The following is a 57,671-nucleotide window of genomic DNA, read 5'->3' on the forward strand; positions in this document are numbered from 1 at the left end:
CGCGACGACGACGGCGCCGGCCGCCCAGCTGCCCGCGTCGGTGGACGCGGAGCCTGGCGACACCGAGCGCACCGGCGTGGGGGGGGGGGGGGGGCCGGCGCCCCCCCCCCCCCCCCCCCCCCCGGTGAGTCGCTGGAACGGCCCCGTCCAGAGGCTCACCCCGAGCGCGCGAGGGGTGAGGAGGACGGGGTCCTGCTACACGCCGCGGAAGCGGTTGATCGCGTCGATGTGCTTCTCGCGCTTCTCGGCGTCCTTGACGCCGAGGCCCTCCTTCGGGGAGAGGGTCAGCACGCCGACCTTGCCCTGGTGGGCGTTGCGGTGGACGTCGAGGGCGGCCTGGCCGACCTCCTCCATCGGGTAGACCTTCGACAGGGTGGGGTGGATGAGGCCCTTGTCGATGAGGCGGTTGGCCTCCCACGCCTCCTTGTAGTTGGCGAAGTGCGAGCTCAGGATCTTCTTGAGGTTCATCCACAGGTACCGGTTGTCGTACTGGTGCAGGTAGCCGGTGGTGGAGGCGCAGGTGATGATCGTGCCGCCCTTCTTGGCGACGTAGACGCTCGCGCCGAAGGTCTCCCGGCCGGGGTGCTCGAAGACGATGTCGACGTCCTCGCCGCCGGTCAGCTCGCGGATCCGCTTCCCGAAGCGCTGCCACTCCTTCGGGTCCTGGGTCTCCTCGTCCTTCCAGAACTTGTAGCCCTCCGCGGACCGGTCGATGACCAGCTCGGCGCCCATCTTGCGGACGATCTCTGCCTTCTCCGGGCTGCTGACCACGCACACGGGGATCGCGCCGCCGTTGAGGGCCATCTGCGTGGCGTAGGAGCCCAGGCCCCCGGACGCGCCCCAGATCAGGACGGTGTCGCCCTGCTTCATGTTGGCGCCGTTCTTGCTGACCAGCTGGCGGTAGGCGGTGGAGTTGACCAGCCCGGGGCTGGCCGCCTCCTCCCACGTGAGGTGGGCCGGCTTGGGCATCAGCTGGTTGCTCTTGACCAGCGCCAGCTCGGCCAGGCCGCCGAAGTTGGTCTCGAAGCCCCAGATCCGCTGCTGCGGGTCCATCATCGTGTCGTCGTGGCCGGCCGGGTCCTCCAGCTCGACCGAGAGGCAGTGCGCGACCACCTCGTCGCCCGGCTTCCACTTGTTCACGCCCGGGCCCACGCGCAGCACGACGCCGGCGAGGTCGGAGCCCACCACGTGGTAGGGCAGGTCGTGCCGCTTGGTGAGCTCGGAGACCCGGCCGTAGCGCTCGAGGAAGCCGAAGGTGGAGACCGGCTCGAAGATCGACGTCCAGACGGTGTTGTAGTTCACCGAGGACGCCATGACGGCCACGATCGCCTCGCCCGGGCCGAGCTCGGGGGTCGGCACTTCGTCCACGTGGAGGGACTTGCGCGGGTCCTTGTCCTTCGTGGCCTGGCCTTCGAACATGTGCTGCTCGTCCTTGCGGACCAGCACGGCGCGGTAGGACTCCGGCACGGCCAGGCCCCCCAGCGCGTCCAGCTGGTCGGCGAGGATGGCGTCCCTGATCTCGTTCACGCGTACTCCCGGGTCATCGGTGGCCGTGGTCGGCCGGGCTCGGAGGGCGGTGCGGGTGCGGTGAGGTTACCGGTGGGTAACCGGCAGGATGGCGCGGGTTCAGCGGGCCGGCTCCACGAGCTCGACCAGGACGCCGCCGGCGTCCTTCGGGTGGACGAAGTTGACCCGGCTGTCCGACGTCCCGCGCCGGGGGGTGTCGTAGAGCAGTCGCAGGCCGCGCTCGCGCAGCGTCGCGCTCACCGCCTCGACGTCGTCGACCCGGAAGGCCAGCTGCTGCAGACCGGGACCGGAGCGGCCGATGAACTTCGCGATGGTGGACTCCGGCGTCAGCGGCGCCAGCAGCTGGATGCGGGTCTCCCCGGTGCCGACGGCGAGCATGGCCTCGCGGACGCCCTGCTCCTCGTTGGTCTCCTCGTGCACCGAGTGCACGCCGAAGGTCCGGGCGTAGAAGGCGATCGCCTCGTCCAGGTCGGGGACGGCGATGCCCACGTGGTCGATGGTCGTCAGCAGGCCCTCGGGCAGGCCGGGGAGGGCGGCGTCGTTGCTCACGCGAGGCATCCTGCCGTCAAGACGTCTGAGACGACAGGTCGTTGTGGTGGGCCTCACTCCCCGGACGTGACGGCGGCCACGAAATCCGCCCTGCCGCGCGTCGGATGCCCGTCCTATCCTTCCCGGAAGGCCCGACGCCGCGCCGGTAACGCCGTCGCGGTGCGTCCCGACAACGAGGTCGCCACCGGCGGCGGCCCGCCACTGGAGGCAGCATGTCCCGCTCGGTCATCGTCAGCGGCGCCCGTACCCCGATGGGCCGGCTCCTCGGCTCGCTCAAGGACTTCTCGGCGGCCGACCTCGGCGGCATCGCCATCAAGGCCGCGCTCGAGCGGGCCGGCATCTCCGGCGACCAGGTCGACTACGTGATCATGGGCCAGGTCATCCAGGCCGGCGCCGGCCAGAACCCCGCCCGCCCGGCCGCGGTGGCCGGTGGCATCCCGATGTCGGTGCCCTCGCTGACCATCAACAAGGTCTGCCTCTCCGGCATGAACGCCATCGCGCTGGCCGACCAGCTCATCCGCGCCGGCGAGTACGACGTCGTCGTCGCCGGGGGCATGGAGTCGATGACCCAGGCGCCGCACCTGCTGGCCAGCTCGCGGACCGGCACGAAGTACGGCGACACGAAGCTGATCGACGCGATGGCCCACGACGGGCTGTCGGACACCTTCGACCAGGTGGCCATGGGGGCGCTCACCGAGCAGGCCAACAGCCGCTACGACCTGACCCGCGAGGAGCAGGACGAGTTCGCCGCGGCCAGCCACCAGAAGGCCGCGCGCGCCGCCAAGGACGGGATCTTCGACGAGGAGATCACCCCGGTCCTCATCCCGCAGCGCAAGGGCGACCCGATCGAGTTCCGCGAGGACGAGGGGATCCGCCCCGACACGACCGCCGAGAGCCTCTCGAAGCTCAAGCCGGCCTTCGCCAAGGACGGCACGATCACCGCCGGCACCGCCTCGCAGATCTCCGACGGCGCCTGTGCCGTCGTGGTCATGAGCGCCGAGAAGGCCGCCGAGCTCGGGTGCACCGTGCTCGCCGAGATCGGCGCGCACGGCGTCGTCGCCGGCCCGGACGCCACCCTGCAGAGCCAGCCGTCCCGGGCGATCCAGAAGGCCTGCGAGCGCGAGGGCATCGACCCGACGTCGCTCGACCTGGTCGAGCTGAACGAGGCGTTCGCGGCGGTCGGCATCGTCTCCACCCGTGAGCTGGGCATCGACCCGGAGAAGGTGAACCCGAACGGCGGGGCCATCGCCCTCGGGCACCCGATCGGCATGAGCGGCGCTCGGATCGTGCTCGACCTGGCGCTCGAGCTGCGCCGCCGCGGTGGCGGTGTCGGCGCCGCCGCGCTGTGCGGTGGCGGCGGCCAGGGTGACGCGCTGATCCTGCACGTGCCCGCGAAGAGTTGAGCGAGCTCGCGAGCTCGACCGGGGAGCGGAGCACCCCCGGCACGTGGCTGACGAGCGCCAGCGAGGAGGCCGCGTGACGGAGGGGACCGCGGTCCAGCCGGCGGCTCCGGGCGCCCCTCGCGGGCGGCGGAGCCGTCGGGCCGCCGACGTCCCGACGCTGGTGGCGGGGGCCCGCGAGGGCGATGCCCGGTCGGTGGCCCGGTTGATCTCCCTGGTCGAGGACGCGAGCCCGGCGCTGCGCGAGGTGGCGGCGGCGCTCGCCCCGCACACCGGTCACGCCCAGGTCATCGGCCTGACCGGCTCGCCGGGCGTGGGCAAGTCGACGTCGACGACCGCGCTCGTGCGGGCGCTGCGGCAGGCCGGCAAGCGGGTCGGGGTCCTGGCCGTGGACCCGTCGTCGCCCTTCTCCGGCGGAGCCCTGCTCGGCGACCGTGTGCGCATGCAGGACCACGCCGGCGACAGCGGCGTCTTCATCCGGTCCATGGCCTCGCGCGGGCACCTCGGTGGGCTGTCCTGGGCCACGCCGCAGGCCCTCCGCGTGCTGGACGCCGCCGGGTGCGACGTGGTGCTGATCGAGACCGTCGGCGTCGGGCAGTCCGAGCTCGAGATCGCGTCGCTCGCCGACACCACGCTGGTGCTGGTGGCCCCCGGCATGGGCGACGGCATCCAGGCCGCCAAGGCCGGGATCCTCGAGGTCGCCGACGTCTTCGTGGTGAACAAGGCCGACCGGGACGGTGCCGACCAGACCGTGCGCGACCTGCGCTACATGCTCTCGCTCGGCGGCCGGCACTCCGAGGCCGGGCACTGGCGCCCGCCGATCTGCCGCACGGTGGCCGCCCGCGACACCGACAACGGGGTCGAGGAGGTCCTGGCGAGGATCGAGGAGCACCGGCAGTGGCTGGAGTCCTCGGGGGAGGGGCACCGTCGCCGCAGCGAGCGGGCCGCCCGCGAGATCGAGGCGATCGCGCTGGCCACGCTGCGCGAACGGATGGGTGACGTGCGCGGGTCCGCCGCGCTCGGGGCCCTGGCCGACGCGGTCGTCGGCGGCGGGACCGACCCCTACCGCGCCGCCGACGAGCTGCTCGGCCAGCTGTAGGCGCTGACCGGGCAGGGCGCGCCCGGTACGGCCAGGATGGACGGGTGAACGGACTACGGCATTGAACGGCAAGGCGGACGCCGTCGTGGTCGGAGCGGGACCCAACGGGCTGGCGGCGGCGCTCCGCCTCGCGGCTGCCGGCCTGCGGGTGCAGGTCGTCGACGCCGGCGAGCGGCCCGGCGGCGGGATGCGCACCGAGGAGCTCATGCGCCCCGGCTACCACCACGACGTCTGCTCGACCGTCCAGCCGCTGGCCGCCGCCGCGCCCTTCTTCCGCGAGTTCGACCTGCCGGCGCGGGGTGTGCGCCTCGTGCAGCCCCGGATCAACTTCGCCCACCCGCTGGACGGCGGCCGGGCGGCGGTCTCCCACCGCTCCCTGGAGCGGACCGCGGAGGGGCTCGGCGCGGACGCGGCCGCCTACCGTCGCCTGTTCGCGCCGCTGGTGGAGCACGGCGCCGACATCGTCGACTTCTTCCTCACCAGCCGGCTGCGCAGCTTGCCGACGCGCAGCCCGGTGCAGATCGCCAGGTTCGGGCTCACCGGCCTGCCCAACGTGCGCTGGCTGGCGCAGCGGTACTTCGGCACCCCGGAGGGGCAGGCCCTCATCGCCGGCGCTGCCGCGCACGGAATGCTCGACCTGCGCCGGCCGCTGACCTCGGCGCTGGGCATGCTGCTGACGATGCTGTCCCACCACGTCGGGTGGCCACTCGTCGAGGGTGGGTCGCAGAAGCTGGCCGATGCCATGGTCACCGCGCTCGAGGAGCAGGGGGGCGAGGTCGTCACCGGGCGCCTGGTCACCGACCTGCGCGAGTTCGAGGGCGTGCCGGCGGTCCTGCTCGACACCACGCCGGACGCCTTCGTGTCGATGGCCGGGGACCGGGTGCACGAGGGTTACCGCCGCTGGGTGCAGCGCTACCGGCACGGCGCCGGAGTGTTCAAGATCGACTGGATCCTCTCCGAGCCGGTGCCGTGGGCCAACCCCGACGTGCGCAGCGCCGGGACGATCCACGTCGCCGGCACTTTGGCGGAGACGATCGCGGGGGAGCAGGCGCCGAACGAGGGGCGGCTCACCGACCGCCCCTACGTGCTCGCCGTCCAGCCGACCGTGCCCGATCCCAGCCGCGCCCCGGACGGCGGGCACATCTTCTGGGCCTACGTGCACGTGCCGCACGGGTCCGACGTCGACATGACGCAGGCGATCGAGACGCAGATCGAGCGGTTCGCGCCCGGCTTCCGCGACACGGTCGTCGACCGCCACACGAAGAACGCCGTCGCGATGGAGCAGTGGAACCCCACCTACCGGGGCGGGGACATCTCCAACGGCCAGACGACGCTCTGGCAGATGCTGGCCCGCCCGGTCCCGCGCTGGAACACCTACAAGACGCCGGTGCGCGGGGTCTATCTCGCGTCGTCGGCCACCCCGCCGGGTCCCGCCGTTCACGGGGCCTGCGGCGACCAGGCCGCGCGCGTCGCCCTGGCCGAGGTGTTCGGCGTGCGGGAGGTCCCGCCGCTGCGGCCACCGCTGCACTGAGCCGCCCGGCCGTCGTCGAGTGGGCGGGGGGTCGAGCGGCCCGGACCCCACGCGGCGTCGAGGGTCAGTGCACGAGCCGCAGGGCCGCGGCGATGCGGGCGAGCAGCTGGACCGGGTCGGTGAGGTCCTCCGCGGTCACGAGGACGACGGCCCAGCCGGCCGCGGTGAGGCGGTTCAGGCGTCGGCGGTCCCGGGCCACGTCCTGCCGCTCGCCGTGCCACCGCCCCTCGTACCCGACCGCGAGCCGGTGGTCCGGCCAGGCGACGGGAAGGACCTACCTCCCTGCCCCCCACCACTCGCAGGCTCGCGGTGGGCCCCTGCAGGGAAGCCGCCGGGCAGGAGGAGTCGCAGCCGCGTCTCCTGCGGCGACTCGGCGAGCCCGTCGGCGAGGTGCACCGCGACGCGGGCCCGGCGGCAGCCCGGACCGCCGCCGCACCGGCCGCCGCACAGGCCGCGGCACGGACGGCCGTCCGGTCGACAGGCCTCACCCGGTGCCGGCCCGACGTGGTGACGGTCGGGGTCGACACCACGACAGGTCGGCACCGAGCGAGGGTGGCGGCGGGGGAACGTGGCGCAGGTACCGTGCCGCGCATGGTCCGACCGCTGGGGTTGCCGTTCGACCCGATCGAGCGCGCCGGGGAGACGTGGGAGAAGCACTTCGGGCCGTCCTCGGCGATGCGGGCGGCGACGTCGGTCTTCCGGGTCCAGCAGATCCTGCTCGCCCGCTTCGACGAGGTGCTGCGCCCCCTGGAGCTGACGTTCGCCCGGTACGAGGTGCTCGTGCTGCTCACCTTCAGCCGGTCGGGGGAGTTGCCGCTGAAGGTGATCGGCAGCCGGCTGATGGTGCACCCGACGAGCGTCACGAACGCGATCGACCGCCTGGTCGCGGCGGGCTACGTCGACCGCCGCCCCAACCCCGCCGACGGTCGGGGTGTCCTCGCCTCGATCACCGAGCGCGGTCGCGCCGTGGTGGAGGAGGGCACCCGGGCGCTCACCGGCATCGGTTTCGGCCTGGAGGACCTCTCGGTCGACGAGCACGAGATCCTGTTCGCCACGCTGCGCCGGGTCCGGCTGGGCGCCGGCGACGTCGCCGGGTGACCCTCGACACAGGATAGTTGGACGTCCTAGCATCTCGGCATGACCCAGGACGCGCGGCAGCGGTGGCAGCAGCGGTACGACGCGGCACTGGCCGCAGGTCGGGTGCGGGACGCGGACTTCACGACGCTCTCGGGCGTCGAGGTCGACCCGGTGTACGGGCCGGCCGACGAGAGCGCGGTGGAGGGCTTCGAGCGGATCGGTTACCCGGGTGAGTTCCCCTTCACCCGGGGCCTGCACGCCACCGGTTACCGCGGTCGGGCCTGGACCATCCGGCAGTTCGCCGGCTTCGGCAACGCGAAGCAGACGAACGAGCGCTACAAGATGATCCTGGCCGAGGGCGGCGGCGGGCTCTCGGTGGCCTTCGACATGCCCACGCTCATGGGCCGGGACTCGGACGATCCGCGCAGCCTCGGCGAGGTCGGCCACTGCGGCGTCGCCATCGACACCGCCGTGGACATGGACGAGCTCTTCGACGGCATCGACCTCGCGGGGACGACGACGTCGATGACCATCAGCGGCCCCGCCGTCCCGGTCTTCTGCATGTACCTGGTCGCCGCCGAACGCCAGGGCGCCGACATCGGGAAGCTGAACGGCACCCTGCAGACCGACATCTTCAAGGAGTACATCGCGCAGAAGGAGTGGCTCTTCCCGCCCGAGCCGCACCTGCGCCTGATCGGCGACCTGATGGAGTACTGCGCCGAGAAGATTCCGGCGTACAAGCCGATCAGCGTCTCGGGCTACCACATCCGCGAGGCCGGCTCGACCGCCGCGCAGGAGCTGGCCTACACGCTGGCCGACGGCTTCGCCTACGTGGAGCTGGGCCTGTCCCGCGGCCTGGACATCGAGCAGTTCGCGCCCGGCCTCTCGTTCTTCTTCGACGCGCACATCGACTTCTTCGAGGAGATCGCGAAGTTCCGCGCCGCGCGCCGCATCTGGGCCCGCTGGCTGCGCGACGTCTACGGAGCGACGACGGAGAAGGCCCAGCAGCTGCGGTTCCACACCCAGACCGCCGGCGTCTCCCTGACCGCCCAGCAGCCGGACAACAACATCGTCCGGACGGCGGTCGAGGCGCTGTCGGCCGTGCTCGGCGGCACGCAGAGCCTGCACACCAACGCGCTCGACGAGGTGCTCGCCCTGCCCAGCGCCAAGGCAGCGCAGATCGCGCTGCGCACGCAGCAGGTCATCGCCGAGGAGACCGGCGTCATGAACGTCGCCGACCCGCTCGGCGGCTCCTGGTACGTCGAGGCGCTCACCGACGAGATCGAGCGGCAGGCCGAGGAGATCTTCGCCCGCATCCGCGACATGGGCACCGACGGCACGATGACCTCGGGCATCCTGCGGGGCATCGAGGACGGCTGGTTCACCGGGGAGATCGCCGAGGCGGCGTTCGTCTACCAGCGGGCGCTGGAGAAGGGCGACAAGAAGGTGGTCGGGGTCAACACCCTGGTCGGCTCGGTCGACGCCCACGACAAGCTGGAGATCCTCCGGGTCAGCCACGAGGTGGAGCGGGACCAGAAGGCCGAGCTCGCCGAGCGCCGGCGGCAGCGGGACGACGACGCCGCGCGGGCGGCCGTCGCCCGCATGGTGGAGGTGGCCCGGACCGAGCAGAACATGGTGCCGGCCATGCTCGACGCGGTCCGCGCCGAGGCCACCCTCGGCGAGATCTGCGACGCGCTCCGCACCGAGTGGGGCGGCTACACCGAGCCCGCGCGGTTCTGACGTACCCGCCCGGCACGATGCCGGGCATGACCGACCACGTGCACCACGCCATCGACTACGTCGAGCTGACCGTCACCGACCTGGAGCGGGCGAAGCGCTTCTACGCCGAGGCGTTCGGCTGGGACTTCACCGACTACGGGCCGGCCTACGCCGGGATCCGCGGCGCGGGCGGCGGCCCGGAGGCCGGCGGCCTGCGGGTCGACGAGCAGCCGCCTCGGCCCGGCGGCCCGCTCGTCCTGCTCTTCTCGGCCGACCTCGACCGCACGGTCGCCGCCGTGGCGGCCGCCGGCGGTCGGGTGACCGAGGGCCCCTACCCGTTCCCCGGCGGTCGGCGGTTCCACTTCGCGGACCCGGACGGCAACGAGCTGGGTGTCTGGTCGGAGGCCTGACCGGGGCCGCTCGATGTGCCATGGGCGGCGCGGCTGGCACGAGCAGGGGCGGCCGGTAGGACCGGCGTGCGCGGGGTGGGATGATCGAGGTCATGCAGCCGACCCGTCCCGGACGCCCCGACCCGCGCGCGCAGGCCCAGCAGGCCCAGATGGCCGCCGCCATGGCCGGCGCCGTCGACCTCGCCGCCGTCAAGGCCCGCTCGGAGGCCGCAGCACGCGCCCAGACCGCCCCGCCGCCCAGCGCCTCCGCGCCGGCGGGCGCGGCGGGCGGCGCCGTCGTCGACGTCACCGAGGCCACGTTCCAGGCCGAGGTGCTGGACCGTTCGTTCCAGGTGCCGGTGGTGCTCGACCTGTGGGCCGAGTGGTGCGGTCCGTGCAAGCAGCTCTCCCCGGTGCTCGAGCGGCTGGCCGTCGAGGGCGGCGGCTCCTGGGTGCTGGCGAAGGTCGACGTCGAGGCCAACCCGGCGCTGGCCCAGGGGCTGCGCGTCCAGGGCATCCCCGCCGTCAAGGCGGTGTGGCAGGGGCAGCTGGTCGCCGAGTTCACCGGGGCCATCCCCGAGGAGCAGGCCCGCCAGTTCGTCACCGAGCTGGTGCAGGCCACCACCGGCGGCGCGGTCCCCGGCGCCCAGCCCCAGGAGGTGGAGGATCCGCGGCTGGACGCCGCCGAGGCCGCGCTCGAGCGTGGTGACCTCGCCGCGGCCGAGGCCGCCTACGAGGCGATCCTCGCCGAGGAGCCCGACCACCCCGACGCGAGCATCGCCCTGCGCCAGGTGCGGCTGTTCCGCCGGGCGGAGGAGGCGGGGCCGGAGGCGCTGGCCGCCGCGGACGCCGCGCCCGACGACGTCGCCGCGCAGACACGGGCCGCGGACTTCCTGCTGGGCACCGGCGACATCGAGGCCGCCTTCGACCGGCTGCTCGACGTCGTCCGCCGCACCGGGGGCGAGGACCGCGACCAGGCGCGCAAGCACCTGGTGGAGCTCTTCTCGGTCGTCGGCGACCAGGACCCGCGCGTCGCCGCGGCCCGCCGTCAGCTCACCGCCGCGCTGTTCTGAGCCGGCCCCGCTCCTCTTCCCGCGCGCATGCGAGCGGGGAGAGGAGCGGGCCTTCACCGGATGTCGCAGGCCTCGCCGCCGTCGAGGAAGCCGCTGCGGAAGGCGCCGACCAGCTCGAAGCCCGAGGCGTCGGTGTCGGGGAACACCTGCTCGTCGACGCCGTAGCGCAGCAGGAACTGCACGGCCTCGTCGAGGTCGCCCGGGCTGATCTCGGCCTCGACCACGTCGACGAACTCGGCGTTGTACCACTGCGCCTGGTACCAGCCGGTGAGGCAGACCGCCGACCGGGTCGCCTCGCCGTCGTCCACCGACAGGCCGGCCTGGTCGCGCACCGCGAGCGCGTAGGGGAGGGCCATGGCCGTGGCCAGCGCGAAGTCGCCGATCTCGTCGTAGGCCGGTACCGCGAGGTCGGTCTCGTCGATGTAGACGGTCAGCTCGTCGGGGCAGTAGCCCAGGTCCCGGCCGTCGAGCCCGTCGCAGGCCGGGGCGCTGCCGTCGAACCCGGCGATCTCGGGTTCCTCGAACCGACCGCCGAAGGCGGCGGGGAAGACGTCGCCCCAGAAGGCGGGCAGGGTGGCGCCCACCCAGTCGACGATGTCGGCGAAGTAGGCGTTCCCCTGGTTGAGGTCGGTCGGAGTGAACTCCGCGGCGGTGAACAGCCGGTCCTCGCCGAACGCGTCGCGGCAGGTGTCCAGACCGCTCTCGAAGCCGTCGTAGAAGGCCGAGACGCGGTCGAAGTAGGAACCGTGCGCCTCGACGTCGTCCGGGTCGCTGCCCACGTCGTCACGGAGCAGGAGGAACCCCCGGACGACGTCGTCGAGCTCCGGCTCGCGCAAGGACACGTGCGCGGCCTCCCCGTCGGCGACCCAGCGGGTCCAGGCGCCGGCGAGGCAGTCGGCCTGGGTCTCGTCCTGGATGCTGCGCCCGGACTCGGCGAACCCGAACCGGCCCTGCATGGCGTGCCCGAACTCGTGCGCCATGATCACCGGCACGAGGAAGCGTCCGTAGTCGTCGGAGAGCTCCTCCAGCAGCGCCCGGTCGTAGGCGATGACGTCGCAGGCCGGGTCGTAGAACGCGTTGCCGGCCACGTCCTCCGGCGCGGTGGGGGAGCCCGCGCAGCCGATCCCGGTCTGGGGGTAGGCGTTCCCGTCCAGGTCCTCGGAGTCCACGGAGAAGTAGCCCTCCAGCGGGGAGTACTCCTCCCCGAAGTACTCGGGGTAGGCCTGTGTCCAGAAGGTCTCGAGGTCGGCCAGGGCGTTGCGGGCGAACTGGTCGATCGGCTCGTCGCTCACGCCGATGATCGGGAACTGCTCGGCCGGCACATCGGTCGGTGCCCCGTCGGGGGGAGTGGCCTCCCCGCGGACCGTGCCGGTGGCGCAGCCGGAGAGCACCAGTCCCGCGGCCACCAGGGGGGCCACCCGGCGCAGCAGCTCTCTCATCCGGTGGCTCCTCCAGGCGGTGCGGGGCGCGCGTCCGGGAGGTCGCGCGCCGCACAGCATGCCCGGTGGCGCAGGACCCGACCACCACCCGGCAGCGCCGGAGCGGCGCGGCCGGGTGGTGGAACGCTGGATCAGCCCTCGTGCAGGAACCAGACGGTGCCCAGCGGCGGTGCCGAGATCGTCGCCGAGTACGGCTGGCCGTGCCAGGGCTCCGCCTCGGCCTCGATCCCGCCGTAGTTGCCGACGCCGGAGCCGCCGTAGCCCTCGGCGTCGGTGTTGAGCACCTCGCGCCAGTGCCCCGGGCGGGGCAGCCCGATGCGGTACTCGTGGTGCGGGGCGCCGGAGAAGTTGACGACGCAGGCCAGCGCGGAGCCCGCGACCGTCTCCTCGGCGGTGCCCTCTTCGCTGCCCTCCGCGGGGTCCGCCGCGGCTCCGGCTCCCTGCGGGGCGGCCCCGTAGCGCAGGAAGGACAGCACGTTGCCCGAGGCGTCGTTGGCGTCGATCCACTGGAAGCCGGCCGGGTCGACGTCCAGCGACCAGAGGGCGTCGAGCTCCTTGTACCGGCCGTTGAGGTCGGTGACCAGCTGGAGGATGCCGCGGTGCGCGGGGTCGTCGAGGTGCCACCAGTCCAGCGAGCGGCTCTCCGCCCACTCGGAGTCCTGGGCGAACTCCGATCCCATGAACAGCAGCTGCTTGCCGGGGTGGGCCCACATGTAGGCCAGGTAGGCGCGCAGGTTGGCCAGCTGCTGCCACCGGTCCCCGGGCATCTTCCGCAGCATGGAGCCCTTGCCGTACACGACCTCGTCGTGGCTGATCGGCAGCACGTAGTTCTCGCTGTACGCGTAGTGCATCGAGAACGTCAGCTGGCCGTGGTGGTAGCTGCGGTAGACCGGCTCCCGCTCGACGTAGGCGAGCGAGTCGTGCATCCAGCCCATGTTCCACTTGAAGCCGAAACCCAGCCCGCCCAGGTGGGTCGGCCGGGTGACGCCGGGCCAGGCGGTCGACTCCTCGGCGATCGTCATGACGCCGGGGACCTCGCGGTAGACGGTCGCGTTGAACTCCTGGAGGAAGGCCACCGCCTCCAGGTTCTCCCGGCCGCCGTACTTGTTGGGCTCCCACTCGCTGCGGGAGTAGTCCAGGTAGAGCATCGAGGCGACCGCATCGACGCGGATGCCGTCGATGTGGAACTCCTTGCACCAGTACAGGGCGTTCGCGACCAGGAAGTTGCGGACCTCCGACCGGCCGAAGTCGAAGACGTAGGTGCCCCAGTCCAACTGCTCGCCCCGGCGCGGGTCACCGTGCTCGTAGAGCGGCGTCCCGTCGAAGCGGGCCAGCGCCCACTCGTCCTTGGGGAAGTGGGCGGGCACCCAGTCGACGATGATCCCGATGCCGGCCTGGTGTGCCCGGTCGATCAGGTACCGCAGGTCGTCCGGGGTGCCGAAACGGGAGGTGGGCGCGTAGTAGGAGGTGACCTGGTAGCCCCAGGAGCCGCCGAAGGGGTGCTCGGCCAGCGGCATGAACTCGATGTGGGTGAAGCCGGCGTCCCGGACGTAGTCGACCAGTTCGTCGGCCATCTCGCGGTAGGACAGCCCCTCGCGCCACGAGCCGGCGTGGACCTCGTAGACGCTCATCGGGCGCTGGTGCCACCCGGCCTCGGCGCGCTCGGTCAGCCAGGCGTCGTCGCCCCACTCGTAGGTGGACTCCGTCACCACGGAGGCGTTCAGGGGCGGCACCTCGGTGGCGAACGCGAGCGGGTCGGACTTCTCGCGCCAGGTCCCGTCGGCACCCAGGACGTGGTAGCGGTAGCGGGTGCCGACCTGCACCCCGGGGATGAAGATCTCCCAGACGCCGGAGGACCCGAGCACCCGCATCGGGTAGGCGCGGGCCTCCCAGTAGTCGAAGTCGCCGGTGACCTTCACGCCGCGAGCGCTGGGCGCCCAGACGGCGAAGGAGACGCCCTCGACCGTGCCGCGCGGCGTCTCGTACCGCCGGACGTGCGCGCCGAGCACCTCCCACAGCCGCTCGTGGCGGCCCTCGCGGATCAGGTGCTCGTCGACCGGTCCGAGCGTGGGCAGCCAGCGGAAGGGGTCGTCGACCGTGTGCGTGGTCGTGCCGCCCTGCCCGTCCCCGTAGACCACCTCGATCCGGTAGTCCCCGGGCTGGCGGGGGAGGCGCGCCTCGTGGATGCCCCCGTCGTGCAGGCGCTCGGCCTCGTACCGGCTGCCGTCCTCGTCGAGGACGGCGACGCTGACCGCATCGGGCCGCAACGTGCGCACCGCCCAGCCCTCGGCCGTGCGGTGCGCGCCGAGGATGCGGTGCGGGTCGTGCGACCAGCCTTCGACGATCGCCCGGAGGTCCTCCTCGCCGAACTCCTCGATCCCGCTGTCCTCGGCGGCGCCGGCGGTCGTACCGCCGGCGGGGGACGGAGCGCCGGCCGGCAGGACCGGCGCAGCCGGCCCCGCCGAGCCCCCGGTGGTCGCCCGGTCCTCGGTCGGCGCCTGCGGGGTGTCGGGCTGGGCCGGGTCGGGGTCGGGGGCTTCCGGCTGCCCGGCCGGGGCGCCGCTGGGGGAGCCGGGCTCGGCGACGGGGGCGGGGGCCACCACCGGGTTGGCGGTGATCTCGGTGTCCTCGCTGCCGGGCTCCGGCGTGGCCTCGGTGGCCGTGGGCGCGGCGGCGACCTTCTTCGCCGTCGCCCGCTTGGTTGCCGTCGCCCTCGTGGTGGGCGTCGCCGCGTCGGCGGCGGCCGCCTTCTTGGCCGGGGTCGCCTTCTTGGCCGGCGCCGCCTTCTTCGCGGCCGGGGCCTTCTTCGCGGGCGCCTTCTCGGCGGACGTGGCCTTCTCGGCGGGCGCCTTCTTCGCCGCGGCGCGGCGGGTCGTCTTCTTCGCCGGTTCGGCGTTCACGACCGGGCCGCCGGCAGCTGCCTCGGCCTCGGCCACCTTCCGGTCCACGGCGCGCTGCAGATCGTCCTTGTCGGCCACGTGGCTCTCGCCTCGGTCGTCGGTCGTCATCGTCTCGCCGTCCTCGTCCGTTCTCGGTGCTCTGGTCCGTCGGTTCGGGGGCTCAGTCGCGGCCGGCGAGCCGGGCGATCGACTGGAGCGGGATCATCAGCCAGTGCGGACGGTTCCTCGCCTCGTAGACGCATTCGTAAACCGCCTTGTCGGCCTCGAACGCCCGAAGGAGTGGTGACTCCCCGCACGGGTCCAGGCCGCTGGCCTCGGAGTAGCCGGCGCAGAAGGCGGCCCGGTTCCGTGCCGCCCACTCCTGGGCGCGGTACTCGCGCTGTGGGTCCTCCGGCTGCTCGACGAGCAGGTGCCGGGCCGCGTAGTCGAAGCTGCGCAGCATGCCGGCGACGTCGCGCAGCGGGCTGTCGAGCTCCCGGCGGGACGCGAGCGGGCGGGCCGGCTCGCCCTCGAAGTCGAGGATGATCCAGCCGGTGGCGGTGCGCAGCACCTGGCCCAGGTGGAGGTCGCCGTGCACCCGCTGGCGGACGACCTGCTCGCCGCTCTCGGCGACGGCGGCGTAGACCTGGCGCAGCGCGTCCGCGTGCTCCTGCAGCTGCGGCACGATCTCGATCGCGGCGTCGAGCCGCTCAGACATCTGCCGGGCCACGGTCGGGTACCAGTCCGGCGCGGCCTCCTCCGTGGGGAGGACCGCAGCCATGTCGGCGTGCACCGAGGCGGTCGCCGCACCCAGCCGCTCGCTGTCGGCCGCGAAGTCCCCACCCACCTCGTCGGCGTGCAGGTCACCCTCGGCGTACAGGTCGCGGACGCTCGCGGTCGCCAGCCGCCAGCCGTCGCTGGCGTTGGGCACGAACGTCTGGAGCATGGCCACGGTGGCCGGTTCGCCGCCCGCCGGGTCGTCGATCTCCACGTGACCCAGCAGCGGGGCGATGTGCTCGTTGTCGGTCCGGCGCAGGGCGCCGTGGATCTCGACGTCGGGGTTGAGCCCGGGCTCCAGCCGCCGGAAGAGCTTGAGGATCGCCTCCTGGCCGTACACCAGCGAGGTGTTGCTCTGCTCGGTCGAGACGATGTCGCCCGGCAGGCCAGCGGGGATGTCGCCCTCGCCGGCGGGGGAGAAGTGCATCGGGCCCACCGAGGAGCCGTTGGCCAGGTGGATCAGCCACGGCGCGGTGGCCTCCCGATCGCGCATCGCGTCGTAGGCGTACGTCTCCTGCCCCTCGCCCACGACCGCGCCGATGTAGGCCGCTCCCAGCTCCTCGGCCTGCTGGTCGCGCCAGGAGATCGGCACCAGGTAGGTGTCGCGGGCGCCGTCGGTGTACTCGATCCGCACCCGGTGCACCGACAGCACCGGGTTGCCGCGGTCGAGGAAGAAGCCGTCCTCGGTGACCCCGGCCCACTCGCGGCCCTTGCCGCCGAACCACCGCTGCTGCGGGATCCACTCGCGGAACAGGTCGATCAGTGCGCTCATCGGGCATCTCCGGACTCGTCGGACGGCTCGTCGGCGGCGCTCACCACGCCCGCGGCCAGCAGGGAGTCGGCCACGGCGCTGGAGGTGGCGCTGGCCCAGTCCTCGTGCTCGTCGGCGGCGGGCTCGGTCGGCTTGGAGAGCTCGAACCAGTAGAAGCCGTGGCCGGCGAGGGTGAGCATGTACGGCAGGACGCCGATCTGCGGGAACTCCACCCGCCCGGTGAGCTCGATCGGCGTGTAGCCCTCGAAGCGGCGCAGGTCCAGCTCGACCGGCTGCGGGAAGCGCGACAGGTTGTTGACGCAGAGCACGACGTCGTCGCCGAACTCGCGCACGAACGAGAGCACCGTGGGGTTGCGCGAGCCGATCTCGGCGTAGCTGCCCAGCCCGAAGGTGGGGTGCTGGCCGCGGACCTGGATCATCCGCCGGACCCACTGCAGCAGCGAGTTGGTGTTGCGCAGCTGGGCCTCGACGTTGGTGACCTGGTAGCCGTACACCGGGTCGGCGTTGAGCGGCAGGTACATGCGCTGGGGGTCGGCGGTGGAGAACCCGCCGTTGCGGTCCGGGGTCCACTGCATCGGCGTCCGGACGCCGTCGCGGTCACCGAGCCAGATGTTGTCGCCCATGCCGATCTCGTCCCCGTAGTAGAGGACCGGGGAGCCCGGCAGGCTCAGCAGGAGCGCGTTGAACAGCTCGAGGGTGTTGATGTCGTTGTCCAGCAGCGGGGCCAGCCGCCGGCGGATGCCGATGTTGGCCTTCATGCGGGGGTCCTTGGCGTACTCGTCCCACATGTAGTCGCGTTCCTCGTCGGTGACCATCTCGAGCGTCAGCTCGTCGTGGTTGCGGAGGAAGACGCCCCACTGGCAGTTGTCCGGGATGTCCGGCGTCTGCGCCATGATCTCCGAGATGGGGAAGCGCTGCTCCCGGCGCACCGCCATGAACAGGCGCGGCATGACGGGGAAGTGGAACGCCATCTGGCACTCGTCGCCGTTCTCGCCGAAGTACTCGACGACGTCGGCCGGCCACTGGTTGGCCTCGCACAGCAGCACCGTGTCCGGGTAGTTGGCGTCGACGACCTTGCGCACCTCCTTGAGGAACTCGTGGGTGCGCGGGAGGTTCTCGCAGTTGGTGCCCTCCTCTTCGAAGAGGTAGGGCACGGCGTCGAGCCGGAAGCCGTCGATGCCGAGGTCCAGCCAGAAGCGCAGGGCGTCGATGATCGCCTCCTGCACCTTCGGGTTCTCGAAGTTCAGGTCGGGCTGGTGGGAGAAGAACCGGTGCCAGAAGTACTGCTTGCGCACCGGGTCGAACGTCCAGTTGGAGCTCTCGGTGTCGACGAAGATGATCCGGGCGTCGGAGTAGCCGGTGTCGTCGTCGGCCCAGACGTAGAAGTCGCCGTACGGGCCGTCGGGGTCGCTGCGGCTGGCCTGGAACCACGGGTGCTGGTCCGAGGTGTGGTTCATGACGAAGTCGATGATCACGCGCATGCCCCGGGCGTGGGCCTCGTCGAGGAACTCCTTGAAGTCCTCGATGGTGCCGAACTCGGGCAGCACCGCCGTGTAGTCGCTGACGTCGTAGCCGCCGTCGCGCAGCGGGGAGGCGAAGAACGGTGGCAGCCACAGGCAGTCGACGCCGAGCCACTGCAGGTAGTCCAGCTTGTCCTTCATGCCGCGCAGGTCGCCGACGCCGTCGGCGTTGCTGTCGGCGAAGCCGCGGACGAGCACCTCGTAGAAGACCGCGCGCTTGTACCACTCGGGGTCGGTGCCCGGCGGCGGGAGCGCGGACCGGTGCGAGGGGGAGTCGGGGACGGGAACGTTCATCGGGAGCGGGTGCCCCTCTCCTGTCGTGCCTGGGGTGGAAGTGCGCGGCCCGCCTGCCGGGGCCCGCCGCGAGCACGCGAGCGGTGGGGGTGGGGGCAGGCGGGTCCTCTTTCAGTCGACCGGCGGGGGGAACTGCACGGGCCGCGGGAAGGTGACCGAGAAGACGTGGGCGGGTTCCCGGTAGGGGTCGAGCTCCACGTAGTTGAACTGGCCCCAGTCGTAGCGGGCGCCGGTCAGCTCGTCGGTGACCCCGAATCGCTCGTGCCAGTCCAGGCCCAGCGTCGGCAGGTCCAGCGCCGTCGTCCCGATCTGGGTGTCGCGGCTGGACAGGTTCACGACGACGATGACGGCGTCGTCCGAGCCCGGGTCGGTCTTGGAGAAGCAGAGCAGGTTGGGGTTGTCGACCTGGTGGAAGCGCAGCGTGCGCAGCTGCTGCAGCGCCGGGTGGGCGCGCCGCACCTCGTTGAGCCGTCGCAGGTACGGGGCGAGGCTCCGGCCCGACGCCTCCGCGCCGGCCCAGTCGCGCGGGCGCAGCCGGTACTTCTCGCTGTCCAGGTACTCCTCGCTGCCCGGCTTCACCGCTACGTGCTCGAAGAGCTCGAACCCGGAGTAGACGCCCCAGGTGGGGCTCATCATCGCCGCGAGCGCGGCGCGGATCTTGAACATCGGCGGGCCGCCGAACTGCAGCGACTCGTGGAGGATGTCCGGGGTGTTCACGAAGAAGTTGGGCCGCATGTAGTGGCTGTTCGCGGCCAGCTCCCGGCCGTACTCCTCCAGCTCCTCGCGCCCGGTGCGCCACGTGAAGTACGTGTAGGACTGCGTGAAGCCGATGCGCGCCAGCTGGTGCATCATCGCCGGCCGGGTGAACGCCTCGGCGAGGAAGAGCACGTCGGGGTGGCTCTGCTTGACGTCCCAGATCAGCCAGTGCCAGAAGTTCAGCGGCTTCGTGTGCGGGTTGTCGACGCGGAAGATCGTCACCCCGGCGTCGATCCACACCTGGATCACCCGGCGGCACTCCGCGTAGATGCCCTCGGGGTCGTTGTCGAAGTTGATCGGGTAGATGTCCTGGTACTTCTTCGGCGGGTTCTCCGCGTAGGCGATCGTGCCGTCGGGCTTGGTCGTGAACCACTCCGGATGGGTCTCGACCCACGGGTGGTCCGGCGCGGCCTGCAGCGCGAAGTCGAGCGCGACCTCCATGCCCAGCTCCCGGGTGCGGGCGACGAAGGCCTTGAAGTCGTCCATGGTGCCCAGCTGCGGGTGGACGGCGTCGTGCCCGCCCTCGTCGCTGCCGATGGCCCACGGGGAGCCCACGTCGTCGGGGCCCACGTCGTGCGGGTTGCCGCCGGGGAACTGGCTGGAGTTCGGGCCCTTGCGGTTGACCTTGCCGATCGGGTGGATCGGGGGCAGGTAGACCACGTCGAAGCCCATGTCCGCGATCGCCGGCAGCCGGTCGGCGGCGGTGGTGAAGGTGCCGTGCGTCGCGACGCCGCCCACGACGGGGCCCTCCGACCGCGGAAAGAACTCGTACCAGGAGCCGTAGAGGGCCTCGCGACGGTCGACCCACACCTCGTACCGGGGGGAGCGGGTGACCAGCTCGCGCACCGGGTGCTCGTAGAGGTAGCGCTGGAGCCCGGCGGCCAGCGCCGGGGCGATGCGCACGGTCAGCTCCTGCGAGGTGTCGCGGAGCGCGGCGGCGGCGGCCTCCACCCGGCCGCGCCAGTCCTCCTCGGCGTCCGCGGCCACCCGGTCGAGCAGCCGGGCGCCCTCCTCCAGGTCGTTGGCCAGCTCGTCGGCGCCCTGGCCGGCCTCGACCTTGACCTCGACGGCGTGCCGCCAGGTGGCCAGGGGGTCGCTCCAGGCCTCGATGCGGAAGGACCAGGAGCCCTCGCGGTCGGGGACCACGGTGGTGAGCCAGCGGTCGGGCTCCTGCCCGTGCTTCGCCAGGCGGCGCAGCGGGCCGGGGTCGTCCTCGGCGCCGGGTGGGATCCACACGACGTTGGCCGCGACGGCGTCGTGGCCCTCGCGGAAGACGGTGGCGGTGATCGGCAGGTGTTCACCGACCACCGCGCGGGCCGAGAAGGACCCGCAGGACACGACGGGGGCGACATCGGTGATGCCGAGGCGGAGATCAGCGCGGCCAGTCATCGCCGACCACGCTACTGAGCTGCCGCCTCACCAGCATCTCGGCCGCTCGTCCGCAGCTCCCGCCTCACCCGTCCGGGGTCGGTGGCCTGCTCCGGCGGGCTCCGCGGGGCACCGCGCGACGGACGCGACGGAGGGCACGCAACTCGTTAGGCTCGCCGGGTGCGAGCTCTTCGTCGGTTCACCGTCCGCGCGGCTCTGCCGGAGCCGCTCCTGCCGCTCTCCCAGCTGGTGACGAACCTGCGCTGGTCCTGGCACGTCGAGACCCGCGACCTGTTCGAGGCCCTCGACCCCGATCTGTGGGGCCGCTGCGGCGGCGACCCGGTGCGCGTGCTGGGGGAGGTGTCGGCCGAACGCCTGGCCACCCTGGCCAAGGACCGGCGGTTCGTCCGCCGGCTGACCGACGCCGTCGACGACCTGGAGGAGTACCTCGCCACCCCGCGCTGGTACCAGTCGCTGGGTGACGAGGCGCCGCGGAGCATCGCCTACTTCTCCGCCGAGTTCGGCATCAGCGAGGTGCTCCCGCAGTACTCCGGCGGCCTGGGCATCCTCGCCGGCGACCACCTGAAGGCCGCCTCCGACCTCGGCGTCCCGCTGATCGGCGTGGGCCTGCTGTACCGGGCCGGGTACTTCAGCCAGGGGCTGTCCGCCGACGGGTGGCAGCTCGAGCACTACCCCTCGCTGGACCCGCACGGCCTGCCGATCAAGCTGCTCCGCCAGGCCGACGGCTCGGCCGTGGTCATCACCGTGCCGCTGCCGGAGGGGCGGACCCTGCACGCGCACGTCTGGCGCGCGCAGGTCGGCCGGGTCTCGCTGCTGCTGCTGGACAGCGACATCGAGGAGAACGCCCCGGGCGAGCGGCTGGTCACCGACCGGCTCTACGGCGGCGACGAGGACCACCGCCTCCGGCAGGAGATGCTGCTGGGCATCGGCGGGGTGCGGGCGCTGCGCGCCTACTGCTCGCTGACCGGCACCCCGCAGCCGGAGGTGTTCCACGCCAACGAGGGCCACGCCGGCTTCCAGGGCGTCGAGCGCATCCGGGAGCTCACCGAGGCGCACGGTCTCACCTTCGCCGAGGCGCTCCAGGCCGTGCGCGCGGGCACCGTCTTCACCACCCACACCCCCGTGCCGGCCGGCATCGACCGGTTCCCGAAGGCGCTCATCGAGCGTTACTTCACCGGCTTCGGCGTGCCGATGGACCAGCTGCTCCCGCTGGGCGCCGAGGACGACCCGACGAAGTTCAACATGGCGCACATGGGCCTGCGCCTGGGCCAGCGGGCCAACGGGGTGAGCGCGCTGCACGGGCACGTCAGCCGGGGGATGTTCAACGACCTGTGGCCGGGCTTCGACGAGAGCGACGTGCCCATCAGCTCCATCACCAACGGCGTGCACGCCCCCACCTGGACCGCGCGCGAGCTGGTGGAGATGGGCACCCAGACCTCCAGCCAGGGCGATCCGGTCACGGTCGACGGGCCGGTGCACTTCGACGGCGTCGACAAGATCCCCGCCGACGTCCTGTGGGGCGTCCGCCGGGCGCTGCGGGGCCGCCTCGTCGAGGAGGTGCGCCGGCGGATCCGGGAGACCGCGCTGTCCCGCGGCGCCACCGAGACGGAGGTGGGGTGGACCGACACCGCCTTCGACCCCGACGTGCTCACCATCGGCTTCGCCCGCCGGGTGCCCTCGTACAAGCGGCTGACGCTGATGCTGCGCGACCCGGAGCGGCTCAAGGCCCTCCTCCTGGACCCCGAGCGACCCCTGCAGCTGGTCATCGCCGGGAAGAGCCACCCCGCGGACGACGGCGGCAAGCGGCTCATCCAGCAGATGGTGGAGTTCGCCGACGACCCGGAGATCCGCCACCGGATCGCGTTCCTGCCCGGCTACGACATCGGGATGGCGCGCTACCTCTACTGGGGCTGCGACGTCTGGCTGAACAACCCGCTGCGCCCGCTCGAGGCCTGCGGCACCTCGGGCATGAAGGCCGCGCTCAACGGCGGCCTGAACCTCTCCATCCGCGACGGCTGGTGGGACGAGTGGTTCGACGGGCAGAACGGCTGGGCGATCCCCACCGCCGACGGCGTCGCCGATTCCGACCGCCGCGACGAGGTGGAGGCCCGGGCGATCTACGACCTGCTGAGCACCCAGGTGCTGCCGCGCTTCTACGAGCGGGACAGCGACGGCGTGCCGGGTCGCTGGGTCGAGATGGTGCGGCACACCCTGCGCGAGACCGGCCCCAAGGTCCTGGCCACCCGGATGGTCCGCGACTACGTCCGGGGGCTGTACGTGCCGGCCGCCGGCTCGGCCCGTGCGATGGCCGCCGACGGCTACGCGCCGGCGCGCTCCGAGGCCTCGTGGCGGGCGCACCTGCTGTCCCAGTGGCACGACGTCCGCGTCGCCCACGTCGAGGCGACCGGCGCCGGCGACACCCCGGAGATCGGCTCGACCCTCGCGCTGCGGGCCGAGGTCGAGCTGCCGGGGCTGCAGCCCGGCGACGTCCAGGTGCAGGCCGCCTACGGCCGGGTCGACGACGCCGACGGGCTGCACGAGGTGACCACCGTGCCCATGGCGCACGAGCACGCGGACGGGACGCGCCACTGGTTCACCGCCACCGTGCCGCTGGAGCGGACGGGCGCCTTCGGCTACACGGTGCGCGTCCTCCCGCACTCGGAGCACCTCGCCGATCCGGCGGAGCTCGGCGTGGTGAGCACGGCGTAGCCGGGCTCAGCCGGCTCATCCACCACGTCGGCCCCAGCGACACCGTGTGACGTCGTGACGCCCCGGCGTGGCGTCGGCCCGCGCCCAGCCAGACCGCTCGCGGATCACTAGGCTGGACGCCATGCCCGACCGCTGTGAAGTCCTCCCCGGAGATGCCGTCGTCGCCCGCCGTGGCGGCGGCCTGCTGTGGGTCGACGCTCCCGGCTCGCCCGCCCTCGTGTCGGCCCTGCACGCCTGCCTGGGCGTGACGGGTCCCGGGGCCGACCGCGTCCTCGCCGCCGTCGCCGGTCAGCTGAGCTCCCTCGCCTCCGGCAGCGTGTCCTTCGCCCTCGTCGTCACCGCCGACGCCGGAACCGGTGTCGCGCTGTGGGCGGGCAAGGGGCAGCCGGCCGTCGACGGCGTCCCGGTCTCCGGGTCGTCGGTCGAGGGCGGCACGCTCGCGGCCGGCTTCTCGCTGGGGCAGTCGCTCTACGTGGGCCCGGGGCAGTCGGCGCCGCGCACCCCGCCGGGGGTGAGCTACGACCTGGTCGAGGGCACCGTGCCCGGCGGTGGCGCCACGCTGCACCTGGCCGGTGCGGCGCCGGTCGCCGCCGCGGCACCGGTGGCGGCGGCGCAGTCGTCGTTCTCTGCGGGCACGGACGCGGGCTTCGGCGCCGGCCGGGGCTCCTCGGCGGCGTCGGCCCGCCCCGACTCGGGGGAGCAGACCGCCTTCTGGCGGCCGGACCCCGCCGAGGCCACCCCGATCCTGCGGTTCGACGACGGCATGGTGGTCACCATCGACGAGGACCTCGTGCTCGGCCGGCGTCCCGACAACCACGAGATGGTCTCCAGCGGCTCGGCGCGTGCGGTGCCGATAGCCGACACCCAGAACGTGCTCTCCTCCGCCCACGCCGCGCTGACCCGCAACGGCCGCGAGGTCTCGCTGGTCGACCTCGGCTCGCTCAACGGCACCCACGTCGCCGGCCCCGAGGCCACCGAGTGGACCCAGCTGGAGCCGGGTGTGGCCCACCCGCTCTCCGACGGCGACCGCCTGCTGCTGGGCTGGACCGTCATCACCTTCGAGCAGCCGCAGGAGTAACTGCAGGGCGAACCACCGAGAGCCCCCGGTCACCAGGACCGGGGGCTCTCGTGCGTCGTGGGGGCCGCCCGACTGCGCAGTTGATGCAGCTCAGGACGGCGTGCCGCCGCGTGTCGGCGGCAACAACTGCGCAGTCGACGTCTCAGGGGCGGCGTTCGACGCGGAGCAGCCAGACGCAGCGGCCGGGCACCACCAGCGGCCCCGGGGCCACGAAGGTCGGCTCCGGCGGGGTGCCGCGGGCGTACTCGGTGGAGAGCACCAGCTCGTAGCCGTCGGCCCACGGCGGGCCGGGGAGCTCGACGGTCACCGGGTCGGGCCCGGCGTGCACCTGAACCAGGTAGGAGTCGTCGACCACCGGGTGGCCGTGCTCGTCGCGGTGCCGGATGCCGCGGCCGTCGAGGTACATGCCGACCGTCTGCAGCCCGGTGTCGAACCAGTGCCCGGTGGTGAGCTGACCTCCACCCGGGGCGAACCACGCCAGGTCGCGGGTGCCGCCGGTGCCGGCCAGCTCGTGCCCCTCGAAGAACGCCTCCTGCCGCAGCACCGGGGCGCCGCGCCGGAGCCGGACCAGCCGGGTGACGAAGGCGAGCAGGTCCTCGTCGGCGTTGTCCCAGTCCAGCCAGGAGATCTCGTTGTCCTGGCAGTAGGCGTTGTTGTTGCCCCCCTGCGTGCGGCCCAGCTCGTCACCGGCGGTGAGCATCGGCACCCCGGTGGACAGCAGCAGCGTGGCCAGGAGGTTGCGCACCTGGCGCGCGCGCAGGGCGAGCACCTCCGGGTCGTCGGTGGGCCCCTCGACGCCGCAGTTCCAGTTCCGGTTGTGGCTCTCGCCGTCCTGGTTCTCCTCGCCGTTGGCCTCGTTGCGCTTGTGCTCGTAGCTCACCAGGTCGGCGAGGGGGAAGCCGTCGTGCGCGGTGACGAAGTTGATGCTGGCGAACGGACGGCGGCCGTCGGAGCGGTAGAGGTCCGAGGAGCCGGTCAGCCGGTAGGCGAGGTCCCGCACCCCGACGTGGGCGCCCGCCCACACGTCCCGCACGGTGTCGCGGTACTTGCCGTTCCACTCCGTCCACGGGGGCGGGAAGTTGCCGACCTGGTAGCCGCCGGGGCCGATGTCCCACGGCTCGGCGATCAGCTTGACCTGGCTGACCACGGGGTCCTGGTGCACGACGTCGAAGAACGCCGACAGCCGGTCGACGTCGTGCATGGAGCGGGCCAGCGCGGAGGCGAGGTCGAAGCGGAAGCCGTCGACGTGCATCTCGGTCACCCAGTAGCGCAGGGAGTCCATGAGCAGCCCCAGGACCGCCGGCCGCCGCACGTCGAGGGTGTTGCCGCAGCCGGTGTAGTCGGTGTAACGGGCCGGGTTGCCGCCGTCGAGCCGGTAGTAGCCGGGGTTGTCGATGCCCTTGAACGACAGGGTCGGCCCGGTGTGGTCACCCTCGGCGGTGTGGTTGTAGACCACGTCGAGGATCACCTCGATACCGGCGGCGTGGAGCTCTTTCACCATCGTCTTGAACTCGGTCACCTGCCCGCCGCCGCTGCCGGAGGAGCTGTACGCGGCGTGCGGTGCGAAGTAGCCGAGCGTGTTGTAACCCCAGTAGTTGGTCAGCCCGCGGCGCAGCAGGTGCGGCTCGCTGACGAACTGGTGCACCGGCAGCAGCTCCACCGCCGTCACGCCGAGGGCCAGCAGGTGCTCGACGAACGCCGGGTGGGCGAGCCCGGCGTAGGTGCCGCGCAGGTGCGGCGGGACCCCGGGATGACGGGCGGTCGCGCCCTTGACGTGCACCTCGTAGATGACCGTGTCGGACCACGAGCGCCGCAGCGGGCGGTCCCCGTCCCAGGGGAACGGGTCGTGCACGACGACGCCGCGCGGCACGTACGGCGCGGAGTCCTGGTCGTCGGGGACGGCGGAGTCGGGGGCGCCGAACGGGTGGCCGAAGAGCGCGGTGTGCAGCCGGAGCTCGCCGTCGACGGCCCGCGCGTACGGGTCGAGCAGCAGCTTTGCCGGGTTGAACCGCTGCCCCGAGAACGGGTCGTAGCCACCGTGCACGCGGTAGCCGTAGCGCTGCCCGGGGCCGATGCCCGGGAGCCGGCCGTGCCAGACCTGGTGGGTGGTCTCCTCGAGCCGGTGCCGGTGCTCGGCGCCGTCGGGGTCGAACAGGCACAGGTCGACGGCGGAGGCGCCGGCCGACCACAGCGCGAAGTTCGTCCCGCGGCCGTCCCACACCGCGCCCAGGGGGGCGGGCGCGCCGGGCAGCACGTCGAGGAGCGGGTGGCCGGCGGCCGGGAGATCGGTCACCGGGCGATCGTGCCAAGTCCTCGCCCGGAGCGGGCGCACCGACCGCCGCGCCGCTTGGTTGGATGGGGGCGTGGCGAACCCTGACGCCCCCGAGGGGGCGGTCGTACGGATGACCGGGGTCGACGTCGTCCGGGGCCAGAACCACCTGCTCCGCGGCATCGACTGGGTGGTGGAGGAGGACCAGCGCTGGGTGGTGCTCGGCCCCAACGGGGCGGGGAAGACGACGCTCCTGCAGCTGGCGGCCGCGCAGCTGCACCCGACCCGCGGAGAGGTGCGGCTGCTGGGCGAGACGCTCGGGGCCGTCGACGTGTTCGAGCTGCGGCCCCGCATCGGGCTGACCAGCGCCTCGCTCGCCCAGCGGATCGCCCCGTCGGAGAGGACCGGCGACATCGTCGTGTCGGCCGGCTACGCCGTCGTCGGCCGCTGGCGGGAGCGCTACGACGTCCACGACCTGACCCGGGCCGGGATGCTCATGCAGCAGTGGGGGGTGGCCCAGTACGCGCACCGGCCCTTCGGCACGCTCAGCGAAGGTGAGCGCAAGCGGACCCAGATCGCCCGCGCGCTGATGCCCGATCCCGAGCTGCTGCTGCTCGACGAGCCCGGCGCCGGCCTCGACCTCGGCGGGCGCGAGGACCTGGTGGCCCGGCTGACGGACCTCGCGAAGTACCACTACGCGCCCGCGCAGGTGCTGGTCACGCACCACGTCGAGGAGATCCCGCCGGGCTACACCCACGCGCTGCTGCTGCGGGAGGGCGAGGTGGTGGCCTCCGGTGCGGCCGACGACGTCCTCACCGCCGGGCACCTGTCGGACACCTTCGGGCTCCCGCTCGAGCTGACCCGCACCGACGGCCGCTTCACCGCCCGCCGGGCTCGCTAGCAGAAGGACCCCCTCCTTCCCACCCCTCGCACGCTCGGGGCGGTGCCCTGGAGGGGGCCACGGATAGGCTCCCCGCATGCCCGAATTCGTGACCCTGCAGGTGGCCGACGGTGTCGGCACGATTCGGCTCGACCGGCCGAAGATGAACGCGATCGACGAGCAGCTGCACCTGGAGGTGCGGGCCGCGGCGCTGGAGGCCGGGCAGCGCGACGACGTGCGCGCCGTGGTCATCTACGGCGGGGAGCGGGTCTTCGCCGCCGGCGCCGACATCAAGGCGATGTCGCAGCTCGACGCCACCGGCATGACCGCGTGGGGCAAGGAGCTGCAGGACTCGTTCCGCGCGGTGGCGCGGATCCCGCGCCCCGTCATCGCCGCCGTCACCGGCTACGCGCTCGGCGGCGGCTACGAGCTGGCGCTGTGCGCCGACTTCCGCGTGCTGGGGGCGGGGGCGAAGATCGGCCAGCCCGAGATCCTGCTCGGCGTCATCCCGGGCGCCGGCGGCACCCAGCGCCTGGCCCGGCTGGTCGGCCCGGCGCGGGCCAAGGACCTGGTGTTCACCGGCCGCCACGTGGGTGCGGAGGAGGCCCTGGAGATGGGGCTCGCCGACGCCGTCGTCCCCGACGCCGAGGTGTACGACACCGCACTCGCCATGGCCCGCAAGCTCGCCGCCGGCCCGCCGCTGGCCCTGGCGGCGGCCAAGCGGGCGATCGACGAGGGCCTCGAGCTGCCGATCGAGCAGGGGCTGGACCTGGAGAGCCGGCTGTTCGCCGAGCTGTTCGACACCGAGGACCAGAAGTCCGGGATGCGCTCCTTCCTGGAGAACGGTCCGGGCAAGGCCGAGTTCACCGGCCGCTGACCCCCGTGGACGCCGTCCTCGACCGGTCCGACCCAGGCGGCCGGGCGTGGGTCGACCGCGCCGTCTCGGCCGTCGAGGCCGACGCGCGGCGCAGCGCGGACACCCACCTGCTGGTCTACCCGCTGCCGCCCGAGTGGGGGGTCGACCTCTACCTCAAGGACGAGTCCACCCACCCGACCGGCAGCCTCAAGCACCGGCTGGCCCGGTCGCTGTTCCTCTACGGGCTGTGCTCGGGGCAGATCACCGAGGGCAGCACGGTGGTGGAGGCCTCCAGCGGGTCGACGGCGGTGAGCGAGGCCTACTTCGCCCGGATGCTCGGCCTGCCCTTCATCGCGGTGATGCCGCGGTCCACCAGCCCGGAGAAGGTGGCGCTCATCGAGTTCCACGGAGGGCGGTGCCACTTCGTCGACCGGGCCCCGGAGATGTACGACGAGGCCCGCCGGCTCGCCGACGAGTGCGGGGGGCACTACCTCGACCAGTTCACCTACGCCGAACGCGCCACCGACTGGCGCGGCAACAACAACATCGCCGAGTCGATCTTCGAGCAGCTCGCCGCCGAGCGGCACCCGGTGCCGGAGTGGGTCGTGGTCGGGGCCGGCACCGGCGGGACCAGCGCCACCATCGGCCGGTACCTCCGGTTCCGGCGGCACCCGACCCGGCTGGCCGTGGTCGACCCGGAGAACTCCGCCTTCTTCCCCGGGTACGCGGCCGGCGAGCCGGGCTGGACGACGGGGACGCCGTCGCGCATCGAGGGCATCGGGCGGCCGCGCGTGGAGCCCTCGTTCGTGCCGACCATCGTCGACCGGATGATCGCGGTGCCCGACGCGGCGTCGCTGGCCGCGATGCGGCACCTGGAGCAGGTCACCGGACGCCGGGCGGGGGGTTCGACGGGCACCAACCTGTGGGGCGCCTTCGGGCTGGTCGCCGAGATGGTCGCCGCCGGGCGGCAGGGGAGCGTGGTGACCCTGCTGTGCGACGGCGGGGAGCGGTACGCGCGCACCTACTACTCCGACGACTGGGTCGCGGCGCAGGGGCTGGACCTCGCCCCGTACGCCGAGATCCTCCGGCGGTTCGCCGCGACGGGGGAGTGGCCCCCGGCCTGAGCGGCTCGGTCGCGGAACGCTCGGGGCCCGCGCACCGTTGGGCGGTCGCGGAGGCGTCGCCCGCCCCCACCGGCCCACGAAGAGAGACATGAGTACGAGTCACAGACGCCCGGCCGCGCCCCCCGGATCCGACGAGGGGGTTCGCGGCCGGTGACCGAGGTCCTCACCCTCCTGACCGGCGTGCTCGTCGTCTTCGGCATCACCGTCGTCACGGGCTACTTCGTGGCGCAGGAATTCGCCTACATGGCGGTCGACCGGTCGGAGCTCACCGCCCTGGCGGCGGACGGTGACTCCGCCGCCGAGCAGGCGCTGACCGTGACCCGTCGCACCTCCTTCATGCTCTCGGGCGCCCAGCTGGGCATCACCGTGACCGGGCTCCTCGTCGGCTACGTCGCCGAGCCCTTGATCGGGCGGTCCCTCGGCACGCTGCTCGGCGGCATCGGCATCCCCGCCGCGGTGTCGGTGGGCATCGGCGCGGTGCTCGCGCTGCTGTTCTCCACGGTCGTGCAGATGCTGTTCGGCGAGCTCTTCCCGAAGAACCTCGCCATCGCCCGGCCCCAGCCCGTCGCCCGGTGGCTGGCCCGGTCGACCGTCCTCTACCTGACCGTCTTCGGCTGGCTGATCCGGGTCTTCGACGCCGCATCGAACCTGCTGCTGAAGGCGCTGCGCATCGAGCCGGTGCACGACGTCGAGCAGGCCGCGACCGCGCGCGACCTCGAGCACATCGTGGAGGACTCACGGGAGAGCGGGGACCTGCCGGCGGAGCTGTCGATGATGCTCGACCGCATCCTCGACTTCCCCGGCCGGGACGCCGGGCACGCGATGACCCCCCGCCCGCGGGTGGACACGGTGACCGATGCCGACACCATCGGCCAGTTGCGCACGCTCATGGCGCAGGGGCATTCCCGGTACCCGGTGCTGGCGGGCGACACCTACGACGTCGTCGGCGTGGTGCACCTGGTCGACCTGCTGACCACCACGGCGCCCGACAGCGCGCCCGTCACCACGATCGCCCGGCCCCCGCTGACCGTCTCCACGTTCAGCCCGCTGCCCGACACGCTGCTGCTGCTCGGGCAGACCGACGACCGGCTGGCCTGCGTCATCGACGAGTACGGCGGCTTCGCCGGTGTCATCACCGTCGAGGACCTGGCCGAGGAGCTCGTCGGTGAGATCACCGACGAGCACGACGCCGAGCACTCGGGGTACGTCCCGGTCGAGGGCGACGGCGTGTGGGAGATGCCGGGCGACGTGCACGTCGACGAGGTGGAGCGGGCGCTGGGCGCCGACCTGCCGCGGGGCGACTTCGAGACGATCGCCGGCCTGGTCATCGCCGTCCACGGAGCCTTTCCCGAACCCGGCACCCGGCTGGAGGTCGAGCTGCCGCCCGACCTCGCCGATCTGGTCGCCGACGGCGCCCCCGCCCCCCGGCAGCTGCGCCTCAAGGTGCTGGCGGTCGAACGCCACGTCCCGTCGTGGGTACGCCTCGAGCTGCCCCGCCGGGTCGAGGCCCCCACCGCGACCGAGGAGGCCGGCCGGTGAGCGGCAGCCCCTGGGTCGTGCTGCCCGCGACGGTGGTCATCGTCGCGCTCAGCGCCTTCTTTGTGGCGGTCGAGTTCGCCGCCCTGGCGGCCAAGCGGCACCGCCTGGAGGACGCGGCCGCCGGCAGCCGCTCCGCCCGGGCCGCGCTGCGGAGCTCCTCGGAGCTGACGCTGCTGCTGGCCGGCTCGCAGCTGGGCATCACCGCCGCGACCCTCGCGCTCGGTGCGATCAGCAAGCCCGCCGTGCACCACTGGCTGACCCCGGTGTTCGAGGCCTGGGGACTGCCGCCTGTCGCCGCCGACGTCGTGGGCTTCGTCCTGGCGCTGGTCGTGGTCACGTTCGTGCACCTGGTGGTGGGGGAGATGGCCCCGAAGTCGTGGGCGATCGCCCACCCGGAGCGCTCCGCGACCATGCTCGCGCTGCCCATGCGGGCGTTCATGGCGGTGTTCCGTCCGCTGCTGCGCGTCCTCAACTCGGCGGCGAACGTCCTGGTGCGCAGCGTCGGCGTCGAACCGGCGAACGGGGTCGCAGCCGGTCACGGCTCCGCAGCGTTGCGGCACCTGGTGGAGCACTCGGTGGACGTCGGCGCCCTCGACGCACGGTTCTCGGGCCAGCTCTCCAGCGCCCTGGAGCTCGAGCGCCTCACCGTCGGCGAGCTCGTCCGTCCCGGCGCCCCGCTGGTGGCCGTGGGGGTGCACGGGACCGCCGGTGAGGTGCGCGAAGCCACCCGGACGACCGGGCACCTGCGGATCCTGGTCGACGACGGAGCGGGGATCGCCGGCGTCGTGCACGTCCGCGACACCCTCTCGGCACCGGACGACGCTCCCGCCGAGCAGTTCGCGCGCCCCGTCTTCCGCCTCGACGCGGACACCACCGTCCACGCGGCGTTGACCGCGATGCGGGAGACCAGGAACCACCTCGCGCTGGCGACTCACGCCGGCGCCGTGATCGGCGTCATCACGCTGGCCGACGTGCTGCGCCGGTTGCTGCCGGAGCCGTCGGGGGCGGCGACCTGACCTTGCCTGCGTCCTGCCGGCCCGCGGGACGCGGGGGAGGTCGCCGTGACGTGCCTCACCGGCCCCTCGTGCCGCAGCAGCGTTACTGCGCAGTAGCCTCCATGATCGGAGCCAGGCGGGTCACCGTGCCCGCGTCTTGAACGCGTCCTGAGGAAGGTTCAGCGCGATGAACATCGTCGTTCTTGTCAAGCAGGTCCCGGACTCGGGAAGTGAGCGGAAGCTGGACCCGGCCGACAACACCGTCGCCCGGGCGTCCGCGGACAACGTGATCAACGAGATGGACGAGTACGCCATCGAGGAGGCGCTCACCATCAAGGAGGCGCAGGGCGGGGAGGTCACCGTCCTCACCGTCGGCCCCGACGACGCCACGGACGCCATCCGCAAGGCGCTGTCCATGGGCGCCGACAAGGCCGTCCACGTCAGCGACGAGGCGATCCACGGCTCGGACGCCTCGCAGATCAGCGCCGTCCTGGCCGCCGCCCTGCAGCAGCTCGAGTACGACCTGGTGATGTGCGGGGCCGAGGCCACCGACAGCCAGATGAGCGTCATGCCCGCCCTGCTGGCCGAGCGCCTGGGAATCCCGCAGCTCTCCGGGGCCCGCAAGGTCACCATCGACGGCGGCACCGCCAAGGTCGAGCGGCAGACCGACGGCGGCTACTGGGCCCTCGAGGCTCCGCTGCCGGCGATCATCTCCACCTGGGACACCATCAACGAGCCTCGCTACCCCTCGTTCAAGGGGATCATGGCCGCGAAGAAGAAGCCGGTCGAGACCAGGACCCTGGCCGACCTCGGCGTCGACGCCTCCACGGTGGGCCTGGCCAACGCCACCACCCAGGTGCTCGACTTCGCCGGCCGCCCGCCCAAGGGCGAGGGCGTCAAGGTTCCCGACGAGGGCGACGGCGCGCAGAAGTTCGTCGACTTCCTCGCCAGCCAGAAGATCGTCTGAGCCCGGCCCGGATCGAAGGAAGAGGAGAAAATCATGGCAGAGGTCCTGGTCCTGGCCGAGCTGAACCCGGCCGGCGGCGGCGTCCGCAAGACCACCCTGGAGGCCCTCACCGCGGCCCGCGCGCTCGGTGAGCCCTCGGCCGTCGTCCTCGGCGCCCCCGGCACCGCGGCCGGCGTGCGCGACCAGCTCGCCGAGTACGGCGCGGCCACCGTCTACGTGGCCGAGTCGGCCGACATCGACGACTACCTCGTGGCCCCCAAGGCCGAGGTGCTGGCCCAGCTGGTGGGCGAGAAGTCGCCGGCCGCCGTCGTCATCCCGTCCTCCCCGGAGGGCAAGGAGATCGCCGCGCGCCTGGCCGTCAAGACCGGCAGCGGCTTCCTGACCGACGTCACCGAGATCGCCGCCGACGGCACCGCGACCCAGGCCGCGTTCGCCGGGGCGACGATCGTCCACTCGAAGGTCACCACCGGCACGCCGATCTACACCCTGCGCGGCAACTCGGTCACCCCCGAGCCGGCTCCGGCCGCCGGCGCCGAGCAGCCCGTGTCGGTGTCGATCAGCGACGCGGCCAAGCAGGTCCGGGTCGTCGAGCGCGTCGTCGAGCAGAAGAGCAACCGCCCCGAGCTCACCGAGGCCTCTATCGTCGTCTCCGGTGGTCGCGGTGTGGCCAGCGCCGAGAACTTCTCGATCATCGAGGCCCTGGCCGACTCGCTGGGCGGCGCCGTCGGCGCCTCCCGCGCCGCGGTGGACTCCGGTTTCTACCCGCACAGCTTCCAGGTGGGGCAGACCGGCAAGACCGTCTCGCCGCAGCTGTACGTGGCGGTCGGCATCTCGGGTGCGATCCAGCACCGCGCCGGCATGCAGACCTCGAAGACCATCGTGGCCATCAACAAGGACCCCGAGGCCCCGATCTTCGAGCTGGCCGACTTCGGTGTCATCGGCGACCTGAACACGGTCGTGCCGCAGGCCACCGAGCAGATCAACGCCCGCAAGTGAAGGACCCCGTCCTCCTCACGCCTCGCTCCGCTCGGCGTGAGCCTCTGGACGGGGCCGGCCGCGCGGACTGAACCCGCAAGGCTTGAACAACCGGTCGAGCGCCGATCCCTCCGGGGGTCGGCGCTCGACTTGTGTCGGGGGACGGGAAGCAGCCGGGGGCGCGGATGGTTGGGCACGGCGTGGAGACCGGAGCGCCCCCGACGCTGTTCGACCGGGCGCACCGGCTGACCACCGCCGGGCTGCTGATGCTGGTCACCTTCGTCGCCTTCGAGGCGATGGCGGTGGCGACGGCGATGCCGACCGCGGTCCGGGAGCTCGACGGGCTCGCCTGGTACGCGTGGCCGTTCAGCGCCTTCCTCGTCGCCTCCGTCGTCGGGATGGTGCTCGGCGGTGACCTGGGTGACCGCCGCGGGTCCCGGGTCGCGCTGCTGACCGGTGTGGCGGTGTTCGCGGCGGGGCTGCTCGCCGCCGGCGTCTCGGGGCACATGGCGGTGTTCGTCGCGGCGCGGGCGCTGCAGGGGGTCGGCGGCGGCGTCATCGCCGTCTCGCTGTACGTGGTGGCCGGTCAGGCGTTCGCCCCCGGCCTGCGGCCCCGGCTGTTCGGCGCGTTCGCCGCGGCCTGGGTGCTGCCGGCGCTGATCGGCCCGGTCGTCGCCGGGCTGCTCACCACCCACCTCACCTGGCGGCTGGTCTTCCTCGGGCTGCTGCCGCTCATCCTCCTCGGCCTCGGCCTGGTGCTGCCCGCGGTCCGCGCGCTGGCCCGGCCGGCCGCGGCCGCCGCCCCCGCGTCCGCCCGCCGCTGGTGGGCGCTGCTGGCCGGCGTGGGCATCGGGGCGCTGCAGTACGCCGGGCAGCGCCTGGACCTCCTGGCGGCCGGGCTGGCCGTCGCCGGGCTGCTGGCACTGGTCCTCGGCCTCCGCCCGCTGCTGCCCGCGGGCACCGCCGTCGCCCGACCGGGGCTGCCCGCGGTGGTCGCCGGGCGCGGCCTGCTGGCCGGCGCCTTCTTCGGCATGGACGCCCTGCTCCCGCTGGCCCTCACCGAGCTGCACGGGTACTCCGCCACCGCCGCGGGGATCCCGCTCACCGCCGGCGCCCTGGGCTGGGCCACCGCCTCGCAGCTGCAGGGGCGCAACGCGCACTGGTCGCGGGTGCGCCTGCTGCGGCTCGGGTTCGTGGTCCTGACCGCAGGGCTGCTGGCCACCGCGGCCATCGCCGTCCCGGGGATCGGCGGCTGGCCGGCGTACGCGAGCTGGGCGGTGGCGGGGCTCGGCATGGGGCTGGGCATGCCCAGCCTCAGCGTCCTGCTGCTGGACCGCTCGTCCGACGCCACCCGCGGCGCGGACTCCGCGGCCTTCCAGATCGCCGACGTCACCGGAGCCGCGCTCTGCGTCGGCGTGGTCGGGGTCCTCGTCGCCGTTGCGGTCACCGGGGCGCTGACGCTGCCGCTGGCGGTCGTGGCCGGGGTGGTCGTGCTGTCGGCCGTCGCGGTCACCGGCGCGGTGCTCGCCCCGCGTGCGGGTGGTTCCCCGACGGCGACAGCGGCTGCGGCCGTTCCCGCGACTACCCTGAGCGCGTCATGACGTACTCCGAGCCGGTCTACCTCGACCACGCGGCGACCACGCCGATGCTGCCCGAGGTGCTCGCCGCGATGACCGAGCAGCTCGGCCGCGTGGGCAACGCCTCGTCGCTGCACGCGAGCGGCAGGGCCGCGCGCCGCGCCGCCGAGCAGGCCCGCGAGCGGCTGGCCGAGGCGCTGGGTGCCCGGCCCTCGGAGGTGCTGTTCACCGGCGGTGGCACGGAGAGCGACAACCTCGCGATCAAGGGGCTGTTCTGGGCCCGGCGCGAGGCCGACTCCCGCCGTCGCCGGATCGTGGTCAGCCCGGCCGAGCACCACGCCGTCCTGGACAGCGTCGAGTGGCTGGCCAAGCACGAGGGCGCCGAGGTCACCTGGCTGCCGGTCGAGCCGACGGGCCGGGTCACCCCGCAGGCGCTCGCCGAGGCGCTCGGCGACGGCAGCGACGTCGCGGTCGCCAGCGTCATGTGGGCCAACAACGAGATCGGCACCGTCAGCGACGTCGCTGCGCTCGCGGCCACCGCGCACGACGTCGGCGTCCCCTTCCACACCGACGCGGTGCAGGCCGTCGGGCAGGTGCTGGTCGACTTCGGCGCCAGCGGGGTCGACGCGCTCACGATGACCGGGCACAAGCTGGGCGGGCCCATGGGCGCCGGCGCCCTCCTGCTGCGCCGCGACGCCGAGTGCACGCCGCTGCTGCACGGAGGAGGCCAGGAGCGCGACGTCCGCTCCGGCACCCTCGACGTCGCCGCCATCGTCGGGCTGGCAGTGGCCGCGCACACGGCGGTGCAGGGCCGCGTCGAGCGGGTCGCCGGCCTGGCCCGGCTGCGCGACCGGCTGGTGGCCGGCGTCGCCGCGCAGGTGCCCGACGCGCAGCTCAACGGTGCCCCGCTCGACGACGTGGTGCGCTCCGGCCCCGGCCGGTTGCCCGGCAACGCCCACCTGTCCTTCCCCGGCGCCGAGGGCGACGCGCTCCTCATGCTGCTGGACGCCCGCGGCATCGAGTGCTCGACCGGGTCGGCGTGCAGCGCCGGGGTGGCCCGTCCGAGCCACGTCCTGCTGGCCGTGGGCGCCGACCCCGACCGGGCCCGCAGCTCGCTGCGGTTCAGCCTCGGGCACACCAGCACCGACGACGACGTCGACGCCCTGCTCGAGGTGATCGCCCCGGTGGTCGAGCGCGCCCGGCGGGCCGGGACGGGACGCCGGTGAGGGTGCTCGCCGCGATGAGCGGGGGAGTGGACTCCGCCGTCGCCGCGGCGCTCGCCGTCGATGCCGGCCACGACGTCACCGGGGTGCACCTCGCGCTCTCCCCGGACCGGCAGACGCTGCGCAGCGGGGCGCGGGGGTGCTGCAGCGTCGAGGACTCCCACGACGCGCGGCGGGTCGCCGACGAGCTCGGCATCCCGTTCTACGTCTGGGACATGGCCGAGCGGTTCACCGAGGACGTGGTCGAGGACTTCGTGGCCGAGTACGCCGCCGGTCGCACGCCGAACCCCTGCCTCCGCTGCAACGAGAAGATCAAGTTCTCCGCCGTCCTGGACCGGGCGCGGGCGCTCGGTTTCGACGCCGTCGTCACCGGCCACCACGCGCGGCTGGCCGACGGCGAGCTGCGGCGGTCGGTCGACGCCGCGAAGGACCAGTCCTACGTGCTCGGGGTGCTGACCGCGGAGCAGCTGGCCGCGGCGATGTTCCCGCTGGGGGGCATGACGAAGGACCGCGTGCGGGAGATCGCGGCGGAGCGGGGCTTCGCCGTCGCCACCAAGGCGGACTCGCACGACATCTGCTTCATCCCGGACGGCGACACCCGCGGGTTCCTCGCCCGCCGGCTGGGCAGCCGCCCCGGCCCCGTGGTCGACGCCGCCACCGGCGCGACCGTCGGCGAGCACGACGGCACCTACGGCTTCACCGTCGGCCAGCGGCGCGGCCTCGGGGTGAGCGCCGGTGACTCGCGCCCCCGCTACGTGCTCGGGATCGAGCCGGTCACCCGGACGGTGACCATCGGCACCGCCGACCTCGCCGGCGTGGGACTGGTCGTCACCGGCGCTCCGACGTGGACCGGGGAGCCGCCGGTGCCGCCGTTCCGGGCGGAGGTGCAGCTGCGCGCGCACGGCACGCCCGTGCCCTGCGCGGTGACCGCCGACGAGACCGGCGGGCTGCGGATCCTGCTCGACGCCGAGCAGCGCGGGGTGGCCGCCGGGCAGTCGGCGGTGCTCTACGAACCCGACGCCGAACGTGGTGACCGGGTCCTGGGACAGGCCGCGATCCGAACCGCCGGTGAACGAGGAGGGACGGTTCGTCACGGGGCCTTGGCATGAGCCGGGCCGCCCGCTAGCTTTCTGGCGAACCGTCTCCCCGAGCGCGAGCGCGCAGCTCGACTCCGTCCACCGAACCCGCAGGCCGTCCCTCCCGGCGGTCTGGTCCCGCACGCCCTTCTGGAGGACCTCCCGTGCGCAGAACGCGCCTCTCCCTGACCGCCACCCTGGCGGCGTCGGCCGTGGTGGTGGGCCTGCCGGCCGTGGCCTCGGCCGCCCCCGTTCCGGACCGCTACGCCGACGTCCCGATCCAGCTCCTCGCGATCAACGACTTCCACGGCCGGATCTCCGAGACCACGGGCAGCGACGCGACGCTGGTCACCGGTGAGGGCCCCGGCCCCGACGGCGTCGCCGGCACCGCCGACGACGGCACCGTCCTGGTCGGCGGCGCCGCGAGCCTGGCGAGCACCGTCGAGGAGACCCGGGCCGCGTTCGTGCAGTCCGGCGGGAACGCCGACTCGTCGCTCTTCGTCAGCACCGGCGACCTGATCGGCGCCTCGCCGTTCGACTCCAGCGTCTTCCAGGACGAGCCGACGATCGAGGTCTTCAACGCCCTCGGTCTGGACGTCTCGGTCGTGGGCAACCACGAGTTCGACCGCGGCACCGACGAGCTGCGCCGCATCTCGGCGGCCACCGACGGCACGTTCACCGACGACGTCGAGGCCTGCGAGGGCGTCGAGGCCGGGGTGACCGGCTGCTTCGAGGACAGCACCGGGAACGCGTTCCGCGGCGCCGACTTCCCCTACCTGGCGGCCAACGTCTACGCCAAGGGCACGGACCAGCCGATCCTGCCCCCGTACCAGGTCTTCGACGTGGCCGGCGGTAAGAAGATCGCCCTCATCGGTGTGGTCACCGACACCACCCCGACCATCGTCTCCCCGACCGGCATCGCCGACGTCGACTTCGGCGACGAGGCCGAGGCGGTCAACCGCTGGGTCCCCGAGCTGCGGGAGCAGGGCATCGAGGCCATCGGCGTGCTCCTGCACGAGGGCGGGGAGAACACCGGCGAGGACGCGGCCGACTTCAACGGCTGCGACGAGCTGACCGGCCCGGTCGTCGACATCAACGACCGGGTCTCCCCGGCCGTCGACCTGATCGTCAGCTCGCACAGCCACGCGAGCTACTCCTGCCTGGTGGCCGACCCCGCCGGCCAGCCGCGGCTGATCACCCAGGCCGGCTCCTACGGCCGCCTGGTCAGCGACATCCGGCTGACGCTGGACGGCCGCACCGGTGACGTGCAGCGAGGGTGCGACTACCGGGCGGCGAACGTCCCGGTGCTGCGCGACAACCCGGACGCCGAGATCGCGGGGATCGTGGAGTACTGGGACGAGCGGTCCGCCGAGGCGGGTGACCGCGTCGTCGGCACCGCCAGCGAGGACATCCGCCGCGCCGGCACCTGGACCACCGACCCGACGACGGGGCAGCCGGTGTTCCGCCCCGTCCGGGACGGCGAGTCCAGCCTGGGCAACCTGGTGGCGCAGATGCAGCTGGAGGCGCTGCAGGGCGACCCCGCCTACGGCGACCCCGTGCTGGCGTTCATGAACCCCGGTGGCCTCCGCGCCGACATCGAGGCCGGCGAGGTCACCTACGCCGAGCTGTTCACCGTGCAGCCGTTCGGCAACACGGTCAACGCGATCACCCTGACCGGCGCTGACATCCGGGCGGTGCTGGAGCAGCAGTTCCAGTCCGACCAGCCGCGTGCGAGCACCCTGCGGCTGGGCACCTCGGAGGGCTTCTCCTACCGCTTCGACACCGCCAACCCCTACGGGCAGCGGGTCGACCCGGCGTCGATCACCCTGGACCCCGACGGCTCGGGCCCGCTGCCGGCCGAGGTCGTCGACCCCGCGGCCAGCTACCGGGTGGCGGCGAACTCCTTCCTGATCGCCGGCGGCGACTCCTTCACCGCCTTCACCAACGGGACGGATCCCGCCACCGGTCCGGTCGACGTCGAGACCGCCGTCGCCTACTTCGAGGCGGCGTCCGGTCCGGTCGCCCCGCCGGCGGCCGACCACGGCCAGCCGGGCAGCTTCCCCCTCCCGCCGGTGGCCACCGGTCTCAGCGGCACCGACGCCCCGGCGCAGCCGCCGGCGGTCGCCGACGGCACCAGCGCCGTGGCCGGCCCGTGCGACGCCACGGCCATCCTCTCCACGGCCACCCCGGACCGCGGCGACGTGATCTCGGTGACCGTGGCGGACTTCGGCCCCCGCGAGAAGGTGACCGCGGTGCTGTCCGACGGGCGCCGCCTGGCCGAGGGCCGGACCGATGCGCAGGGCACCGCCACGATCCGCTTCCCGGTGCCCAAGCGGGCTCCGGCCGGCGGGTACACGGTGACGGTGACCGGCACCTCGGGTGAGTGGGCGACGACCACCTTCACGCTCGGCTGAGCCGCCGCGCCGACCGAGCACGCTGACCGGAGGCCGGTTCCCGCACCGCGGGGGCCGGCCTCCGGCGTGTCGGCGAAGCCCAGCGGGACCGTTGATCGCCGGTCCACCGGCTCATCCCCGGCCTGCTGAACCGGCGCTCCGGGCGACGGGCTACCGTCGCCGCCGTGGTCTCCCCGCTCGACCCCGCCCATCCCGCCCCGGGGGCTGCCGACGGCGCCCAGCCGGCCGGTCCGCCCTGGGGCCCCGCCACCGGTGTGGGATCCCTGCCGGGCAGCGACCCGGCCGAGGCGGCGCGCACGGTGGTGGGGGAGCTGCCGGGGTTCGCCCACCTCCCCGAGCTGCCCGGCCGGGGCCCCGGGGCCGACATGCTCGGGCGCACCGCGGCGCTGCTGGTCGGCCTCGCGGTCGACCTCACCCCCTCGGGCTGGCGGCTGGTGCCGCGGCCCGGGATGGACCAGCAGCGGGCCGAGGAGTTCCTCGCCCGGGACCTCGACGCGCTGCACGACGTGGCCGAGGACTGGACGGGGCCGTTCAAGGTGCAGGCCACCGGGCCGTGGACCCTCGCCGCGGGGCTGGAGCGCACCCGGGGGGACCGGGCGGTGGTCGATCCCGGGGCGCGGCGCGATCTGGGTCAGTCGCTGGCCGAGGGGCTCTCCGCGCACGTGGCGGCCGTGCAGAACCGGCTCCCCGGTGCACGGATCGTGGTCCAGCTCGACGAGCCGTCGGTTCCCGCGGTGCTCCAGGGCGGGCTGCCGACGATCAGCGGTTTCGGGAAGCTGCCGGCGGTCGCCGCCGACGTCGTCGAGCAGGAGCTGGCCGCCGTCCTGCGGGCGCTGCCCGGCCCCGTGGTGGTGCACTGCTGCGCGCCGCGCATGCCGCTCACCCTGTTCCGCGCGGCCGGCGCGGCCGGCCTCTCGTTCGACCTGGGCCTGGTCCAGGACCTCGACGCGGTGGGTGAGGCGGTCGACGCCGGGGTGCACCTGCTGCCGGGCGTCGTGCCGGGCACCGACACCGCGCTGCCGGCCCCGAAGGCGACGGCGTCGCGGGTGCAGGCCTGGTGGAGCGAGCTGGGGTTCGCCGCCGAACGGCTGCCCGGGGCGGTGACGCTCACCCCCGCCTGCGGACTCGCGGGGGCGACGCAGTCCTACGCCCGCGCCGCGATGCGCCAGGTGCGCGAGGCCGCGAAGTACCTGCTGCCCGGGTAGCGCGAGAGACCTGCCACCGGGAGCACCGCGCCACGAGCGGGTGAGCCCCGGTTGACCGTCGTACCCGCCGGATACCGTTCGCCCGTGAGCACCGACGCCGACCTCGTCGAACCGTCCGTCACCCCGGTGGCCGACCGGGAGGACCTCACCGAGGTCCCCGACGACGTCCGCACGCGCCACCGCGACCTCTCCGAGGAGCTGGACCGGTACGCCTTCGCGTACTACGTGCGCGACGAGCCGCTGATCAGCGACGGTCAGTACGACGAGCTGATGGCTGAGCTCAAGGCGATCGAGGCCGCACACCCGGCCCTGGTCACCCCGGACTCGCCCAGCCAGAAGGTCAACGGCGGCTTCGCCGCGACCTTCGCCCCGGTGCAGCACCTGGAGCGCATGCAGAGCCTGGACAACGCCTTCAGCAGCGACGAGCTGTCGGCCTGGGCGGCGCGCGCCGAGCGGGAGGGCGCGGCGGAGGCGAGCTACCTGTGCGAGCTGAAGGTCGACGGGGTCGCCGTCGACCTGGTCTACGAGCGGGGCCGCCTGGTCCGGGCCGCCACCCGGGGCGACGGGGTGACCGGCGAGGACGTCACCGCCAACGTGCGCACGATGGACGACGTCCCCCAGCAGCTCACCGGCGACGACGTCCCGGAGTTGCTGGAGGTCCGCGGCGAGATCTACTTCCCCGTCGCCGCGTTCGCCGACGTGAACGCCGCCATGGTGGAGCAGGGCAAGCCGCCGTTCGCCAACCCGCGCAACGCCGCGGCTGGCTCGCTGCGGCAGAAGGACCCGAAGGTCACCGCGTCCCGCCCGCTGCGGATGGTTGTCCACGGGCTGGGCGCCCGCACGGGCTTCGAGCCGGAGCGGCAGTCGGCGGCCTACGAGGGCCTGCGCGCGCTGGGGCTGCCGGTGAGCGACCGCTTCGAGGTCGTCCCCGATCTCGAGGGCGTGTGGGCCTACATCGAGCGCTACCGCGAGCAGCGCCACGCGGTGGAGCACGAGATCGACGGCGTCGTGGTGAAGGTGGACCAGGTCGCGCTGCAGCGTCGGCTGGGGTCGACCTCCCGGGCGCCGCGGTGGGCGATCGCGTTCAAGTACCCGCCGGAGGAGGCGACGACGAAGCTCCTGGACATCCGGGTCAACGTCGGGCGCACCGGCCGGGTGACGCCGTTCGCCTTCATGGAGCCGGTGAAGGTGGCCGGGTCCACGGTGCAGCTGGCCACCCTGCACAACGCCAGCGAGGTGAAGCGCAAGGGCGTGCTGATCGGCGACACGGTCGTCATCCGCAAGGCCGGTGACGTGATCCCCGAGGTGCTGGGCCCGGTCGTCGCGGCCCGTACCGGCGACGAGCGCGAGTTCGTCATGCCGACCCACTGCCCCGAGTGCGGCACGGAGCTGCGGCCGGAGAAGGAGGGGGACGCCGACATCCGCTGCCCCAACGCCCGGTCCTGCCCGGCGCAGCTGCGGGAACGGGTCTTCCACGTGGCGGGGCGTGGCGCCTTCGACATCGAGAACCTCGGCTACGAGGCGGCGGTCGCACTGCTGCAGAGCCGGCTGCTCACCGACGAGGGCGATCTGTTCTTCCTCGACGAGGAGCAGCTGCAGCGCTCGCCGTTCTTCACGCGGAAGAACGGCACCCTGTCGGCCAACGGCGCCAAGCTGCTGACCAATCTGCAGGCCCGCAAGGACGTGCCGCTGTGGCGGGTGCTCGTCGCGCTGTCGATCCGGCACGTGGGGCCCACCGCCGCGCAGGCGCTGGCTCGCGACTTCCGGTCGATGGACCGCATCATCGCCGCCACGGAGGAGGAGCTGGCCGCCGCCGACGGCGTGGGTCCGACGATCGCGAGGTCGGTGCGCGACTGGTTCGCCGTCGATTGGCACCGCGACGTCGTGGAGAAGTGGCGGCAGGCCGGGGTGCGCATGGCCGACGCGGCCGAGGACGCACCCCCGGGACCGCTGACCGGCGTCACCGTGGTCGTCACCGGGTCGCTGCGCGACTTCAGCCGCGACCAGGCGATCGCGGCGATCCAGGAGCGGGGCGGCAAGGTGACCGGTTCGGTGTCGAAGAAGACCGGCTTCGTCGTCGTGGGCGCCGACCCGGGCAGCAAGTACGACAAGGCGGTGCAGGTGAAGGCGCCGATCCTGGACGACGACGCCTTCCAGGTGCTGCTGGAGCAGGGGCCGGACGCCGCCCGCGAGGTCGCGACGATCGGCGACGGCAGCGAGTAGCCCCGCGGCCGGGTGCGCCAACGATCACCTGGGTCAGTAGGGCGGGGGAGTCGTGCTCGCCACCATGCCGGTCGGTGTGGTGACGGTGAGCGTGCCGTCGGGCGCGAGGTCGTAGGCCCAGCCGGGCGCCTGGTGCTTGCCCCGGTGGTGGCCGGTGCAGAAGCCGGTGAGGTTCTCCGCACTCGTCGGCCCCTCGGGGTAGGGGCGGTCGTGGTCGAGCTCTCCGCCCAGCGGGATGCGCCGGCGGCAGCCGGGGAAGCGGCAGCGGCGGTCGCGGGCACGGATGTACCGGTCGAGCGCAGCCCCGGGGCGATACCCGTCGGTCGGCCCGGGCGGGTCGAGCCCCGGCCGGCCGGTGAGGTCGTGCGTGCAACGGGCCGGCGCGCGGCGGCAGGCGGCGTCGCCGCAGTGGGCCAGGCGGCGGAGTTCGCGGCTGTCGGTGAGCGCGAGCAGCGCGCCGGTGAGTTCGTCGACCACCGCGATTCGCGGTCGGTCGACCAGCGTTCCGCCGCTGCTCGCATCGAGCAGCGCGGCGAGGGCTGCCCGGCGGGACTCCCCGGCGTCGGCGCAGGCGTCGAGATCGCTCGGCGCACGTGTGACCCGGCCGGCGGCGCTGCGCAGCCACGCGCCCTCGTCCTTGCGGTCGGCGCGCTGGGCGTCGGCCACCATCCTCCGGGCGTGACCGATCGCCCGGTCCAGGTCGAGCAGGGCGTCTGCGGCAGTTTGCAGCGACCCGTGCGCGGTGGCCCAGTGAGAGGAGCTGTCGCCGTCGCCTGTCCCTGGTTCCACCTCGGTGTCGGGCCCGGGGTCGGGTTCCGGGTCAGGGCCGGGGCCGTGTTGCGGTTCCAGCCCGGGATCGGGGGATCCTTCCGCTTCGGGGTCCGGCGCCGGCTCGGAGAACGCCCCGGCTGCTTCGAGCCAGGCCTCGAAGCGGGCCTCCTCGGCCCACCGCCGGAGGAGCTCGTCCTCCGGGGTGTAGTCCGCGCCACCCCATTCGCCCCGGAGAGCGCGGGCCTCGACCTCCGCCCACCACCGCTCGTCGGCCTCCCGCCACTCCGTGGCCCGGGTGTGCAGCGGCCAGGCATCGGTGGGGCAGACGTCGTCGGGCGAGGAGTCGGTGCCGTGGGCGTCCTCCGGCCGGCTGTCTGCCCGGCCATCTCCTGTCGGCGAGTGGCCGTCCGCGGCCATCGTGGCGCCCTCCTCGCAGGGATCCGGCGCCGGCCCGGGCAGCAGGCCCAGGGCGCGGGCGAGCGCGCGGACGACCTCGGCCGGTACGGGTTCACCGCCGATCTCACCCGGCTGGTCGCCGCCGAGCAGGGTTCGCACCCCCGCGACCACGGTCAGCTGCGCCTGCACGGCGGGTAGTTCGTTCTGCTCCGGCCGGAGCACCAGGTCGAGCAGGCAGTCGGCCATCTTCGGGCCGCGCGTCCTGCGGTCGTCCGGGTCGTCCAGATTGTCGGCGTAGCGCCCCAGCGCATCCAGCAGCGCCTGCGCTTCGGGCACCGTGAGCAGCGCGCCGAGGACCGCCATGCCCTCGCGGCGATCGGGCCGGACGGAGACGCCTCGCTCGCGGAGGGCCGCAGCCAGCCGGGCGGCTTCGTCGCGTGCGTCACGGGCCAGGCCGAGCCGGCGCGCCTTGGCGCCGAGCTGCGCAGGTGTGGTCACCCGGCCGGACATCCACCGGAGCAGCTCGCGTTCGACGGCGGCCCGCTTCGCCGCGTCGGCGATCGGCGCCACCCGCTCGAGCATCGGCCAGAGGTGTCCCGGGTGGAGATCCCCGCGCTCCAGTGCGGCCAGCGTTCCCGGGAGACGGTGCACCAGCGTCAGCGATCGCGTCAGCAGCTGCTCGGCCGCCTGGGTGGAGATCGACAGGGCCACCACCAGCTCCTGCGCTGCCCACTCGCTGACGTCGGCCAGCACCTCCGGCCGGGCGGCGCGGCGCTCCTCGCTCATGGCCCCCGGCTGGCCCGCCGGGCGATCGGCCGAGGCGGGACGGGTGGCGGCGAACTCGGCGACCGCCCGGGCGCGCAGCGCGGTCTGCCGGGCGATCTCCCGGTCCGCCGCCTGCGCAGCACCCAGCGGACCGGTGGCCCAGCCGGCGGCGGGCGCCGAGGCAGCGGAGGCGCCCGATGCCGGACGACCCGACGCGGACGGAGGGAGCGTCGTCCCTGACGTCGTTCCGGTCATGCGTTCGATCATATGTTCGAAGGGGCGTCGGTGCAAGCGAAGCACGAAGAAGGCGCAGGTCAGGGGCTCAGCGGCCAGACCTCGAGGCGTCCGGGAGGGGGTTGACCGACCCGCTGCGGGTGCCTAGGTTCCTGCTCGGCTGATGCGGCCGGCCGCTCGCGCCCCCAGGGGTGAGGTGAACGCATCGTGACTTCGACTGACCTGTCCACCGGTCCACCACGGCGAACCAGCCAGTCAGCAACGCGAGCACTGGCGTGCATCGACGGGTTCGCCGATCGGAGGATCCATGTCGGACGCCGAGTCGAGGCGCGATCCGGACAGCCGGTCCGCCAAGCAGATGGCCAGGCGGCTCCGCGCCGCGCTGCGCGAGCGGCAGGGGCTCGAGCTGACGCACGGCCAGTGCCTGGAGCTGGTGGCGCGCCAGTTCGGCGCGGCGGACTGGAACACCCTCAACGCCAGGCTCGCGCCGTCCCCGGTGCGGGTGCCGTGGGGTGGGTCGGGCACCACCATCCCGGTGCTGCGGATCTTCTCCGTCGACGTCGCGTTGCAGTTCTACGTCGACTTCCTCGGGTTCCGCCTGGATTTCGGGGGCCCGTCGGGCGGAGAGGGGACGCCCTTCTACGGGCAGGTCACCCAGGCGTCCACCACGGTGCACCTGACCGAGGTCGCCTACACGCCCGGCGCCGGAGCCACGGTGCTGGTCTGGATCGCGGGGTTGGACTCCCTCCGGGAGGAGCTGAGCGCCCGCCGGGCAGAGGTGCCGGTGTGGGGCCCGGCGGTCTGGGTGCCCGAGATCGAGGAGGCGCCGTGGGGAGCTCGCGTGCTGACCCTTGCCGACCCGTTCGGCAACCATCTCCACCTCAACGAGCCCACCGATGCGGAGGCCCGGCGCTTGCTGCCCGCGTGGGGAGCGGTGGGTTCCTCCGGTTGAGCGGCGAGCGGTCGTGGTGGCGCCCGAGCGGGGTGCCGGCCGCTGGTGGCGGTCGCCGAATGCGGGTCAGGGTGGCGGCAGGTGGGCGACCGTCGTCGCGATCCCGGTGAAGTGGGCCAGGCGGAGCAGCTCCGACCGGCGGAAGGCCGGGCCGCCGGAGCGGCCGAGCACGATGGCCCGGCCGGCGCCGTAGGGCACGGCCATCATCTCGATGGCCATCTCCTGCCACCGCTCCGGCAGCCAGGGGTCGTCGCTGGGCAGCAGCCGCGGGCCGCTCAGCGGCAGCCACGGCAAGGTGAGGCCGGGAAAGGCCGGCGCCGCGTCCGAGGCCGCGAGCACCGCGCCCTCGGTCAGCGGGGCCGGTTGCCCCGAGTCGTCGAGGATCACCGCCCAGCCGCTGTGGAAGACCCGCGGCAACGACGCGGTCAGCAGCTCGGTCGGCGGGCGATCGCCGCGGGCGAGCGCATCCAGCAGGTCCAGTTCGCGGTGGGTGTCCAGCGGGCCGGCGAAGGGGCGCAGCGACTCCACCCGCACGCCGTCGACCGCCTGCGCCACCGTGATGAGGCTGTCGGGGAGCCGGTCGCCCGGCAGGTCCACGACGACGTCGTCGACCGCGATCCCGTTGCCCCGCTCGAGCACGTCCACCGAGACGATGTCGATGCCCGCGGTGCCCAGTGCGGTCGCCACCGCACCGAGGATGCCCGGGCGGTCGGGCAGCACCAGGCGCAGGAGATAGGACACGGTTCCTCCGGGTCATGGGCCCCATGGCCCCCTTCCGGGGCCCGCCGCGAGCCTGCGAGCGGTGGGGAGGAGGGGGGTCCTCGTTCGATCTCCGTCGATCGCGATCGGGATGAGCCTCTCACGCTGACCGGCGTCCGGAGGGCCCCACGTAGAGTGGCCCGGTCACGCCCCGGGCCGAGAGCGGGCCGCCGGGCACCGCCGAAGTGGAGTTCCGCCGCAGCATGAGCACCCCCTCCCCGAAGGGTCGACTGACCCGTGACGAGGTGGCCCACCTGGCACACCTGTCCCGGCTCGCCGTGAGCGACGAAGAGCTGGATCTCTTCGCCGGCCAGCTCGCCGCCGTGCTGGACGCCGTGGCGCAGGTCGGCAAGGCCGACGTCGCCGAGGTCGCCCCGACCACGCACGCCGTGCCCATGACCAACGTCATGCGCCCCGACGCCGCCCGCCCGAGCCTGCCCCGCGACGTCGTCCTCGCCGGCGCCCCCGCCGCGGAGGACGACCGCTTCCGGGTCCCGCGGATCCTCGGGGAGGAGGCGTGACCATCCCGACCACGAGCGCCGCCGCGCTCAGCGAGGCGCTGCAGGCCGGCGAGGTGAGCGCGGTCGAGGTGACGCGCGCGTACCTCGACCGGATCAGCGACCAGGACGCCGTCATCGGCGCCTACCTGCACGTCGACGCCGAGGCCGCGCTCCAGGCCGCCGGCGAGGTCGACGCCGCCCGCGCCGCCGGGGCCGAGCTCGGCCCGCTGGCCGGCGTTCCTCTCGCCCTGAAGGACGTCGTCGTCACCGAGGGCGTGCCCACCACCAGCGGCTCCAGGATCCTCGAGGGCTGGCGGCCGCCCTACGACGCGACCGTCGCCGCACGGCTGAAGGCCGCCGGCACGGTGCTGCTCGGCAAGACCAACATGGACGAGTTCGCGATGGGCTCGTCCACCGAGAACTCCGCCTACCAGGTCACCCGCAACCCCTGGGACACCGACCGCATCCCGGGTGGCTCCTCGGGTGGCTCCTCGGCCGCGGTCGCCGCGGGGCTGGCCCCGTGGGCCATCGGCACCGACACCGGCGGGTCCATCCGCCAGCCGGCCGCCGTCACCGGGCTGGTCGGCCACAAGCCCACCTACGGCTCGGTCTCCCGCTACGGGCTGATCGCCTTCTCCTCGAGCCTCGACCAGGCCGGCCCCATGACGCGGACGGTGCTGGACGCCGCACTGCTGCACGAGGCCATCGCCGGGCACGACCCGCTGGACTCCACGAGCATCGACGCGCCGGTGCCCGTGCTGGCCGAGGCCGCGCGCCGCGGCGCCCAGGGGGAGCTGGCCGGGCTGAAGGTCGGCGTCGTCCGCGAGCTGGGCGGGGAGGGGCACACCGACGGCTACGAGGACGGCGTCCTCGCTCGCTTCCGCGAGACGGTGGCCCTGCTGGAGAGCATGGGCGCGGAGGTCCGCGAGGTCTCCTGCCCGGCGTTCGACCTCGCCCTGCCGGCGTACTACCTGATCGCGCCCAGCGAGGCGTCGTCCAACCTGGCCCGCTTCGACGGCGTCCGGTACGGCCTGCGGGTCGGTGACGACGGCAGCCGCGACCTCGACGAGGTCATGGCGCTGACCCGCGAGCAGGGCTTCGGCCCGGAGGTGAAGCGCCGGATCATCCTCGGCACCTACGCGCTGTCGGCCGGCTACTACGACGCCTACTACGGGCAGGCGCAGAAGGTGCGCACCCTGATCACGCGGGACTTCACCACCGCGTGGGACGACGTCGACGTGCTGGTCAGCCCGACCAGCCCCACCGTCGCGTGGTCGCTGGGTGACCGCGTCGACGACCCGATCGCCATGTACGCCGCCGACCTGTGCACGCTGCCGGCCAGCCTCGCGGGCATTCCGGCCATCTCGGTGCCGTGCGGGCTCTCCGAGGGCCTGCCGGTCGGCTTCCAGGTCATGGCGCCTGCCCTGGCCGACGACCGCTGCTACCGCGTGGCGGCCGCGCTGGAGGCGGCGCAGGACGCGGCCCGCGGCCACGCGCTGCTGGACGCGATCGGCGGCGCGGCGTGAACGGCCCGCTCAAGGCCGCCTGGGCCCTCACCGCCTTCGTCGTCCTCGCCGGGATCGTCGGCTGGGCCGTCACCGGCCGGGCCGTCTTCGCCGTCTTCCTGGTCCTCGGCGTGCTGACCGCCGTCGGCGCCGTGGTGACCGGCCGCCAGCAGCAGGGCCCTGCCGCCCCGAAGGAGAACGACCCCTCATGAGCGACACCCTGGTCGGCTTCGACGAGGTCCTGACCCGCTACGAGCCGGTCATCGGTCTGGAGACGCACGTCGAGCTGGGCACCGCGTCGAAGATGTTCTGCGGCTGCTCCACCACGTTCGGCGCCGAGCCCAACACGCAGACCTGCCCGGTCTGCCTGGGGCTGCCCGGCTCCCTGCCGGTGGTGAACGCTGCCGCCATCGAGTCGACGATCCGCATCGGCCTGGCGCTGGGCTGCCGGATCGCGGGCTGGTCGCGCTTCGCGCGGAAGAACTACTTCTACCCGGACATCCCCAAGGGCTTCCAGACCAGCCAGTACGACGAGCCGCTGTGCACCGCCGGGAACCTGGACGTCGAGGTCGACGGCGAGACCTACCGCGTCGAGATCGAGCGGGTGCACATCGAGGAGGACACCGGCAAGAACCTGCACGTCGGTGGCGCCACCGGGCGCATCCACGGCGCCGACCACTCGCTGGTCGACTACAACCGCGCCGGCATCCCGCTGGTCGAGATCGTCACCCGCCCGATCCCGGGGACCGGCGCCAAGGCGCCCGAGGTGGCCCGGGCCTACGTCACCGAACTGCGCGAGATCCTGCTGACCCTCGGCGTCTCCGAGGTGCGCATGGAGCAGGGCAACCTGCGCTGCGACGTCAACACCTCGCTGGCGCCGATCGGCAGCCTCGAGTGGGGCACGCGCACCGAGACCAAGAACGTGAACTCGCTGCGCTCGGTCGAGCGGGCCGTCCGCTACGAGATGCGCCGCCAGGCCGCCGTCCTCGACGCCGGCGGGCGCATCGTGCAGGAGACTCGGCACTTCCACGAGGACACCGGGAGCACCTCGGAGGGCCGCAGCAAGGAGGAGGCCACCGACTACCGGTACTTCCCCGAGCCCGACCTCGTCCCGCTCGCCCCGGACGAGGAGTGGATCGAGGGCCTGCGCGCCGCGCTGCCCGAGCTCCCCGCCGCCCGCCGGACCCGGCTGCAGCAGGAGTGGGGCCTGTCGGCCACCGAGATGGCGTGGATCGCCAACGCGGGGGCCGTCGACCTGGTCGCCGAGACCGTCGCGGCCGGTGCCTCGCCCGCCGACGCCCGCAAGTGGTGGCTGGGCGAGCTGGCCCGCCGCGCCAACGACGCCGGCGTCGAGCTCACCGAGCTGCCGGTCACGCCGCGACAGGTCGCGGAGCTGGCGGGCCTGGTGCAGGCCGGGACGGTCAACGACCAGCTCGCCCGCCAGGCGCTCGACGGCGTGCTGGCCGGTGAGGGCGACCCGGCGGCGGTCGTGGAGTCCCGCGGCCTCGCGGTGCTGGGTGAGTCCGACGAGCTGGTCGCCGCGGTGGAGGCCGCCATCGAGGGCAACCCCGACGTCGCCGAGAAGGTGCGCGGCGGCAAGGTGCAGGCGATCGGGGCGCTGGTGGGTGCGGTCATGAAGACCACCCGCGGCAAGGCCGACGCCGCCACCGTCAAGCGGATGCTCGAGGAGCGGCTCGTCTCGTCCTAGCCTCTGCGGAGTGGAGCTGCCCGAGGTGGTGCTGCGGCCGCTGCGGCGGTCGGACCTCCCACTGCTGGCCCGATGGCTCGCCGAGCCTCTCGTGGCGCGGTGGTGGGACGACGACCCCGCAGCGGTGGAGGCGCAGTACGGGCCCAGCATCGACGGCACCGACGCCACCTCGGTGTACCTCGGCGTGCACGACGGCGAGCCGTTCGGGCTGGTGCAGGTCTACCGCTTCGACGACGAGCCGGAGTCCCTCGCCGAGCTCAGCGCGGTGTGCCCCGTGCCGCCGGGGGGCGCTGAGCATCGACTACCTGGTGGGGGAGCCGTCGGCCCGCGGCCGGGGGCTCGGTGCCGCGCTGATCGCGGCGGCCGTGGCGCGCGGCTTCGCCGACCACCCCGACGCACACGACGTCCTGGTGCCGGTGGTGGCGGCCAACGAGGCCTCCTGGCGGGCGCTGCGACGGGCGGGCGCGACCTGGTACGCGGAGGGGGAGCTGACCCCGGACAACCCGATCGACTCCCGGCTGCACGTCGTCCACCGGTTCGTGCGCTGATCCCTACAGCGGCGAATTCGGCTGGCCGCCGGGGGGACGGATCCGCAGCACCTTGTCGTCGTCGCCGGCGGGGGTGCCGAGGCCGTCGCGGTTGGACGTCGTCACCCAGAGCGCGCCCTCGGGGTCGAGGACGACGGTGCGCAGCCGGCCGTAGCTGCCGACGAGCACCTCGTCGGCGGCCCCCTCGACCGGGACGCCGTTCTCGTCGAGCGTGATCACGTGCACCCGCTGCCCGTCGAGCGCGCCCAGGAACACCGTGCCGTTCGCCGCCGCGCAGCCGCCGAGACCGCCCTCCTCGGCCGGGATCGGCAGCAGGAGCGTGCCGACGCCCCCCTCCTGGACGACGTCGACCTCGTCGGGGCCCTGCCGTGACTCGTCGGTGGCGTAGAGCCGCTCGCCGTCCTGGCAGAGTGCCGTCACGTCGCGGTACCCCCGGCTGTGCACCGGGCTGCTCCCACCGACCGCGCGCCCGAAGACGTCGATGCGCAGCACCTTGCCGGCCAGCGAGTCCGGGTCGGCGGCGAGCGCCGGGTCCCCGGCGTCCCCGGTGCCGACGTAGAGGTGGCCGTCGGCTCCGGTGAGCAGGCCGCCGCCGTTGCCCGTCTCACCGCGCGGGATGCCGGTCAGCACCGGGTTCGGCGTCCCGCCGACGGGGAACCGCACGACGCGGTTGTCGGTCGCGGTGGTGACGTAGGCGAACAGCAGCCCGTCCTCCGCGAAGGTGGGGGAGAGGGCGAGGCCCAGGAGCCCGCCGTCACCACTGGTGTCCAGCTCCGGAACGGTCATGAGCTCCCGCGCCGGCGACCGGTCGGGGAAGACCTGCAGCAGGCGGCCGGTGTCCCGCTCGCCCACGATCGCCGACCCGTCGGGCAGCACGACCAGTCCCGTGGGCACGCTGAGCCCGGTGGCGACGACGTTGGGGTCGCCGACCTCCTCGCCCGAGCCCGGCTGGGCGGGGTCCGCCGGCGGCGGCAGGGTTGCCGGGGGCGGACCCACCTGGGGCGGGGGGGCTTCCGGCAGCGGCCGGAACGGGCCGGCGGGCTCGTAGCCGCCCCCGCCGCAGCCGGCCAGCAGCACTCCGGCGAGGAGTGCGGTGACCACCCGCGGCGCGCTCCGCGCCCTCCTCGGTCTCACCGGGCCCAGGGTACGTGCGGCGGATGCGCTGTCGGCGTGCGCGCGTGCGACCGGGGCTGGCTAGCGTGAGGCGGTGACGACGCTCGAGCTGACGGCCGACGAGACGCTGCACGTGCTGGTGCCCTCCCGGCGCCTGGCGGAGGTGGTGGAGGCGCTGTCGCCGCGGGTGCGGGCGCACCGGGTGACGCCGGCGGACGGCCCGCCCCGCGGCGAGCCCGCGCAGGCCCAGGTCTGGGTGGCCGGCGGTGGCTCCGCGCCGCCGCCGGACGGCTTCCTCGACGCGTTGCCGCGGCTGCGGCTGGTGCAGCTGACCAGCGCCGGGGCGGAGGGGTTCGCCGGGCGCATGCCCGAGGGCGTCGTGCTCTGCAACGCCCGGGGCGCGCACACCCCGGCGACTGCCGAATGGGTCGTGGCGGCGACTCTCGCTGCCCAGCGCGGGCTGCCGTTCTTCGTCCGTGAGCAGGAGGCCGGACGGTGGTCGTTCGCCACGCACCGGTCACTGGTCGGCGCGCGGGTGCTGGTCGTCGGCGCCGGCGACATCGCGCTCACGGTGGGCCGGATGCTCGCCGGCTTCGACGTGCGGCTGACCTACGTGGCCCGCCGCCCGCGCGAGGGCGTGCGCACCGTGGCCGAGCTGCCGGAGCTGCTGCCCGCAGCCGACGTCGTCGTGCTGCTCGTCCCCCTGACCACGGAGACCACCGGGCTGGTCGACGCGCGGTTCCTGGCCGCCATGCCCGACGGTGCCCTGCTGGTGAACGCGGCGCGCGGGCCGGTCGTGGACACGGGGGCACTGCTGGCCGAGCTCTCGTCCGGGCGACTGCGCGCGGCCCTCGACGTCACCGATCCCGAGCCGCTCCCGGAGGGCCACCCGCTGTGGGGTGCGGCGAACCTGCTGCTCACCCCGCACGTCGGCGGGGAGGTGCCGGCGACCCGTGAGCGGGCCACGGCGGCGGTCGCCGAGCAGATCGGCCGGATCCTCGCGGGTCAGCCGCTGGCCAACGTCGTCGGCGACTACTGACCCACGGGACGGGCGGAAGGATCGTCGAGGCGCCCGCCCGAGGCAGCGGCCAGGCGGGGCAGGTCACGCACCCGCAGCACCGGCAGCCGCACCTCGGTCGACCTCGTCGTCACCAGCCACAGCTCGCCCCGCCGGCCGAGACGGATACCCGCCAGCTCGGGCCAGGGCACGGTCCGGGATCCCACGAGCGAGCGTGCGGTGATGCCGCGGTCGTCGACGTTGACGCCGGTCCGCAGGACCCAGGCGGCCACCGCCACCGGGACCAGCAGCAGCAGGAGGGTCCACGGGCTCACGAGAGCGGTGGGGAGGATGCCGAGGGCCAGCAGGATCACGGGCAGCAGCGCGCTCCGGTTCATCCGGAAGCGGGCAGGAGGGGTCACGGAGGGCGATCCTCCCACCCGCGCCCCCCGGTCGGTCCGGCGACGGGCCTACCATCGCCGCTCGTGACGATCGGCGAGGACCTCATCCCCGGAAACGAGCCAGCGAGCGCGACGCACAGCCCGCTCAAGCCCCGCAGCTACGAGGTGACCGACGGGCTGGCGAAGGCCCCGGCGCGCGCGATGCTGCGTGCGGTCGGGATGGGGGACGACGACTTCGCCAAGCCGCAGATCGGCGTCGCGTCCTCCTGGAACGAGATCACCCCGTGCAACCTGTCGCTGGACCGGCTGGCCAAGCGGGCCAAGGAGGGGGTGCACGCCGCCGGCGGCTTCCCGCTGGAGTTCGGCACCATCTCGGTCTCCGACGGCATCTCCATGGGCCACGAGGGCATGCGCGCCTCGCTGGTGTCCCGCGAGGTCATCGCCGACTCGGTCGAGACCGTCATGTTCGCCGAGCGGCTGGACGGCTCGGTGCTGCTGGCCGGCTGCGACAAGTCCCTGCCGGGCATGCTCATGGCCGCCGCGCGCCTGGACCTGGCCAGCGTCTTCCTCTACTCGGGCTCCACGATGCCGGGCAAGCTCGGTGACCGGGACCTGACGATCATCGACGTCTTCGAGGGCGTCGGGGCCTGCGCCCGCGGGCTGATCACCCAGGACGAACTCGACGCGATCGAGCGCGCCGCCTGCCCCGGCCAGGGCTCGTGCGGGGGCATGTACACCGCCAACACGATGGCCAGCGTCGCCGAGGCCCTGGGCATGGCGCTGCCCGGCAGCGCCGCCCCGCCGGCCCCCGACAACCGGCGCGACGCGTACGCGGTCGCCTCCGGTGAGGCGGTGGTCAACCTGCTGCGCAAGGGCATCACCGCGCGCCAGATCATGACGAAGAAGGCGTTCGAGAACGCGATCACCGTGGTCATGGCGCTCGGCGGCTCGACCAACGCCGTCCTGCACCTCATGGCGATCGCGCACGAGGCGCAGGTGGACCTCGAGCTCGAGGACTTCAACCGGATCGGCGACCGCACCCCGCTCCTGGCCGACGTCAAGCCCTTCGGCCGGTTCGTCATGACCGACGTCGACCGCGTCGGCGGGGTCCCGGTGGTCCTGCGCGCCCTCCTGGACGCCGGTCTGCTGCACGGCGACGTGCTCACCGTCACCGGGAAGACGATGGCCGAGAACCTGGCCGACATCGCCCCGCCGGACCCCGACGGCGCGATCATCCACGCGATGAACGACCCGATCCACGCGACCGGTGGGCTCTCGGTGCTCCGCGGTTCGCTGGCCCCCGAGGGCGCGGTCGTGAAGTCGGCCGGCTTCGACGCCGACGTGTTCGAGGGCACCGCCCGCGTGTTCGACGGCGAGCAGGGGGCCATGGACGCCGTCACCGAGGGCACGCTGCAGGCCGGCGACGTCGTCGTCATCCGCTACGAGGGGCCGCGGGGCGGCCCGGGCATGCGCGAGATGCTCGCGGTCACCGGCGCGATCAAGGGCGCCGGACTCGGCAAGGACGTCCTGCTGCTCACCGACGGCCGGTTCTCCGGCGGCACCACCGGCCTGTGCATCGGCCACGTCGCCCCGGAGGCGACCGACGGGGGCCCGATCGCCTTCGTGCGCGACGGCGACCGCATCCGGCTGGACCTGACGACCCGCACGCTGGACCTGCTGGTCGACGCCGACGAGCTGGCCCGCCGGGCCGAGGGCTGGGAGCCGCTGCCGCCGCGCTACACCACCGGCGTGCTCGGCAAGTACGCCAAGCTCGTCGGTTCGGCCGCCCAGGGCGCCATCTGCGGCTGACCCCCCTTGGGGTGACCCCGGGACGGTGGCGGCTCCACCGCCCCGGGGTCGTTGCCGACCAGAGGGTCGTGGACTCCGACGCGCGGCGACGGGACGGCGGTGCGCCGTCGGTGCCCGAGCCGTTCGCGGCGCTCCCGTTCGCCGCGCCGCTGCGCACCTGCCCGATCGGCCTGCTGCCGTCGGCCGCGTCCGCGCGGGAGCGGCGGGAGTCGGTGTTCCTCTATGTCGCGCTCGCCGTGCTGGCGCTGTGCGGCGGTATCGCCCGGCCCGGCCTGGGTGCGGGCGCCGAACGCCTGCTGACCGTCCTCCTCGCGGGCGCAGCACTCGCCACCGCCCTCGTCGTCCAGAGGCACGCGGCCCGGCTGGACCCCGCCGCCCGCCGGCCGTGGCAGGCGGTGGCGGCGGCCGGCGTGCTGCTGGCCGCCGGCCGCCTCCTCGGCACCGTGGACGGCGCGCTGGTCCACGTCCCGCAGGTGCTCGCGCTGCCGCTCGGCCTCGCGGCCTGCTTCCTGCTGCTGCCGCGCCGGAGCGGGCGCGCCGGCGTGCGGGAGCTGCTCGACGGCGCCATCGTGCTGGTCGCGGTCGTGCTCCTCACCGGGCTCCTGCTCTCCCGGTCGGGCGTCCGCGGCGGCGGCGTCACCGGCGTGCTGCAGAACATGGGGTACCCCGCCGCGGGTGCGCTGCTGTGCGCGGTGGCGCTCGTGGTCGTCACCCGCGCGGCCGCGTCCCGCCGGCGCCCGGCGGTGTGGCTGCTGGTCGCGGCGGTGGGGACGGCGGTCCTCGGGGTCGCGCCCGCCTTGGCCCATGTGCTGGGGGAGCGGCCCGCGGACCTGCTGGTCAGCATCGCCTGGTCGGGTATGCTCGCCGCCGGCGTCCGGGCCGTGGACACCGACCCCGGGCGGCTCCCCGCGCAGGGCAGGGATGCCGACGGCCTGCCGCTGTTCGGCCTGGCCGTCAGCCACGCGTCGGCCTACGGGGTCGCCGGCGTGGTCATCGTGGTGCTGACCGCCGGGCACGTGTTCACCCGGCTCGAGCAGGTGGCGCTCGGGTTGCTCATGGTCTGCACCTCGATCCGCAGCCTGCTGTGGGTCCTCGACGGTGGGCGGCTCACCCGCCGGCTGCTGCAGACCGAGGCCTACTTCCGTGCGCTGGCCGCCAGCGCCGAGGACGTCACCGTGGTGCTGGACGGCGGCGGCCGGGTCCGCTGGGTCTCCGGCGCGGCCGACGGTCAGCTCGGGTGGCCCGAGCGGGAGCTCACCGGTCGCCTGCTGGCCGACCTGGTCGACCCCGACGACCACGTGGTGCTCGAGGACGTGCTCGCCGGACGGGTGCCGGCGGACCCCGCCGCACTGCCGCCGACCGTGCGGCTGCGCACCCGCGCCGGGGACCGGCGCGACGTCGAGCTCGCCGGTGCCGCGCGGGCCGGGGTGCCGGGGACCGGGCTGCGGGAGGGCCTGGTCCTCCACCTGCGCGACGTCACCGCTCGCCGGACCACCCAGCGGGAGCTGGAGCGCATGGCCTACACCGACTACCTGACCGGGCTGCCCAACCGCGCGCGGTTCCTCGCCGCCCTGGAGGACGCGCGGCTACGCGCCGCGGAGGGGCACCCGGGCTGCGTGCTGCTGGTCGACCTCGACGGCTTCAAGGCCGTCAACGACGTCGCCGGGCACGAGGCCGGCGACCAGTTGCTCGTCCAGGTGGCCGACCAGCTGCGCGACGGCGCCCGCGCGCAGGACCTCGTCGCCCGCCTCGGCGGGGACGAGTTCGCGCTGCTGGTGCCCGGGGGGCTCGGAGAGGCGACCGGGCTCGCCGAGCGGCTGGTCGTGGCGCTGGACCGGTCGTTCCGTGCGCCGTCGGCCGACGGGCAGGGCAGCGGCCCGCGGTTCGCCGTCTCGGGGAGCATCGGCCTGGCC

44 protein-coding genes and 1 pseudogene (1 of these 45 running past the window's edge) are annotated in these 57,671 nt (G+C 73.8%); 32 read left to right on the forward strand and 13 right to left on the reverse strand.

Translation table 11 applies throughout. The features are described 5' to 3' along the window. Nucleotides 1–195 precede the first annotated feature (195 nt). A complete protein-coding gene (ccrA, locus tag ACI8AG_RS16985) occupies nucleotides 196–1,527 on the reverse strand; it encodes a crotonyl-CoA carboxylase/reductase (protein WP_456597955.1) in 1,332 nt (443 codons plus the stop codon). Nucleotides 1,528–1,626: 99 nt separating this feature from the next. Continuing rightward, nucleotides 1,627–2,085 (reverse strand): methylmalonyl-CoA epimerase, encoded by a 459-nt coding sequence (gene mce, locus ACI8AG_RS16990; protein WP_456597956.1) that lies wholly within the window; start codon nucleotides 2,083–2,085, stop codon nucleotides 1,627–1,629. A gap of 203 nt (nucleotides 2,086–2,288) precedes the next feature. Between mce and ACI8AG_RS16995 the strand changes: the two genes are divergently transcribed. From ACI8AG_RS16995 to ACI8AG_RS17005, 3 genes are all read left to right on the forward strand, one after another. Continuing rightward, a complete protein-coding gene (locus ACI8AG_RS16995) occupies nucleotides 2,289–3,479 on the forward strand; it encodes an acetyl-CoA C-acetyltransferase (protein ID WP_456588900.1) in 1,191 nt (396 codons plus the stop codon). Between the two features lie 73 nt (nucleotides 3,480–3,552). Beyond that, a complete protein-coding gene (meaB, locus tag ACI8AG_RS17000; RefSeq protein ID WP_456597957.1) occupies nucleotides 3,553–4,575 on the forward strand; it encodes a methylmalonyl Co-A mutase-associated GTPase MeaB in 1,023 nt (340 codons plus the stop codon). 61 nt (nucleotides 4,576–4,636) lie between these two features. Beyond that, on the forward strand, nucleotides 4,637–6,106 hold the full coding sequence (locus ACI8AG_RS17005) for a phytoene desaturase family protein (protein ID WP_456597958.1): 1,470 nt from the start codon (nucleotides 4,637–4,639) through the stop codon (nucleotides 6,104–6,106). Nucleotides 6,107–6,170: 64 nt separating this feature from the next. Here the strand turns inward: ACI8AG_RS17005 and ACI8AG_RS17010 are convergent, their stop codons facing one another. Continuing rightward, on the reverse strand, nucleotides 6,171–6,305 hold the full coding sequence (locus ACI8AG_RS17010; RefSeq protein WP_456597959.1) for a hypothetical protein: 135 nt from the start codon (nucleotides 6,303–6,305) through the stop codon (nucleotides 6,171–6,173). Between the two features lie 392 nt (nucleotides 6,306–6,697). On the opposite strand from ACI8AG_RS17010, the gene ACI8AG_RS17015 reads away from it, so the two are divergent. The 4 genes from ACI8AG_RS17015 to ACI8AG_RS17030 all read left to right on the forward strand — a co-directional run bounded on the left by ACI8AG_RS17015 (nucleotide 6,698) and on the right by ACI8AG_RS17030 (nucleotide 10,364). Next, nucleotides 6,698–7,204: a MarR family winged helix-turn-helix transcriptional regulator gene (locus tag ACI8AG_RS17015; RefSeq protein ID WP_456588896.1), complete on the forward strand. Its 507-nt coding sequence runs from the start codon at nucleotides 6,698–6,700 to the stop codon at nucleotides 7,202–7,204. 39 nt (nucleotides 7,205–7,243) lie between these two features. Continuing rightward, a complete protein-coding gene (locus ACI8AG_RS17020; protein ID WP_456588895.1) occupies nucleotides 7,244–8,923 on the forward strand; it encodes an acyl-CoA mutase large subunit family protein in 1,680 nt (559 codons plus the stop codon). A 26-nt stretch (nucleotides 8,924–8,949) separates the two neighbouring features. Further along, entirely contained in the window at nucleotides 8,950–9,312 is a 363-nt protein-coding gene (locus tag ACI8AG_RS17025; protein WP_456597960.1) for a VOC family protein, read from the forward strand. 92 nt (nucleotides 9,313–9,404) lie between these two features. Then, nucleotides 9,405–10,364, forward strand: a complete 960-nt coding sequence (locus tag ACI8AG_RS17030; protein ID WP_456588893.1) for a tetratricopeptide repeat protein — start codon at nucleotides 9,405–9,407, stop codon at nucleotides 10,362–10,364. Nucleotides 10,365–10,417: 53 nt separating this feature from the next. Here the strand turns inward: ACI8AG_RS17030 and ACI8AG_RS17035 are convergent, their stop codons facing one another. From ACI8AG_RS17035 to ACI8AG_RS17055, 5 genes are all read right to left on the reverse strand, one after another. Next, nucleotides 10,418–11,803: a neutral zinc metallopeptidase gene (locus ACI8AG_RS17035; RefSeq protein ID WP_456597961.1), complete on the reverse strand. Its 1,386-nt coding sequence runs from the start codon at nucleotides 11,801–11,803 to the stop codon at nucleotides 10,418–10,420. Nucleotides 11,804–11,934: 131 nt separating this feature from the next. Further along, a complete protein-coding gene (glgB, locus tag ACI8AG_RS17040) occupies nucleotides 11,935–14,811 on the reverse strand; it encodes a 1,4-alpha-glucan branching protein GlgB (protein WP_456597962.1) in 2,877 nt (958 codons plus the stop codon). 52 nt (nucleotides 14,812–14,863) lie between these two features. After that, nucleotides 14,864–16,231, reverse strand: a complete 1,368-nt coding sequence (locus tag ACI8AG_RS17045; protein WP_456597963.1) for a maltokinase N-terminal cap-like domain-containing protein — start codon at nucleotides 16,229–16,231, stop codon at nucleotides 14,864–14,866. Next, nucleotides 16,228–18,045 (reverse strand): maltose alpha-D-glucosyltransferase, encoded by a 1,818-nt coding sequence (gene treS / locus ACI8AG_RS17050; RefSeq protein WP_456588889.1) that lies wholly within the window; start codon nucleotides 18,043–18,045, stop codon nucleotides 16,228–16,230. Before treS ends, ACI8AG_RS17045 begins: the two co-directional genes overlap by 4 nt. Before the next feature lie 111 nt (nucleotides 18,046–18,156). Continuing rightward, entirely contained in the window at nucleotides 18,157–20,190 is a 2,034-nt protein-coding gene (locus ACI8AG_RS17055) for an alpha-1,4-glucan--maltose-1-phosphate maltosyltransferase (RefSeq protein WP_456597964.1), read from the reverse strand. 159 nt (nucleotides 20,191–20,349) lie between these two features. Between ACI8AG_RS17055 and glgP the strand changes: the two genes are divergently transcribed. Further along, nucleotides 20,350–22,899, forward strand: a complete 2,550-nt coding sequence (glgP, locus tag ACI8AG_RS17060; RefSeq protein ID WP_456597965.1) for an alpha-glucan family phosphorylase — start codon at nucleotides 20,350–20,352, stop codon at nucleotides 22,897–22,899. A gap of 121 nt (nucleotides 22,900–23,020) precedes the next feature. Next, entirely contained in the window at nucleotides 23,021–23,977 is a 957-nt protein-coding gene (locus ACI8AG_RS17065; protein WP_456588886.1) for an FHA domain-containing protein, read from the forward strand. Between the two features lie 142 nt (nucleotides 23,978–24,119). On the opposite strand, the gene glgX is transcribed toward ACI8AG_RS17065, so the two are convergent. Beyond that, nucleotides 24,120–26,270, reverse strand: coding sequence for a glycogen debranching protein GlgX (glgX, locus tag ACI8AG_RS17070; protein ID WP_456597966.1), 2,151 nt, complete (start codon nucleotides 26,268–26,270; stop codon nucleotides 24,120–24,122). Between the two features lie 70 nt (nucleotides 26,271–26,340). Here glgX and ACI8AG_RS17075 point away from each other — a divergent pair, with 70 nt between their 5' ends. The 13 genes from ACI8AG_RS17075 to ligA all read left to right on the forward strand — a co-directional run bounded on the left by ACI8AG_RS17075 (nucleotide 26,341) and on the right by ligA (nucleotide 43,300). Continuing rightward, nucleotides 26,341–27,147 (forward strand): ABC transporter ATP-binding protein, encoded by an 807-nt coding sequence (locus ACI8AG_RS17075; protein ID WP_456597967.1) that lies wholly within the window; start codon nucleotides 26,341–26,343, stop codon nucleotides 27,145–27,147. Between the two features lie 76 nt (nucleotides 27,148–27,223). Continuing rightward, on the forward strand, nucleotides 27,224–28,003 hold the full coding sequence (locus tag ACI8AG_RS17080; RefSeq protein WP_456588883.1) for an enoyl-CoA hydratase/isomerase family protein: 780 nt from the start codon (nucleotides 27,224–27,226) through the stop codon (nucleotides 28,001–28,003). Between the two features lie 5 nt (nucleotides 28,004–28,008). Next, nucleotides 28,009–29,106 (forward strand): L-cysteine desulfhydrase Cds1, encoded by a 1,098-nt coding sequence (gene cds1 / locus ACI8AG_RS17085; protein WP_456597968.1) that lies wholly within the window; start codon nucleotides 28,009–28,011, stop codon nucleotides 29,104–29,106. 150 nt (nucleotides 29,107–29,256) lie between these two features. After that, on the forward strand, nucleotides 29,257–30,645 hold the full coding sequence (locus tag ACI8AG_RS17090; protein ID WP_456597969.1) for a hemolysin family protein: 1,389 nt from the start codon (nucleotides 29,257–29,259) through the stop codon (nucleotides 30,643–30,645). Continuing rightward, complete coding sequence (locus tag ACI8AG_RS17095) at nucleotides 30,642–31,661, forward strand: CNNM domain-containing protein (RefSeq protein ID WP_456597970.1); 1,020 nt, start codon at nucleotides 30,642–30,644, stop codon at nucleotides 31,659–31,661. The genes ACI8AG_RS17090 and ACI8AG_RS17095 overlap by 4 nt, the downstream gene beginning before the upstream one ends. Before the next feature lie 166 nt (nucleotides 31,662–31,827). Continuing rightward, nucleotides 31,828–32,607, forward strand: a complete 780-nt coding sequence (locus ACI8AG_RS17100) for an electron transfer flavoprotein subunit beta/FixA family protein (protein WP_456597971.1) — start codon at nucleotides 31,828–31,830, stop codon at nucleotides 32,605–32,607. 33 nt (nucleotides 32,608–32,640) lie between these two features. Further along, on the forward strand, nucleotides 32,641–33,603 hold the full coding sequence (locus tag ACI8AG_RS17105) for an electron transfer flavoprotein subunit alpha/FixB family protein (protein ID WP_456597972.1): 963 nt from the start codon (nucleotides 32,641–32,643) through the stop codon (nucleotides 33,601–33,603). A gap of 179 nt (nucleotides 33,604–33,782) precedes the next feature. Next, on the forward strand, nucleotides 33,783–35,183 hold the full coding sequence (locus ACI8AG_RS17110; protein ID WP_456597973.1) for an MFS transporter: 1,401 nt from the start codon (nucleotides 33,783–33,785) through the stop codon (nucleotides 35,181–35,183). Beyond that, a complete protein-coding gene (locus ACI8AG_RS17115; protein WP_456597974.1) occupies nucleotides 35,180–36,385 on the forward strand; it encodes a cysteine desulfurase family protein in 1,206 nt (401 codons plus the stop codon). The genes ACI8AG_RS17110 and ACI8AG_RS17115 overlap by 4 nt, the downstream gene beginning before the upstream one ends. Nucleotides 36,386–36,387: 2 nt before the next feature. Next, a complete protein-coding gene (gene mnmA, locus ACI8AG_RS17120) occupies nucleotides 36,388–37,491 on the forward strand; it encodes a tRNA 2-thiouridine(34) synthase MnmA (RefSeq protein WP_456597998.1) in 1,104 nt (367 codons plus the stop codon). Nucleotides 37,492–37,622: 131 nt separating this feature from the next. Further along, nucleotides 37,623–39,872 carry a bifunctional metallophosphatase/5'-nucleotidase gene (locus tag ACI8AG_RS17125; protein ID WP_456597975.1) on the forward strand — a complete coding sequence of 750 codons (2,250 nt, stop codon included), beginning with the start codon at nucleotides 37,623–37,625 and terminating at the stop codon, nucleotides 39,870–39,872. Between the two features lie 164 nt (nucleotides 39,873–40,036). Further along, nucleotides 40,037–41,077 (forward strand): methionine synthase, encoded by a 1,041-nt coding sequence (locus ACI8AG_RS17130; RefSeq protein ID WP_456597976.1) that lies wholly within the window; start codon nucleotides 40,037–40,039, stop codon nucleotides 41,075–41,077. Between the two features lie 84 nt (nucleotides 41,078–41,161). After that, nucleotides 41,162–43,300, forward strand: a complete 2,139-nt coding sequence (gene ligA, locus ACI8AG_RS17135; protein WP_456597977.1) for an NAD-dependent DNA ligase LigA — start codon at nucleotides 41,162–41,164, stop codon at nucleotides 43,298–43,300. A 33-nt stretch (nucleotides 43,301–43,333) separates the two neighbouring features. Here the strand turns inward: ligA and ACI8AG_RS17140 are convergent, their stop codons facing one another. Beyond that, nucleotides 43,334–45,487 (reverse strand): DUF222 domain-containing protein, encoded by a 2,154-nt coding sequence (locus ACI8AG_RS17140; protein WP_456597978.1) that lies wholly within the window; start codon nucleotides 45,485–45,487, stop codon nucleotides 43,334–43,336. Between the two features lie 286 nt (nucleotides 45,488–45,773). Here ACI8AG_RS17140 and ACI8AG_RS17145 point away from each other — a divergent pair, with 286 nt between their 5' ends. After that, a complete protein-coding gene (locus tag ACI8AG_RS17145) occupies nucleotides 45,774–46,418 on the forward strand; it encodes a glyoxalase superfamily protein (protein WP_456597979.1) in 645 nt (214 codons plus the stop codon). A 66-nt stretch (nucleotides 46,419–46,484) separates the two neighbouring features. Here ACI8AG_RS17145 and ACI8AG_RS17150 read toward each other — a convergent pair whose 3' ends face one another. Beyond that, nucleotides 46,485–47,159, reverse strand: coding sequence for an ACT domain-containing protein (locus ACI8AG_RS17150; protein ID WP_456588868.1), 675 nt, complete (start codon nucleotides 47,157–47,159; stop codon nucleotides 46,485–46,487). A gap of 221 nt (nucleotides 47,160–47,380) precedes the next feature. Here ACI8AG_RS17150 and gatC point away from each other — a divergent pair, with 221 nt between their 5' ends. The 6 genes and pseudogenes from gatC to ACI8AG_RS17180 all read left to right on the forward strand — a co-directional run bounded on the left by gatC (nucleotide 47,381) and on the right by ACI8AG_RS17180 (nucleotide 51,438). Continuing rightward, the gene (gene gatC, locus ACI8AG_RS17155) at nucleotides 47,381–47,698 is read left to right on the forward strand and encodes an Asp-tRNA(Asn)/Glu-tRNA(Gln) amidotransferase subunit GatC (protein WP_456588867.1); all 318 of its coding nucleotides are present in this window, start codon (nucleotides 47,381–47,383) and stop codon (nucleotides 47,696–47,698) included. Next, the gene (gatA, locus tag ACI8AG_RS17160) at nucleotides 47,695–49,203 is read left to right on the forward strand and encodes an Asp-tRNA(Asn)/Glu-tRNA(Gln) amidotransferase subunit GatA (protein ID WP_456597980.1); all 1,509 of its coding nucleotides are present in this window, start codon (nucleotides 47,695–47,697) and stop codon (nucleotides 49,201–49,203) included. The genes gatC and gatA overlap by 4 nt, the downstream gene beginning before the upstream one ends. After that, nucleotides 49,200–49,394, forward strand: coding sequence for a hypothetical protein (locus ACI8AG_RS17165; protein WP_456588865.1), 195 nt, complete (start codon nucleotides 49,200–49,202; stop codon nucleotides 49,392–49,394). The genes gatA and ACI8AG_RS17165 overlap by 4 nt, the downstream gene beginning before the upstream one ends. Next, nucleotides 49,391–50,890: an Asp-tRNA(Asn)/Glu-tRNA(Gln) amidotransferase subunit GatB gene (gatB, locus tag ACI8AG_RS17170; RefSeq protein WP_456597981.1), complete on the forward strand. Its 1,500-nt coding sequence runs from the start codon at nucleotides 49,391–49,393 to the stop codon at nucleotides 50,888–50,890. Before ACI8AG_RS17165 ends, gatB begins: the two co-directional genes overlap by 4 nt. A gap of 91 nt (nucleotides 50,891–50,981) precedes the next feature. Continuing rightward, nucleotides 50,982–51,068 (forward strand): annotated as a pseudogene (locus ACI8AG_RS17175) (hypothetical protein); the annotation flags it as partial. Between the two features lie 130 nt (nucleotides 51,069–51,198). After that, nucleotides 51,199–51,438 carry a GNAT family N-acetyltransferase gene (locus tag ACI8AG_RS17180; RefSeq protein WP_456597982.1) on the forward strand — a complete coding sequence of 80 codons (240 nt, stop codon included), beginning with the start codon at nucleotides 51,199–51,201 and terminating at the stop codon, nucleotides 51,436–51,438. 3 nt (nucleotides 51,439–51,441) lie between these two features. Here the strand turns inward: ACI8AG_RS17180 and ACI8AG_RS17185 are convergent, their stop codons facing one another. Continuing rightward, nucleotides 51,442–52,572 carry a PQQ-dependent sugar dehydrogenase gene (locus tag ACI8AG_RS17185; RefSeq protein ID WP_456597983.1) on the reverse strand — a complete coding sequence of 377 codons (1,131 nt, stop codon included), beginning with the start codon at nucleotides 52,570–52,572 and terminating at the stop codon, nucleotides 51,442–51,444. A 73-nt stretch (nucleotides 52,573–52,645) separates the two neighbouring features. Here ACI8AG_RS17185 and ACI8AG_RS17190 point away from each other — a divergent pair, with 73 nt between their 5' ends. Beyond that, nucleotides 52,646–53,590, forward strand: coding sequence for a 2-hydroxyacid dehydrogenase (locus ACI8AG_RS17190; RefSeq protein ID WP_456597984.1), 945 nt, complete (start codon nucleotides 52,646–52,648; stop codon nucleotides 53,588–53,590). Here the strand turns inward: ACI8AG_RS17190 and ACI8AG_RS17195 are convergent. Further along, the gene (locus ACI8AG_RS17195) at nucleotides 53,584–53,970 is read right to left on the reverse strand and encodes a PH domain-containing protein (protein ID WP_456597985.1); all 387 of its coding nucleotides are present in this window, start codon (nucleotides 53,968–53,970) and stop codon (nucleotides 53,584–53,586) included. The genes ACI8AG_RS17190 and ACI8AG_RS17195 overlap by 7 nt on opposite strands. 63 nt (nucleotides 53,971–54,033) lie before the next feature. On the opposite strand from ACI8AG_RS17195, the gene ilvD reads away from it, so the two are divergent. After that, nucleotides 54,034–55,758, forward strand: coding sequence for a dihydroxy-acid dehydratase (gene ilvD / locus ACI8AG_RS17200; protein WP_456588859.1), 1,725 nt, complete (start codon nucleotides 54,034–54,036; stop codon nucleotides 55,756–55,758). 68 nt (nucleotides 55,759–55,826) lie between these two features. Next, on the forward strand, nucleotides 55,827–57,671 hold the 5' portion of the coding sequence (locus tag ACI8AG_RS17205; protein ID WP_456597986.1) for a putative bifunctional diguanylate cyclase/phosphodiesterase. Its footprint extends 969 nt past the window's final position; only the first 1,845 of its 2,814 coding nucleotides appear in the window; the start codon lies at nucleotides 55,827–55,829; its stop codon lies off the right edge, out of view.

It is taken from the genome of Blastococcus sp. SYSU DS0552 (assembly GCF_054050815.1).

Coding starts and splice junctions, on each gene's coding strand:
- ACI8AG_RS17025 (WP_456597960.1), top strand. CDS start 8,950: ATGACCGACCACGTGCACCACGCCATCGACTACGTCGAGCTGACCGTC.
- ACI8AG_RS17030 (WP_456588893.1), top strand. CDS start 9,405: ATGCAGCCGACCCGTCCCGGACGCCCCGACCCGCGCGCGCAGGCCCAG.
- ACI8AG_RS17145 (WP_456597979.1), top strand. CDS start 45,774: ATGTCGGACGCCGAGTCGAGGCGCGATCCGGACAGCCGGTCCGCCAAG.
- ACI8AG_RS17080 (WP_456588883.1), top strand. CDS start 27,224: ATGCCCGAATTCGTGACCCTGCAGGTGGCCGACGGTGTCGGCACGATT.
- glgB (WP_456597962.1), bottom strand. CDS start 14,811: ATGACGACCGACGACCGAGGCGAGAGCCACGTGGCCGACAAGGACGAT.
- treS (WP_456588889.1), bottom strand. CDS start 18,045: ATGAACGTTCCCGTCCCCGACTCCCCCTCGCACCGGTCCGCGCTCCCG.
- ACI8AG_RS17105 (WP_456597972.1), top strand. CDS start 32,641: ATGGCAGAGGTCCTGGTCCTGGCCGAGCTGAACCCGGCCGGCGGCGGC.
- ACI8AG_RS17065 (WP_456588886.1), top strand. CDS start 23,021: ATGCCCGACCGCTGTGAAGTCCTCCCCGGAGATGCCGTCGTCGCCCGC.
- ACI8AG_RS17100 (WP_456597971.1), top strand. CDS start 31,828: ATGAACATCGTCGTTCTTGTCAAGCAGGTCCCGGACTCGGGAAGTGAG.
- ACI8AG_RS17015 (WP_456588896.1), top strand. CDS start 6,698: ATGGTCCGACCGCTGGGGTTGCCGTTCGACCCGATCGAGCGCGCCGGG.
- ACI8AG_RS17020 (WP_456588895.1), top strand. CDS start 7,244: ATGACCCAGGACGCGCGGCAGCGGTGGCAGCAGCGGTACGACGCGGCA.
- ACI8AG_RS17055 (WP_456597964.1), bottom strand. CDS start 20,190: ATGACTGGCCGCGCTGATCTCCGCCTCGGCATCACCGATGTCGCCCCC.
- gatC (WP_456588867.1), top strand. CDS start 47,381: ATGAGCACCCCCTCCCCGAAGGGTCGACTGACCCGTGACGAGGTGGCC.
- ACI8AG_RS17140 (WP_456597978.1), bottom strand. CDS start 45,487: ATGACCGGAACGACGTCAGGGACGACGCTCCCTCCGTCCGCGTCGGGT.
- mce (WP_456597956.1), bottom strand. CDS start 2,085: ATGCCTCGCGTGAGCAACGACGCCGCCCTCCCCGGCCTGCCCGAGGGC.
- ACI8AG_RS17115 (WP_456597974.1), top strand. CDS start 35,180: ATGACGTACTCCGAGCCGGTCTACCTCGACCACGCGGCGACCACGCCG.
- ACI8AG_RS16995 (WP_456588900.1), top strand. CDS start 2,289: ATGTCCCGCTCGGTCATCGTCAGCGGCGCCCGTACCCCGATGGGCCGG.
- ACI8AG_RS17045 (WP_456597963.1), bottom strand. CDS start 16,231: ATGAGCGCACTGATCGACCTGTTCCGCGAGTGGATCCCGCAGCAGCGG.
- gatB (WP_456597981.1), top strand. CDS start 49,391: ATGAGCGACACCCTGGTCGGCTTCGACGAGGTCCTGACCCGCTACGAG.
- ACI8AG_RS17035 (WP_456597961.1), bottom strand. CDS start 11,803: ATGAGAGAGCTGCTGCGCCGGGTGGCCCCCCTGGTGGCCGCGGGACTG.